A 57,671-nucleotide genomic window follows, 5' to 3' on the forward strand; every position below is an offset into this window, starting at 1 on the left:
ACACCTGGAATTCCACTTGCCTCTCCCCCCCAAAACTCCCAGACTTGTAGTTTCAAGTGCAGGGCCACGGGGTTGAGCCCGCAGTTTTCACACCTGACTTACAAAATCCGCCTACGCACCCTTTACGCCCAATGATTCCGAACAACGCTTGCACCCATACGTATTACCGCGGCTGCTGGCACGTAGTTTAGCCGGTGCTTTAGGCAGGTACCATCATCACATTGCTGCTTATTTTTCCCTGCTTAATGAACTTTACAATCCGAAGACCTTCTTCGTTCACGCGGCGTCGCTGCTTCAGGGTTTCCCCCATTGAGCAAGATTCTTAACTGCTGCCTCCCGTAGGAGTATGGACCGTGTCTCAGTTCCATTGTGGCCGGACACCCTCTCAGGCCGGCTACCGATCGTCGCCTTGGTGAGCCATTACCTCACCAACTAGCTAATCGGCCGCGGGCTCATCTCCAAGCAATAAATCTTTACCTATCAGATCCTGTGATCCAGTAGGACTATCCGGTATTAGCTTTCCTTTCGGAAAGTTATCCCAGACTCGGAGGAAGATTACCCACGTGTTACTCACCCGTTCGCCGCTAGGTATTGCTACCCCGCTCGACTTGCATGTTTAAGACGCGCCGCCAGCGTTAGTTCTGAGCCAGGATCAAACTCTCCGTGTTGATATCACCCTTGCGGGCAATATTAAATTAGAGCGTCTATCTGGTGACCGGGTATCAAACCGGTCTATTCCGGAACTGAAAACCTTATTTCAGGTTTCGCTGGAATTGTGTTTTTTCGGGTTCAGAATGATTCAGGTCGAATCATCCTAAATGCGATCAATCTCTCTCAAGATCAATCGCGGGTCACGCTACTCTATTCGTTTTCAAAGAACTTCTACTTCCCTCAAGCACTCTCCCTCTCGGGCGCCTCTCTCAGGTGCGTTATCCACAATAATTACGTCTCCACACAGGTCAATACCTTTTTGTATTTTTTAACCAAACAACAAAATAATAAAAGTCTCTAATTTGAAAAAGGAACGGTGAATCGGAGGAACAATTTTCACTATATAATACTATGTCTCATTAAATTCGTTATTATTTCATTCAAACTAATGTGGGTCTCTTATTTTATTGAAAATCAAATGCTATTAGCGCGTGAAGATCTACTTAAGAATTATTAATTAACAATTTTGTAAAAAGAGAATAAACCCCGTATCCTACTTATTTGTAGAAGAAGACCGTTTACCGGACAGTTATATTTCTTCGATTCGCTGTCGTTACGAAAGAAACGGAACGGCACGAAAAGAATGGATAAGCCGATTCGCATTATCTAATTTAATAACGTAATCGAAGAATTATTTTTTCAGTCGTTTTTGTAACGGCACTTTTAAGTTTTCACAAGGATGTAAACCCTATTCTACTAAAGATTGATTTTGCTTTGAGGTAGATTAACCGATATAATTCGGCGTGACAATACGACTCGACTCCTTAAATTTACACGGGGTTAAGGCCTAACTTACTAGCCGCAAATATATTGGTACTAAGAAAACCTCGTGCGAATTTTTTTCGAGATGATAATCGAGCAAATTGTTAAAATTGAGTAAAGGTCCAAGGAGTTCAACATTGAATCCAGCGAATGAATACATAGATCGCTATTTGGAGGAAAATATTCTGCAATCGGAGACGATTCGTCGGATGAGACACGTGATTAAGGAATTTAGTCTTCGGGCTCCGAAAGTATTGGTTACAAAGTGTATTGACGGTCGAGTGCATGGAAGTAAGCTAAAAGGATATCCCGCGACTACGATCCGTTTCGGAAGAACGGATGGTAATATTGTATCACCTAGTCTAAATAATTTCTGGTTCTGGAATCGAATCGATAGAGTCGTTAACGACGCTGCCTGTAATACGCCTAAAACACCCGCATTATTCATCGCTTATATGCACAGATCCGATATTCCAGGCCTAGGCTGTGCTGCTCATAATGGAAACGACGAGGCAGCAAGAGATGCCGTTCGAGAGCAAACTGCCGCCATTCGCAATATATTTTCACGGGAACAATTATATGTTATAGAAGGGATTACGAATACGGACGTGATGGCCGAAACCCTCGTTTTTGAGGACGGAACCGAAGTCGATACGCAAGCTCTCATTTCGGATTTCGGATTGAACGAACCTACGGAAGTTTTTCATCGATCCTTTTTGAAGTATCCGATTAAAGATCCGGCGATTTCACAAAATGTCGACTACCGAACCCCGGAAGAATTATTTTCAGGTAAGTTTGCGGCATTTTTCGACGAATATCAAACTTCTCTCTCGATGAAATCGTTTTTGATCCGGGAAGTTGCTGCGATCGTTTCTACGGGAGAATTTTCCACGCAAAAATTGATTCAGCCGGATCTTCTGAATGCGGTCCTACATAAGTTATCCCAAGTCAAGGACCTCCCTCATTCTTTACTTGCTCCATTGCTATATCAAACGCTTTGGAATATCTCATATTCGTCGTACCAAAAAAGGAAACTTTCGAGGTTGGATGCTGAAGAGAGATGGAAACATCTGGACCATGCGGAAGAGATTATCTGTTACGGAGACGGTTTTGAATTATTGCAGCGAAACAAAGCGGTCCTCGTTAAGACCGGGAGAGGAGACGATACCAATGCTCTCTCGGTTGCTAAGAAAGTTTTAGAAAAGAATCGTCATAAGGAAATTAAGCCCTACCCGATTATCGTTCATTTAAACGTGGAGAATTCGGGTGAACTTAGGATTTGGGAAGATTTTAACGAGAATATTTCCTCTCGGATGAATACGATGCTTCGAAATGTTGAAGAGGTTTTCGTTGACCAAGAACTCGTAATTTTAACAACCTACTCTTATAGAGATCAGAAGAGATTTTATCCCGTTCATACGAAAGTCGATCCTAGAATATCATATCCCGTGAATGTATTATTAGGTATCAATAGTGAGGATCAATTTTCATCAATCGGTTTAAAAACGAAAGAGGCATTGTATTCTGCGGAAAGGATTCCTTCGATTGCATGATTTTTTTCCGAATAGTCTTAGAATAAAAAAACTTTCCGTCTGTTTTATAACGGAAAGTAGTCGAATTCGAAAGTCGTCGGAAATATAGTTTCAAATGGTTTTTGTTCTAATTAAGCGTTCTTTTTTGATTCCATGAACTTGCTAAGTTCGTCCCGGAAGGAATATTTTTTAGTACCCATGAGGTAACGAAAGGCGCTGATCATAACGTCTGGTCTAGGAGGATCTCCTGCTATAAAAAGGTCGGGCTCTTTCGGTAGTTTACCTCTTGTAAAAAGACCTCCGGAGACTGCTTCGGTTCCGCAAGCGATGAGTGCTTTTGTTTCCGGCATGGTGTCCCATGCTATTAGGAGGGGTGTTTCCATGTTAACTCCTACAGGCCCGGCATATACCAAAGCGTCGGCATGCTTGGGAGAAGCGACGACTCTCACCATACTCGCTTCGCTATCGAAGACGGCGTTAAAGCTTGCATTGATTTCCGCTTCGGTCGAATTGTTTCCGCTGGCAGCGACTTCCCTGTACTGAAATCCTGTGTTCTTAGTGATCTTTCTGAATTCCTTAGCGTTTCCGGAAAGGGTTTCGGAATACTCGGCAGGAATTCCATCTATATAAGAAACGACTAATGCGTTTCGATCTACCGAATAGACATGGATGAATCCTGAGTTTTCTATCTTATCGTCCGGACAAGCCTCGGCACAAAGTCCGCATTGTAGACAGGCTCCGTAATCGAAGACGATTTCCTTCGCGGATTTAATTTGGACGGCCTTAGTCGGACAAACTTTTTCGCAGGCCTTGCAATCCAAGCAGGAGGTCCCCTTTTTGAAATTAGGGACTGGAATCCCTCGTGCATTCGGGTTGGTCGGCTGGACTTTTTTAAAGTCCATATTCTTGGCCGGTTTGAAAATATTGAGAACTTCGTATAATAGTTTCATAGATCTACGCCTACATAACTGAGGTTGAAGGATTTGTTATTTAAGGGGAAGTCTCCTATATTCTCCCCTCTTACGGCAAGTTCTAGCGCGTGCCAGTTCACCACGGACGGATCTCTCACATACGCATCCAGAATCGAGCCCGAAGAATCCAGGCTAATGGCGACCAAAACGGGACCTCTCCATCCTTCGGCAGAACCGAAATAAAGTCCCGATTTCGGTTTAGAGACTTTAGATTTCGCTAATGCGCCCGCGGCTTTCGGGAATTCGATTAACAAAGGAATCGCTTTTTCCAACCACTCTCCGCTGTTCTTCAACTCTTCGTAGCGAAGATAGAATCTGGACCACGCGTCTCCTCTCATCTGCCCCGAATCTAAAGTAAGATTCAAAGGCTCCGGAGTAAGCGAATAAGAAGAGTCGTGCAAGCGAAGGTCTCTGGATAATCCGGTGCACTTTTCGACCATTCCCACAAACCCGAGATTCTTAATCTGCTTTTGGTGAACGATACCGCAAGCTTGCAGCCTTTCCCGATTGGTGGATTTTTCGGAGGCTCTTTCGAAATGAGCGGCCACGTCTGCGGTAACGTTTACGATTCTCTTGGATAGATCCGCTAAGAACTCGGGTGTGATTTGCTTTTTCAAACGGACCTTCCCGGGAGAAAGAGCTCCGCGACCGAATCGATTTCCGGTAAGGGCTTCCATTACGCCTAGAGGAACTCCCCTTTGCATAGAGCAGACTCCCTGCAACGGATAATACCCGATGTCCCCCGCAATCGCGCCTAAGTCTCCGATATGGATCGCGATTCTTTCGATTTCCAAAAGAACCGCTCTCGCGAAATTAATTTCCTGAGGAACCTGAATGCTATGCGCTTCTTCAAAAGCTTTGCTAAACGCAATATCATAGGCGATCGTAGAGTCGCCGGAAATCGCTTCGGCATACGGAGCAATCGAATCCTTGTCCAGACCTTTCATCATTTCTACGAGTCCGCGCTTCTGAAATCCTAGACGAATATCTAGGTTCTGAATTTCTTCCCCTTCCACAATGAACCTAAAATGCCCCGGTTCTATGACTCCGGCATGAATCGGGCCGACAGCGTGGCTATAAAAAGAAGCAGGAACGGGAACATTAATGCCGCGATAAACTAGATCCTTGATTCCCGCCTTGGTAACGAATCGTTCTAAAAGAAATTTTCTTTCCTGCGAAAGATATTTTTCGAAATCGATGGAGGAATAATCTTCCGCTCCTTGATCGGTTCCTAGGCTATGTCTGAGAATCCAAATCGGATTTGCAGCGTCTTCTATAATGCTTTTCTCATTTGCTTTGGGAAGAACTTCGTGTTCTATTCCGTGATTGGTAAGCCAAAAGCGATGCGTTTGTTTGGTTTCTTTGCTCTGAAAGATTCCGGTAACAGTCCTCATAAAACCCCCTGGACTAATAAGAAGAACCCCCAACACCCGGTGCCGAGTAGAAGGAGGAGCAGGAAGAATCCGTTCGTCATTCGGATACGCAAGATCGTCGAATTTTCCTTCTGGAAGGGTCGCCCTTTTAGGTTTAATAAAGGTGCGATTTTATACAGCATGACCCCGAAGAAAACGAGACCTAAGATAGGGACTAGAATAACTAAACCCTTTCCTCCGATTTGTCCCGCTTTGATCAGAATGATATCGTTCACAAAGACCGGAGAACCCGGCATCACAAACGCCAGAAACAGGGCCAAAATAAAGAGGGATAACGCAGGTTTGTTAATAGAATCGGATTGTAGAATCTTACCGAGCTCCCTTTTGCCTGCGTCCATTCTGACTATTCCCATACTGATGAATAAAAGGGACTTAACGACTAAGTTCGAGGCCATGACGAAGTAAAACACCACGTCGCTCAGATCCATCCAAAGGATCACGGCAAGTGCGCCGATATGGAATAGCGCCGCTTTTGCGGAGATCCTACGGATATCGTTCCTGTCATAAACGGCAAAGATACTGATTAGAATCGTAACGATCCCTAATACCAACAATCCGTCCGCACCGCTGAATGTGTGAGGAAAGAGTTGATGATCCATATGCACGAAAGGACGAAGCGCAAAACAAACCGAAACCGGTATGAATGCGGATAAAAGAGAGGACACTTGCGTTGGACTCTCTCCGTACGTGTCTTCGATCCAAACATGATTCGGAAATAGACCTAGCTTAGCGGTGTAGCCGAAGATGGCTAACCAAAGACCTACCTCTACCCAAATGATTTCGGGATGATCGGAAACATTCGCCGCAAGGACTTCCACCGGTTGGTTGATTACATGGAAGGCTGCGAGAATCAAAACGATTCCGAGGAAAGCGATACCTAAACCGAAGGAGTTGATCAGTAGAAATTTCCAAGCGATAGGAAAAGATTTCGAAGTTCTACTGGATGAGATGAGTAAAGAACCTACGAATGTAGTAGCTTCGATGAGAACCCATTGAAGCGTAGTGTCTCGTTCTCCCCAGGCGGCGAAATTCAAGCCTGCGCATAAGATGAGTAATACGGACCAAAACGGAAGATCGGATTGATTGCGAGTGGGTGCGAGAACATAGGTTAAGAAAATCAGTATGAATACTGCAAACCCGATCCCGTATAAGATTTCTAAACTCATGCGGATGTTTCCTCCTTTCCTTTCTCGCTGTTGATTCGTAAGGCGGCGCCGGCACCGATAATCAGAACTGCGTCGATGAAGGAGCCGAATTCGCTACCGATCGGAACTCCCGATTTTAAGATCAACGTGAGTAGGAAGGTTCCGTTTTCAAAAATACTGAAGCAAGCAAACACTCCGAACCAATTCCGTCTTACTACGAATCCCACGATACCCACATAGATGAGTAATAAAACGAATAGAAACGCATACTGATGACTCTTTCCGAAAAAGTTCGAGATCATTCCCATGAAAGTATAACTGATCGCCGCTCCTGCGAACAAAAGAGCTAACGTCGGCAGATACCCTACTTTAGGATATGTGGATTCTGCGGAATTCGTTCTTCTCGCAGTCCAATACAGAATTGCAGGCGTTAGTAGTCCTTTAAATACGACCACCATCAAAGCTAAAAATACCGAATGGAAAGTATCTCCGCCCTCTTCCTGATACAATGGAATTAATAATAAAAATCCCTGGACACCGATCAGTATTACGAGTCGCTTTAAACGGTTTTCCAGGAGTGCGACCACTCCCGTTAAGAGAATAATAAGATAACTAAAATCTGTCACCATGGTTTATCCTAACTTGAGCAATATGCCCAAGATCAACATGAAGATGAAGTTCAATCCCAGAAGTTCCGGAATCCAAACCCATTTTCTGCGAGTGCTATTCGATTCCCAATATCCGATCAAAGCAGATAGAAGCAAAGCCCCACCGGTTGCTGTGAGTTCACGTATCAAAGGATTCGAAATCAAGTTCAGAAAAATTTCTATATGTTCCAAACCTAGCTTTGTAAGAAGAAGAAGTAACGACGCCGTCTTAAGCTGGTGAGCCAACTCAAAAAGGGCTCTCGTTCTTCCGGAAGCTTCTAAAAGCATCGCTTCGTGCACCATGGTAAGTTCCAAGTGAGTGCGAGGGTCATCGAAAGGAGGTTTTGCAAGATCCGACAATACGATTAACAACGCTCCGAAGAAGAATAGAATTCCAAACGAGAGGTTTGCGAAATTCGCCTGAAAGACCAAGTTGGACTCGAAGACGACTAAAACCAAAATGAGAATCGGTTCCGCTAAGACGTATAAAAGAGTTTCTCTTGCAGCCCCCATTCCGCCGAAAGAAGTCCCGTTTTCAACGGCATAGGAAACCGTTGCGAACCGAATCATCCCGATCAAAAATGGAACGAGCAAAAGTGAAGCCCATTCGAAGGTGATGAGGGACCAAAGAGCCACCCCGAAAGTGAACGCGAATATCGCAGCGCTTTCCGTAAAGAATCCGGAGAACGGCCCGTCGATAGGATATTTGCGAATCATTCGAATGGTATCGTATAGGATCTGTAAGACCGGAGCTCCTCTCCGTCCCTGTCCATAAGCGCGGATCTTCTGAACGATTCCTCCGCAAAGAAATGGAAGCAGGAGGAAGGAAATAACGCGGATTAATGCATCCACTGAGAAATAATTTGCTTCCATATATCCCCCTCGGCCAATCGGACCGCGATGATCACGACCAATATAGCCAATACTGTTAACGACGAATAGGTTAAGTTGATCGAGATGGTCTCGTCGTCCGCTCCGACGATCTTCGCCTTCGCTGCACCTAAAAGTTTGATGATTATCCGAATAAACCCTTTGTCAAAGAGCGAAGTCCCCTCTTTATCGACGAAATATCTTCCTAAGGGAGACACTAAAGGATCCGAGACCGCTGCGGGACCGATGGCGACTTCTGCGCCTCCGAACTGTCCTCCGCAGTCCCAAAGTTTTCTTTGTTTGATTCTATGTCTAAAACCTAAAACTCCGACTGAAAGTAATAAGGTTAGCCCTACTATATCCAGTATTCCAAGGCCCCTAAACCATTCCGCTTCCAGCCAATCGACTTTGATTGCTACGTAATTGACTAGAGCTAAAATCAGAATCGGCGCGATGAAGACGAGTCCGCCGATGAATCCGAGAGAAATCGTTATCGGTAAATTTTGACCGTGATCCTCGAAGTTTCTTCTGGGTCTGGATAACGAAAGTCCCAAGAATAATCTCAGGTGGGATGCGGCTCCTAATGCAAGTCCTGTGCTGACTAAAATCAAAAGCGGAAGAACCAAGAGAGCGCTAGTCCCCGGGACCGCAACCACTGCGGATAACAATTTGATAAACGTAGCTTCGGATAAGAAGCCGGTCGTTCCCGGAATCGCAAGAAAGCTCAAAGTTCCGATTGCGGCAAGAAACGTGGGTATATGACTCACTCTTCCAACACCGGTGCTTTGATCCACTCCCGAAGCTCCCGATAATTTAGAAAGGTATCCGAAATAAAGGAACTGAAACGTCTTACTGATGCTATGATGCACGAGAGAAATCAAAAACAGCACGCCGAACGCCTTACTCAATAATCTTAATCCTTCCGTCTCGCTCGATTGCCAATATCCGGCAAGTAGGATGCTCAACCATAAAAGGTTCATATTCTCCACCGTGCTATACGCGATGGACTTTTTGATTTCCTTGGTAAAGAGAGCGGTCATTCCCGCCCACAAGACTCCGATAGCGGCTAACGGAATCAAAATGGTCGCATAGAAAGTTCCCGGAAGAAGCGGTAACGCAAACTTCCCAAACAAAATCAGAGGTAGGTTCACGAGCAACCCCGAGTATGCGGCAGACGCATGAGCAGGAGCTCCTGAATGGGCTTCCGGTAACCAAAAATGAACTCCAAAAAAAGCGGACTTTATTAGCAATCCCGCAATTAAGAAAAAGAGTCCGATCGCGGGATCGGAGGCAAAGATCCAGAACGTAAAACAAAAAGCTCCGATTCCTCCCGCCGAAACTAAAGCCACAAAACTTCTTATCGAAGAATCGGTCCACCTTCCTCCTAAGTACAAGAGAAACGCGCTAACCGTGGACAACTCCCAGAAAAGAATCAGCCAAAGACTTTTGCCTACAAGGTAGCAAAGTCCAGTGCTTAAGAAAAAAACCGCATAGCCCAACAGAACCAGCGGTTTCTTCTCTTTTTCATAACCGCTTACGTAGAGAGATATCGGTATTCCCAACGCAGCCTGGAGCGTTAGTCCGATCAAGATCGAACTATCCGCTCCAAGAAAATCCACTCCTAACACCCTTCCTATTAGAAAGGGCACTAAAAGCGATGCCGCAACCGCAAGATAGGCAAGTATCGTCATATTGCTCCTAATTCAATTAGAACGCCGCATTAAACTGCATGTAAAACATTCTCGCTTGAGATGCCGCACCTGCAGGACCGTAAACCGACGGAGTGTTTAAATGATTTAAAACTGCCGTCGAAGTAAGTGAAATAGATCCGTCACTCGCAACCGTATACGTATACAATGCATTTCTCTGATTTTTAACCGCACTTCCGGCGGAAAGGAATCCCGCACCAATCCAAAGAGAAACGTAGTCGTTTAACATATACATCCAAGCGATATCGAATTCGTTATATATATTCTTTCCTAGTTTTCCGAGAGTGTAAACTGTTTGTCCATTGGCATTCGTTACGCCGGTATTTGCTTCGGTGCTGAAGCCGGTGTTCGCAGTTCCGTTAATCGCATACCAAGCATCTTGAACCTGAGCCTTGTCGTTCACGAAGTAGGACACGAAGAACGTTCCATATTCGTTCGATTTATAGGACACATGGACCGATTTACTGATTAAGTTCTTCGTATCGATATTCTCGGATAACCCTGCAACGTTATTGAAATACGGAATTACCCCGAACCGAGGATTCGCGATGGTTTGGAATGTCGAATTGCTTGCGCTAGCACGATTATGATTTCCTGAAGCATACTGATATTGAACGCCGAAACGCAACTTTTCAAAGAAGGTATATCCGGTTTGCAAAACCAAAAATTCTCCGGAATACTTTTGATTCTTAGTACCTGCTACGCTGCCGTTATAAGTGACTCCGTTAACGGTTAAAGGAAGGGTCACATCCTGGCCTGCGACCAAGTTATCCACTCTAACGCCCGTCGCTCCCGACTGCCATGCGCTCTCTAATGTCCAATCCCAACCTCCCCAGGGTCCTGTGGCAGGAAGGTTGTTATTTGCAGTCCGATTGGATATTCTGAATCCGGTAGTGATTAGATTATTCTGCTGCTTATTCCAAGCATTAGGCGTTAGATCGGCTCCTGCTGCCGAAGGAACGGTCAACGTGCCTGCCGGCGAAATAGGCGTCTTGTGAGTTAATACTCCTAAGGAATAAATATCCACTAAGAACCAATCTTTTGCTTTTACGGTATTATAAGTTCCGACTAAATACTGGTCAGGCTGCCCCTGATTCGTTACCGTTTTTCCTGTTACAGGGTCGGTATAGGTGATAGGCGCATTCGCAGATAAGACGCTATTTACCCCGTTAGCATTGGAGACTAATTTATAGCCGAAAAGATGAACGTTGAACCAGTCTTGATCGAACATAACCCGCGCTCCATCATAAGAAAGGCCGTTAATCGTCCAGTTGGCCCCGCCTATCATTCGTTGATCTCCGTAAGAAGGAATTTGACGACCGATTTGAACCTTGGCATTCATAGGCAGTTTTTTAATCATAAACCAGGCTTCACGAATGGAAGTCTGCCCGGCAGTATTATTCGAGGGTTGTCCCGGAACCACTGTCGTACCGGTACTTGCAAATGTGTTTGCCCGAGTGTCACCCACTGCAGCCGGCGTTTCCCCTCCCCAAATTCTCGCATCCTGAATGTTTACTTTCATCGAAAAATAAGGACTAGGATCGAAAATGAAAAAGAGCTGTGTTGTCTGCATGATTCTCGAGGTATCACCTTTATTCGCCTTATCGAATGAAAGGTTTTCCCGATCTTCATATCGAGGTCGTATATACGCTCCAACGCGGATCCAGTCGTTTAACCAGGCCTTTTTTCGATTCAGGAATTTTTTTCCTAATTCCGGATCGAGAAAGATAGCTCTATTATAATCTCCGGTTAAACCGCCGGCTTTCATAGGCGAGACATAAGTGTCTTCATCCGAATTGGCGGTCGTTTGAGCAGGAGTTGCAGTTATCAGCCCCGCATTTACCGGCGCGGTGGCTGGGGTAGATGCAGGGTGATTGGGTGCCGTAGTCGCTGGCTTTTCTTGTCCAAAGACCCCGGACACGACAGTAGTAAGGATTAGAAAGATAATAACGTTTTTTGAAAATTGAGTCGATTTATTTTTTGCAGAGTTGGGAACTTTCATTTGCTTCCTCCGAGTTTCATTTTTACCGGATTTCCCTCCGGACTTTACTTATCACTCCCGTCCATTGTTTTTAAAATGACGGAACTCGCGCACCTTGCTGAATACATTGGCGCTGAATCCGGCTTTGCTAAGCAAAGCCGGAAGGTCGCCTCATTTCTTTATCTTTAATCTTTATCTATTTTGTTTAAAGATAATCACTTAAGTCCGTTATGCTCCGAGCACCGTCTTTACTAAGTAATAGTAAAGAGGGATACCCGCGATAATATTAATCGGGAAGACGATCGATAATGCAACCGTGAGATAAATACTCGGGTTTGCATCCGGAATCGATCCTTTCATTGCTGCAGGAACGGCAATGTAAGAGGCAGAGGCGCATAATATGACGAACATAAATGCGTCGCCTAATGGCATTCCGATAATTTTAACGAGAACTATACCTAAAGATACGTTGATTGCCATGATAATCAACGTTGCAAGAATCAAGAACGAACCGACATGGGCCAGTTCTTTGAATCGTTTTGCGGCGGAAATTCCCATATCAAGAAGGAATAGAGTCAAGATTCCTTGGAATAAATTTTCGGAGAATGGTGATTCTTTCTTCCATCCGGATTCGCCGGTAAAGTAACCCACGAATAAAGAGCCTAACAGCAGATAAATGGAATATCCAAAGAAAGCCTCATGCAGCAAATGTTTCCAAGAGAACCCGTTTTTTCCCGCGCCCTCAGCTTTCGTGCGTCCGATCCTATCCATTAAAACTGCGATAACGATCGCGGGGGATTCCATCAACGCCATTCCTGCGACGATAAATCCGCCAAATTCTTGGCCAACGTTGTGCAGGAACGCGCCTGCGGTAACGAAGGTAACCGCGCTAATCGAACCGAAAGACCCCGCTAAAGCAGCGGCGTTTGGACGGTCTAGCTTAATTTTTAAGATGTAATACGCATAAATCGGAACTAGGGTCGCCATAAAAGAGCACCCTAGGAGAACGAAGAAATGCTCCTGAGTAAACGGGGTCTTATACAGCTCGTGCCCACCCTTGAACCCGATGGAGAACAGCAAAAACATTGAGAAGAACTTTCCAATCTGATCCGGAATAACTAGATCCGATTTAAAAAGAACCGCTCCCATACCCAGGAAGAAAAACAATACCGGGGGGTTAAGGATGTTCTCTATAACGGCATGAAAATCCATAAAATCTCCTTTGAATTCTCGGGTAATTTAGAGGTCGAATATTCGCGAACGTTTTGCATTCAGCTCTTTCGATTTCCCCCTCACCCGAGAAGGATTATGTATAACATAACCTTCCAAACTTATAAATTTGGACACCAAAAAAAATCTAAAATAGCAAAAAATGAAAGTTATTTCAGCATACTCGATTTGCTGCTGCAATAACCAGCAGTCTGTCTCTTTTTTAGATATAAGGTGTCAATTTGTCGGAAATATTCAAGGAATAGATTAATTTAAGCTCTAGATTTGGGTAGTTTTTAACTCTTACTATCCAATTTTTAAGAATTGGGGATGCTCCTCACGAGGCTGATGGATTGAGTAAACCGGGTTGTAGGAACTAAGACAGCCCCTCCGTCGCCTAAAATTATACATTCCAAGATTATAATCATGGATTGATTCAAAAAGAAATTTCGGAATCATAATTCCGGATAAAAATCAATCCTCTTAAGAAGGTCCTAAAAATAAAAAATGGAATGACTGGGAAAGATAATTGCTTATACTTTTTACTGTTCTTATTGGTAAATTAAGTTAGCCTGACATGGAACCTTAAGTAAGGAAGACTGTAAAAACGTGAATTGGAAAAGAGGAATAAAGCTAAAAGATATAGGACATATTACTTTATGGATCTCTTTTCTACTTTTCTTTACGACGATCTTTTTCATCGGCCCGCTCCTTTCGAATCCGGTAATCAAAGGAGCAGATACTGTTCTGCTAAAATTGAATTCTCCGTCTGAAAATATCAGTTCCAAAATCGAATATAGATACCGAGGATTTCAGTTTCGGCATTGTAAGGTCGAAACGATTGAGACCCTAAGTCGTATGGAATGGCATCATAACGGCTCGGAAGTTGTGAGAGTCAAAAGAAATCCGACTGGAAATTGGCTGCGATTTAGATTGGCTAATACTGGAGAAGAGCCGATTTTTAGAACTCTGGTTCTCGGTTGGTTAAACGTTCCTGATGCCGAACTCTGCTCGCTCGATAGTAACGGTAAATTCGAGGCAGGCTTTGCGGGATACGACATCGATCCGCTATGGAATGATCTGATCTCCCCGCCTCCGCATTTTAACATACGTTTGCAACCGCAAGAAGAGCGGACTTTTTATCTTTATGTTCTCTCCAACGAGGATATCAATTATCCGGTCCGTTTGCTTCCCGAAAAAGACTACATGGTAGTTGTTAGATTACGATCGGTGATTTTTGTTACGATGGGATTCGTACTGCTTTTGTCCTTGGGTTATAACGGATTCCATTTTTTTAAAACGCGAAAACCTCTTTTTTTAGCGTTACCGTTTCACTTATTTTCCCTGGCTGCTACTTTGTATTTCCTGCACGGAAAGGAATTTGCTTCAATTGTTGGAAACGAGAATAACCTATTTCGCCATAATTATTTCTTATTTCTAGGTATAACTCATATCGCCTTCTTTCTTTATTTGGCCGCCTGGGACATGGAGGATAATGGGAACGTTTATAGATCGCCTTTATTTTGGATAGTCTGCTTAACAGGGATCTTATACCCTTTAATTCCTTTATATCAATTCTGGTACGATCACAGGATTCTCATATTGGTAGCAAATTACGGTTTAATGATACTTTATTTCGGCAAAACGCATATATCTCTCGTACGACCTCGATCCGTATACGATTTGTTTTTTATTTCCGTTTGGGGGATTTTCCTTCTTCTCGATTTATATAAGACTATTTTCCATTTTGATTTTTATCCCTACAATCGTATTGCCGTTTTCGGCGTTTTGTATTTCATTCCGTTTTTGACTGCGTTCGTCTCCTTACTTTCTCGGGAAATTATTCGAAGGCGCGAAGAAGGAGAAGGGTCTGCAAGAAAATCACATCTCGCATCCTTGGATATAAATCATTTCGTACAACGAATTCGGCAACTCCTAGAATCGGAAAAAATCTTTCTCACTAAATCTTTAAAAGAAGAGCATGTGGCTCGCGAGTTAGGAATCACGATCCATCAACTTTCAGAATTGATTAATACTGAATTTAAAACCAGCTTCCCTTCCTTGATCAATCAGTATCGAGTTGAGGAAGCTAAAAATCTTTTAATGGAATTACCCGAGGAAAATACGACCGAAATTGGATCAAGGGCGGGATTCAGCTCTCGATCTGCATTTTATCTTGAATTTAAAAAATTAACGGGAACAAACCCGAATTCTTTCCGGAAGGATATGCTTGCGGATAAGGTTCAGGCGGGCTAAAAGAATTACGCGTTAACCCGAAAATAGATTACATCGCCGTCTTGAACTACATATTCTTTTCCTTCCAAGCGAAGCTTGCCCTCTTCTTTTACTTTTGCGGGGCTTCCCGTCCTATCTAAATCTTCGAATTTCATTACTTCGGCTCTAATGAATCCTTTTTCAAAATCAGTATGAATAACTGAGGCCGCGATCGGCGCCGTACTCCCTATGTCGGTGGTCCAAGCTCTTACTTCCTGCTCACCCGCGGTGAAGAAAGTCGCAAGACCTAAGAGTTTGTATGCGGAATGAATCATTCTATCGAGCCCGCTTTCGGTTTCTCCGATTTCGGTTAAAAATTCCAGTTGCTCGCTTCGAGATAGGCCGGAAATCTCTTCCTCAAATTTTCCGCAAAGCGTTACCACTTCGGCGCCTTCTTCCTCTGCCATTTTCTTTATTGCCACGACAAGAGGATTGTCCTTTTGAGCCGCCGTTTTATCGCTGATATTAGCGACATACATCACAGGCTTGGACGTAATAAGATTAAACGTTTTAACGATCTTTCTCTCTTCAGGCTTGATTTCCGCCAAACGAGCGGGTTTTCCGGCTCTCAAGGCACTGAGAATTTTCTCCAAGATTGCAGTGGCTTCGACGGCTTCTTTATTACCTGCCTTGGCATTTCTCGCGATTTTCTGTTGTTGCTTTTCGGCGGATTCCAAATCTGCAAAAATAAGTTCTAAGGTAACCACCTGAGCATCTTCGACTGGATCGATTTTACCGTGAACATGGGTGACATTATCGTCCTCGAAGGCTCTAACCACGTGGCAGATAGCGTCCACCTCTCGAATATGAGACAGGAATTTGTTTCCAAGACCTTCTCCCTGGCTGGCCCCTTTTACGAGTCCTGCGATATCCACGAATTCCATAATGGCCGGAACGGTTTTTTGAGGAATGTATAATTCGGCGAGTCTATTCAGACGCGGATCAGGAACTTCCACGATACCTTTATTCGGTTCGATTGTACAGAAGGGATAATTTTGCATTTCTGCCCCGGCTTTCGTAAGGGCGTTAAAGATCGTGGATTTTCCTACATTGGGAAGTCCTACGATTCCACAGTTGAGACTCATGGAGTCAATCTAGTCGAGGCATGAAATCTGTAAATTCGTTTGTGAAGGAAGGCAATCCTAGTTTGATTCTAGAATCCAGGATTTATTCGAATCGGATGAATTCAAGGTATATGATTCCTCGGAAATTCGAATCATTTTCCCATTTCTAAAAAACAATTCAAGCACGCTTATCTTTAATGAGTTCGGATTAGCGCCGCAACCGAAACTATATTCTCCTTCAAAGAATCGAAGCGGGCTTGAATAGGATAGTAAAGTCACTGCCGGTAAGTCCCCCAAAAGAATAGGACGTAACGAATGAATTTCCCCGGCGATTATATTCGGAGCGTCTATCGAAAGTTGGTTAGGATCCTGCACTAATAAGAAATGAAGATCCTCTTCCCGCTTCACAAGTGAAATTTGAGATTGAAATTCTTCTTTCCAAGACGCCGTTCCAGGGGTTTTGAAAACGGTTAATGCCGGAGAGTAGAATAGAAACTTCAAGCCGGCGACGGATTTGCTAACGGCGATCACCGGCGATTTATCGGAATTCGGTTTTTTTTCTCTTTTTCCATTCGCTTGATTGGATGGATTCTCTTTTTGTTTTACTTCTTTTTTTGCCTTCTTGGTTTTCCTACGCTTTATCGGTTTTGCGGTAGATTCTGTCGATTGCGGTTCCTTTTCTATCGTGTCGGTCGTTTTTACTTTGTCGGATACCGGTTTATCATTTATTGAAATAGTTTGATCGCCAGGAAACAGTATTTCAAATCCTATTTCTTGGCGAAGTCTTTCCAATTCGGGAGAGTTTTTAGGAAGCTGCGGAACGGATGCGATTAAAAATGAACCCCCGCCTTCCTCCTGCTTTCTTTTTTTATACGCTTTGTACCATAGAGATAGATTTCGTTCCCACACTTTCGAATATGGACCTTCTTTTTCAGGATGCGAGCAATAAACGACGATTCCTATCGGAGAATCCTTTCTCGCGGCGGAGACTCCTTGCGAGCGCAAATTGTCCGTTCCGATAGTTGATGTGAATGAAAGAACAATTATAAATGATAACTTCGACAATCCGCGTAAATTCATAGAAGTGTAAAATAATTTTTCATTCACTCTTTAGGAATTTATAGGAACTAAATTTCTAAGTGTCTCGAAGAATTTCGAGAAAAATATAGATTCCTTTTCCCGAAAGTAATCGGTTCGTTCGGTAAATTTCGGATCATTATCATGCAGATGAAAATTCATTTCCTGTAAATGAGTTTCCTCTTCTTTGATGATGCTTTTCAGGGAAATTCCACTTTCGCCCGAACTCAATACCTGCTCATATTCTTCGTAAACGAGTCCGGCCCTCTCTTCAATTAACTTTGTAACATAAAGATAACATAGAAGTTTCCGTTTTCCACGAGAGAACGTTTCGGAAGTTAAGGAACGATTTACTACAGAATCTAATCTTTGGAAATATATCACCGCGGAATTTCCTGCCAGCAAAGAAGCCGGTTCATAGCCTGAAAATTCTTCTGATCCGATCCTAAGAGTAAGTTTTTTAAAAAAAGCCGCGTGCCTGGCTTCTTCGGATGCATGTCGTAAGACCATTTCTGAAATGGAATTCCCGGTCTGCGAGGCATGGATTTTTCGAGCGCCGATATGCTCGAGAAGTGAAAGTGTATTTAGCCATTTTGCATGGATCGAAGGAATTTTTTCAATGTCTTCCAAAACGGATCGAATTTCGGTCCGGTTGACCCGAGTTCTTACTTTGACACTTTGCATTGAAGCCATATCTCCGAGCATTTACGCTTCGATGAAAAAATCACCTATTTTCGAATAGAAAAATAAAAAACTGCTTCCTTGACGGATAGGTTTTATCATTTTGAATGGGATGGTTTCTTCAGTATTAGAGACGTTTGGAAAGTACGGAAGATTTGTAAAATTTTCCCACACATTATTTGCGCTACCCTTTGCGGGTATTTCTTGCATTCTTGCTTTTTTAAAAACGCCTGGCGTCACCCTTAGCGAATGGGGAATCAAATTCTTTTGGGTTCTCATTTGTATGATAGGTGCGAGAAGCGCGGCGATGGGTTTCAATCGTTGGGTGGACGGCAGATTCGATATCAAAAATCCGAGAACGGCAAATCGGGAAATTCCGGCCGGTCAGATTTCGGATGTTGCTGCAGTCTTATTTATCATTCTATCTTCGTTCGTTTTTTTTATAGGGAGCTGGTTTTTAAATCCTTTAGCCTTTGCCCTTGCTTTCCCGACATTGTTTTTACTTTTAACTTATTCTTATACGAAGAGATTCACGTTTCTTTGCCATTTCTATTTGGGAGCTTCGATAGGATTGGCTCCTCTCGCTACCTGGGTGGCTTTACGCCAGGAGTTTGTGTGGGAGCCGGTTTTTTGGACAATAGGCCTAGCCTTTAATCTTTCCGGTTTCGATATTTTGTATGCTCTACAGGACGAATCTTTTGATAAGAAGGAAGGTTTGCAATCCGTGCCCGCACGTTTCGGACGAAATGCTTCGCTATGGATTTCCAGGATTTCTCATCTTCTTTCCTTACTTTTCTTGGCATGGGCAGGAATTGCCTCAGGGCTTTCCGGTATTTTTTGGCTTTTTTGGGTCGCAACGGGGGCGCTAATGATATGCGAGCAGTGGATTGCAATTAAATACAGGGACGGTATTTTCCCTCCTGCATTTTATGGAATTCATTCCTGGATCTCCTTGGTTTTATTCTTGGGAATTTTGACGGAAAAAATTCCGGAAATTCAAACAGCGATTCGTAATGTTTCTCTATAAGAATTTCGTAGTCGGAAAATGGAATTGAATCCTCATACGAATACTAAGCTAATCGTCGCGATGGCAGGGGCTAGCGGATCTATCTATGCGACTCGATTCATTCGTGCACTGATGGAGTTGGAAGGCGAGAGTTGGTTTGTGGCAAGTCCTGCTGCGATTCGAGTGTTTCAGGAGGAATATGAGACGAAGGTCTCCTCTTCGAAGGAGATTTTAGACTTCATTGAAGAGTGCTGGAAACCGACCGTTAGACATAACTTCAAAATTCGAAATCACAAAGACGTCGGCGCCGATATCGCGTCAGGTTCGAATACTTGGGACGGAATGGTTATAGTACCATGTTCGATGAAAACCGTAGCCTCGATTCGATCCGGAATTACGGATAATCTAATCGAGCGAGCGGCGGACGTCAGTCTTAAAGAGAGAAGAAAATTAATTTTAGTGCCTCGCGAGACTCCTTATAATAGAATTCATTTGCAGAATATGATCGACCTTCATGATGCAGGTGCGATTTTGCTACCCGCTTCCCCCGGATTCTATCAAATTCCTAAGACCTTGGATGACCTAGGCGATTTTATGGCGACTCGTATTTTCCGGCTGTTGGGAATCAATATGGATTTATATCCTCGATGGAATCCGAATCCGGATATCGAGTCCTAAAAATGCAATCAGATTTTATAATATTATCTTCTTCGTTTTTTCGGGAAGGGATATTAAAATTCGAAAGAATTAGCGAAACCGTTTAATCACAAATGCCGCCATCTATAAGGATGAATTCTCGGAGCTCGAAAAAGGCCGATACAATTACCAGATGGAAGGTTCCGAGAAATAGAGACCTAACCGCCTAATTATAAAATACAGGCTCAGGAATTGACGGATTCTATCTGTTGAATTCGTTTATTCAATGACGAAGCGTCTTCGTATCGCTCATACGAAATGGCATTAAACTTCTGCAGATATAAACCTATCAGTTCTTCGCCGGTCTGGCCAGGCATTTCAAGCGCTTTCCTGAAATTATGTAGATCGAATTCCGGGTGTTTTCCTGCGAAATTCTCCACCAACTTCTCCATATGTAAGAGAGAAGCTTCGCGGGCGATTCCGCTAGATCTCCGCACTTTCAAAGAAAGATTTGCTAACGAATCCAGGTAATCGCGTACTCCCTCAGGTTCCTTATCGTTAGCAGGAAAGGAATTTCCTTCACGATTCTTACAAAGTTCGACGTAGCGAATGACTACATTTTCGAAATGATCCATTCTTTCTTTGATATAAGAATTCGAATCTTCCTGCTCAGTAGGCATTTCAAAGTCTTTGATTTTAACGACGTCATACTTGTCGTAATTATCTGAGATGATGCGCTTCAGATCGTCGTAGCTGTCGAGTGAAACGGGTGGGAAGGTCACTACAGGAAAATTCTCTCCAATCCGCAGAAAACTAACTACGACATTGGATGCGATGATCTTACCGCCCGGATACAGAGGATTCTCCCCTACTACATTACAGTAGACGATGAGGTTTCCAGATGGGTTCTTTTCGGAGCCTTTCTCAAACTTCACAGTTTCCTTTCTCCTGTAATAACAGACTGACGATCGACGCTCATTCCCACTTTTTTATCTCTTCACTAAGATTTTCTAGAATGTTTTTGTACGCTTGAGCAACTTGGCCGTCAGGCTCTTGAAAGACAAGCGGCTTTCCGGATTCACTTGCGTTCATTAGATCCATCGTAAGCGGGATTCCGCCTAAGAATTTTGCATCGAGCGCGTCCGCCAATTTTTGACCGCCACCTTTCGAGAAGATAGGCGAAGAATGGCCACAATTCGGACACACAAATTCACTCATATTCTCTACTACGCCTAAAATAGGCACTTTCACTTGTTGAAACATTGCGGCGGCACGATTGGCATCTAGTAATGCGACCGATTGAGGAGTGGTAACCAAGACGACCCCGTCCAAATCGATCAATTGGGCTAACGACAATTGAACATCACCTGTACCAGGGGGAAGATCGATAAAAAGAAAATCCAACCCACCCCAAACAATATCGTAAAGAAATTGTTCGACTGCTTTTCCGAGCATCGGTCCTCTCCAGACGACCGGCTGCTTTTCATCGATCAGAAAGGAGAAGGATATGATTTTTAGACCGTCTTTTTCTAGAGGATAGATTTTATCTTCTTCGGCTTTTAATGCTACCCTGCCGTTAATTCCGAACATTTTTCCGATGGATGGACCGTAGATATCGGCGTCCATAACCCCGACCTTATATCCTAAGGCGGCTGCAGTCGCAGCCAAATTAACAGTGACTGTGGATTTTCCGACGCCTCCCTTTCCGGAGCCGACGGCGATCACCTTTTTTACTCCAACGATTTTATTTGAATCGTCTAGTTGGAACTTAGGATCGACTTCGAACTTTATCTTTATTTTTCCGATTCCTTCTTTCTTAGAGAGAGTTTGACGGATCTGTGCTTCCAATCCGATTTGAATACGTCTATCTTGGCTCGGAGTTTTTACTAGGATATTCGTTTCGTCCTCATCAATTTCTAAGGAAGCGATCATTCCTAAGGAAACGATGTCCTTCTTCAACTCGGGATGCTTGATCTTGGTTAGTTCACGTTGGATTTCGATTGGTTCGATTTTTCCGGCCATTTTATTCCTTTTCTTCGTAAGAGATCGTTTGCGCTTCTATAAACTTGGACATGTCTTCCGAGTAGGTAAAGCGCGTGATTTCGGTGCTTTCATTATTAATTTCTAGGAAGTGAAACCCGCAATCATGCCTTGCATCGGAAATCCGAGTGCTGGAAGCGGAATTCACCACATAATACGGTTTTTCTTTATCCGGGGATTTTACCCAGTTAGTATGAACATGCCCATGCAAATAGGCTATCGGGGGATTCCCCTTTAATAATTCCGCTATTTCTTCCCGATTGCGCATCTTATGCCCGCCCGATTCCTGCCTTTCGGGAGGGTTCCAAATCGGGTGATGGCAAACGAGGACGTATTGACTCGCCTTTCTATTATGCAAGAAAGCTAATGCGTCCCGCACGATACTCGGGTCCACATATCCATACGCGTTTAAGACAGAGAGAGGCTTATTCGAATCTAATCCGATTAAATAGAGAGGCCCTATTTTTTTCCAACGCAGGTAGCCTTTTGATCCTTCCACAGGATCCCCCATCCATCTGGAAAAAAACCTTTCATAATACGGCTCCGATCCCCTGACTGCGGCGCGCGTATATCGATCATGGTTTCCAGGGATCATGAAAGTTTTGTCGTTTAATATTGGTCTTAAGTATTCTAGAGAACCGAAATATTCCGTGATATGCGCGACATTCGTAATATCTCCGGAGATAACAATTCCATCCGGATTCAAAGAAAGCACTTTCTCGACTAGCGATTCCCATAAATAGATCGGATACTTTCTTTTACGCCGAAGGGTGTAATTTAAGTACCCCGGTACCATCTTTCCTTTGAGACTCGACAAAGGAAGGTGTACTGGAAAGTGCAGGTCCGATAAATGGACCAATTTCACTCGGTTTTTTCCCTCCGAATCACGCCTAAAATTTCTCCTTTTGATACGATGGAACCTTTCTCTTTTAGAATTTGTGACAGAGTGCCATGAATCGGAGACTCCATTGGGAAAGAGGCCTTATCGGTAACTAATTCGCACACCTCTTGACCGATCTCAATTGTATCTCCTCGCTTCGCATTCCATCGAACGAGTTCAATTTTATCCGTATCGCCTAAATCAGGAGTGATTAGTTCGAAATCGTCGGTTTTTGGTATCATATTCGTAAAACCAGCTTGCCGAATAGAGTCCAGCCGCCATCGTGTACTAAATTTTCCAAGTTCCCTCTTATGGCAAACCAGAAATCTGTCCTCAAAGGGGCTGAAATCCTCCGAAACATCTCTGATCTTAAAAAGAGAAAGTTCTTTCATTTACGATTGAAAGGGCTTACGAAACCAACGCGAGATATTCTCTCCGAGTTGGTAAACGGGATCCTAGAAGAAGTCGGAGCGAATCCCTTAGCGGCTTTCCACCTTTTCAGCGGGTTGATGGAAGCACTTCTTAACGCAATTAAAGGTAATATTCGTCATATTATCTTTCGCGATGAACTCTTGAAAAAAATAGCCAATCTTGGCGATTCTCAAGAAGAAGCCGAAGAACTTTTAGAAGTGATTCTAGATACTTCTCCTCTCCGCGATGCGATGCAACGATACGTTGTTCCGGATAAGATCAAGAAGCAGGTGCAAAATGTGCTGCAGCTTGAAGATCGAATTCGCGCAAAAAAACAAACTCTCGTTCCGGAAGAAAAGGAATTTCTAACGGATATTCGGTCCAAGCTCGAAAAGAATCGAATGAATATTTCCGTTAAGATTCGGATCACGAACGATGAGTTGAATTTGCGAATTCGAAACGATTCTCCCATTCATAATATGGATTTCGGTAGAATTGAAGAATCTCGATTAAAGCATAAGGAATTGTACGATCAGGGTAACTCTGCTGATTTTTTCCGTCCGGAATTTTTGGATGAGAAAGAGAGCGCGGGCTTTGGAATCGCAATGATTGACGAAGGTTTCTATACGATGGGTCTAAATCCATTGGATCTTCTGACGATTACTTCGGGAAGTAGAACTACCACAGTTTATATGAGATATCCTATCTCCGCTCTCAAAGAACTGACCTTCTAAAAAACCGGCTAGTTTTTCTTGTGCTCCTCCATGAGTTCGTTCGGGATAAGATAATGATAGTATCCGATCCCGAACGAACTAGAAAGCTCATTCTATAGAATATAGCGACTAAGGTCCTTATCTTCTACGATTCCCTTTAGTTTAGATTCCACGTAGGATTTATCAACGAGCACCTTTCTCTTTTCGGCAGGAAGATCCGGACCTTCGAAGCTTACGTCTTCCAATAGTCGTTCCATAATCGTATTTAATCTTCTGGCGCCGATATTTTCGTGTTTCTCGTTCATATCATAAGCCATACGAGCGATTTCTCGGATACCGTCCACGGAGAACTCTACTTCGATTCCGTCGGTTCTTAACAGAGCCTGATATTGACGTGTTAAGGAAGAACGCGGTGCAGTCAGAATTTTTTCGAAATCTTCCATGGAAAGTTTTTCCAATTCCACCCTGATCGGAAATCTTCCTTGCAGTTCCGGAATTAAATCGGAAGGCTTTGACATATGAAATGCGCCGGCGGCAATGAAGAGTATATGATCGGTAGCGATCGGACCGATCTTGGTATTGACGGTAGCTCCTTCCACGATCGGAAGTAGATCTCTTTGCACTCCTTCTCGAGAAACATCCGCACCTGATCTTCCTTCCCGTCCCGCAATCTTATCAATCTCGTCCAAAAAAACGATTCCCATTTCTTCTAATCTTTTTTGGGCTTCTCGTTGCACCTTTTCCGGATCCAGCAATTTCTCGGCTTCCGTTTCTTCTAGTATTTTTAGCGCTTCTTGGATCGGGAGTTTTCTTTTTTTCTGCTTCTTAGGCATCAAATCGCCTAGAACATTTTGAATATGATTATCCAAATCTTCCATATTGCCGGCTCCGAAAACTTGAAGCATCGGAATTCCTTGCGGACCGGCTTGAGGTAAATCTATCTCGACCTCTTGATCGTCTAGTTTTCCCGATCGAAGTTTTTTACGCATCGTTTCCCTAGTTTCCGAAAAACGGCGTTTACGCTCCTCCTCGTCGACAGTTGTCGCGAATCCGATGGAAGGAGAATGAGGATCCGGACTCGGCTTGGAAGGGAACGGTAAAAGTATATCTAGAAGAGCTTCTTCGGCGCCTTCTTTAGCTTTGGTTTCTACTTCCTTTCTAAATTCCTGCTTCACTAAATTAAGAGATACCATTGCAAGATCACGAATTATACTTTCCACGTCTCGTCCGACGTAACCCACTTCGGTAAACTTCGTGCTTTCCACTTTTAGAAAGGGAGCTCCACAAAGCTTGGAAAGTCTTCTTGCAATTTCGGTCTTTCCAACGCCCGTTGGACCGATCATGATGATGTTCTTCGGATAGATCTCTTCTCTGATTTCCGGATCTAATTTACGCCTACGCGTCCTGTTGCGTAAAGCAATCGCAACCGCCTTCTTCGCGTTTTTTTGTCCGATAATATGCTCGTCCAATCTTGCGACGATTTCTCTCGGAGTGAGATCCTCTTCACGAAGCCTAGGTTCGTCAGGGACGATATTCGTTAAATGATTGCTATCGCTCATTGGCTGATTTCCTCGACGACAATATTATGATTCGTGTAAATACAGATATCGGCTGCGATACGCATCGATTCTTTCGCTATATCCACCGGCTCCAATTGGGTATTGGAATACAAGGCTCTTGCCGCAGCTAAGGCGTAATTGCCGCCCGAACCGATCGCAAGAATCCCGTCATCCGGCGAGATAACATCCCCAGTTCCCGAAACGAGGAACGATTCGTCTTTATCGGCTACGATTAGCATAGCTTCCAAACGACGAAGCATTCTATCGGTTCTCCATTCGCGAGCAAGTTCCACTGCGCTTCTGGAGAGACTTCCGCCGAACTCATGGACTTTCTTCTCGAATAGCTCGAATAAGGTGAACGCGTCCGCCGCCGAACCTGCAAAGCCGGAAACGATTTTATCTCCGTACAATTTTCGGACTTTTCTTGCTGAATTTTTCATGACGGTGTTTCCAAAGGAAACCTGACCGTCTCCGGCAATGGCTACTTTTCCGTTCCTACGAACACAAAGAATGGTAGTTGCGTATATTTTACTGGGATGATGGATCGATTCGTTTTGCATGCGGGTGAGCCTTTCGGTAAACCTCTTTTATCTTTTCCTTACTAACACTCAGATAAACCTGAGTAGTGGAAAGGGAGGAATGGCCCAAAAGCTCCTGGACTGCACGGATATCCGCACCCGCATCAAGCAAGTCCGTAGCAAAGGTGTGTCGGAATTTGTGGGGGGTGATGGGTTTGTCCCATCCCATCCGTTTCCTTCTTTCGTTCAGAATATAACGGACCCCCCTGGTCGTCAGTTTCTTTCCCTTTTGGTTCAGAAAAATTTCATCGCATTGGGGGCGAAACCTCGGTCGGACTTCCAAGTATGCAGTGAGACTTTCAATCGCCTCTTTTCCAAGATAAGCAAATCTTTCTTTGCGACGCTTTCCCAACACTTTTAAGATCGTATTGTCTCTTGAAAGCTGGGTTAAAGACGCATCGACAAGTTCGAAAACCCTAAGTCCGGTTGAATATAAAACTTCTATTATAGCCTTATCTCTCAAGTTCAAAATTTCGGAAGCTTTGCCGTCCTCGTATTCCAGGATTTCTTCGGTTTCTTCGATTCTGAAATTTTTAGGAACTTGTTTTCGTGTCTTTGGAAAATGGACGGAAAGAATCGGGTTACTTGGAACCAGACCGTCCTTTTGTAATACTTTATAAAATGTGCGAAGACTTGAGAGCTTTCTACTTTGCGTCTTTCGATCCAAACCTTGATTTTTGGAAAGGTAGGCGAAATATGATCGAACATAGACCGCTTCGAGTTGGTAGATATCGATCTGTTCGCGCTCGCTAAATTCGAAGAATGACTTTAGATCTAGAAGATATGCATTCAAGGTATTTTGGGAATAATTTTTTTCGACACGGAGATATTCGTGAAATCGTCGAGCGGCCTGGTTCAAGGTTTCTGAAGAAAACTCGGGCACTTTGATAGTGTATTCGCTCACTTGGATCTCCGTAAAAATGGTTCCCGCTCCCGAAACGGTTTGCTGTCCGACGACTAAGTCCTGTCCGGAACAGATTTGTTCGTAAGGGTTATTTTATTTATCGGTGACTTTACGAAAAAGGGTCTCTCTTTCCCGAATCCAATCTGCGATTTTTTGTTTGGATTGCTGGAAAAGACTCGGAAGTTGCTCTAGTTCTTCCTTGTTGAAATTCGAAAGAACGTGGTCCGCCGTTAAAGAACTGTCTCCCGGCTTGCCGACCCCGAATCGAAGCCGAAAGAAATCGGAGGCGCCTAATTTCTCGATGATGTCGCGAAGACCGTTATGGCCCCCGTGCCCTCCTCCTTGTTTGAATTTTATTTTTGAAAACGGGAAATCGACTTCATCATGGACGATTAGAATATTCTCCGCAGAAACCCCGTTTTTTCGGGCCAAGTCCGCAATGGCTCGTCCCGAAAGATTCATAAACTCCAAGGGTTTTAGAAGAAAGATCGAGCTCCCGTTCCGATCGATTCTGGCTTTTTCCTCTTTATTGGATTTTTGGAAACTAGCTCCCCATTCTTCCGCAAGATCGTCTACCAGCAGAAATCCTACGTTGTGACGGTTTCTCTCGTATCTAGCTCCGGGATTTCCAAGGCCTACGATTAAGAGTTTTAGTTGTGCCATGCTTGAAGGATTAGGTTCAACATTTTTTCCGTAGCGAGTACGGCGGCTATCGTTTGATCGCAATGAACCCCGATAGTTTTGAAATTATCTTCCTCATGATTTTCCGGAGCCCGATTCCAGGTAATCATCGTTTCTACGAGGGCATCGGTTTTTCCCCCGGGGGGAATTCGTACTTCATAGTCGACGAGTCTAGGCATCGTTACCCCTGCCTGATTAAGGATTCCGGTAAGAGCGGTCATAAATGCGTCGTAACCTCCGTCCCCTTCTCCCTTGCCTGAAAATTTTTTTCCATTTAATTCTAAATCGACTTGGGCGGTCGGTCTCGTTCCTAAACCGGAATTGAGTTTGCAACCGGTAATCTTCAGAGCTTGGTTACTAGTGCCTCCGGATACGTCGGCAATCAGGAAAGGTAGATCTTCAGGAGTGACAGTTTTATTTTGATCTCCTAATTCGATTACCTTTTCCAATACTTTGCGTTCGATGTCCGGCGAAAGTACCATTCCTAATTGTCTTAAATTTTCAGAGATGCTGGCTTTTCCGGCCAACTTGCCCAAAGCGTAACTACGTTTTCTACCAAACCGTTCCGGAAGGATCGGATTCGCATAAAGATTTCCTTTTTTATCACCGTCCGCGTGAACTCCGGCGGTTTGTGTAAACACATCCTCTCCTACGACGGGTCGGTTAGCGGAAATACGTTTTCCGCTGAAGGTTTCTACAAGACGGCTTGCCTCGGTGATCGACTTTTCATCGATTCCCGTTATCACTTTTCCTTTGTCATGCAGGGCCGTGATTACCGCTTCTAATGGGGAATTCCCGGCTCGCTCTCCTAATCCGTTTACGCTTACGTGAACTCCCTTCACTCCGGCTTTAACCGCAAAGAGACAATTCGCAACGGATAAGTCGTAATCGTTGTGTCCGTGGAATTCAAAATGAAGATGCGGATATAACTTTACTAGTGCATTGACTCCTTCGAAGGTTTCGTCGGGGGAAAGTACCCCCAGAGTATCCGGAAGAAAGATTTTTCCCACAGTCTCCCGGGATAGATGTTTTACGAAATCCAATACATATTGAGGGCTGTTTAGGTAACCGTTCGACCAATCTTCCAGATAGATGTTAACCGAGAGACCGTTATTTACCGCATATCGTATCGTTTCCGAAACTTCGGAAAAATGTTCTTTCGGAGATTTCTTCAACTGACCTTCGAGATGCTTTAGCGAACCTTTCGTTAGCAGATTTAGAGTTTTTGCCCCGGCGGCTAAAATCCAATCGACACTTTGGCGAGAGTCCACGAATCCCAGAATTTCGATTCTGTTTTCAAGACTTTCTGAGTTTGCCCAACGCATAATTCCTCGAACGCTTTCTAGCTCTCCTTGAGAAACTCGTGCGGATGCGATTTCAACTCGATCCACCTTGAGATTTTGGAGCAAAAATTTGGCTATATTCAGTTTTTCTGATGCGGAAAAGCTGACACCTCTTGTTTGCTCCCCGTCCCTGAGAGTCACGTCGAGTATTTGGATTTTCGATTTAGAATCTGTCATCTTAGGTATTTTTTTAGATCCTGAGCGGAAGGACCCATAATTTCAATCAAAGTGGAACCGGGATTTCCGATAAAAAGTCCCCCGTCTTCCAAGACCTTTAAAAAATCGTGGTTCTGGATATAATCCTCGGTCATTCGTTTCAAGACCCCTTCGCCTATCCCGTGTACTACTTCTACCAACGTTTCCCCTTTTAAGAACGCGTCTTGAATACCCGAGTCCAAAAGTCGATAGGCTTCTTCGAACCGGAGCTTTCGGATATAGATTACCTTCGGTCCTTTTTCTCTTCCGTTGCCTGGACGTCTCGACTTGGGCATCGTAGGACCATACTAGCAGTTTGTTTCGGGACGAAAACAAAGAAATTGGATTTTCTGCTTTCCCTTTGGGAACCCCATGATACAGTTTCCTTTCTCTAAAACTGTTTAAGGAATCCGCAACACGTGACAGAGGAACCGGAACGTAAACTTCCCCGATATACTGATAAAAGAAGGGCCGCGATTTGCGGTGGAACTCTAGGAAGGGAGAATCGCTATTATATCCGCGGACAGGTTTTAGACCTGAGCATTACGGAAGAAATGAAAGATTCTTCCCGCTGGAATCTTTTAACAGGCTTATTCGAGGGTCAGGAAAAGGAAATTACCCCGTTTTTAGATTACGGGTTAGAGTCGGTAAGAAAACCGATTCTGTTAGCCGAGATTGTGGACGAATCCGGTATCGTCGTGCATCGGTCCCCCGAAATTCGGGGTGATGAAAGCGGGTTTTTCTTTCACGAATTCACTTTTCCTTTAGCGCCCGGAAATTACGTATTTCATATTCACTTCTTAAAGCCGGATTCGTACCGACAGTTCGGAAAGGATTTAGCCTACTTAAATATTCCAGGTAAGCATGAGATTGTTGCGCAAAGTCTGATCGGCAAAGGCGCACTAAGAATTTTACCGGAAGATTATTCCGGATTGGTAACGACTTCGGATATCGATCAAACCTATCTTGCGACGGATATCCATTCTAATAAAGGCAAAATTTCCACGTTATTCGAAACTCCGGAACAAAAATTACCTTTGCCCGGTATGCCGACATTCCTAAATGAATTACGTGAAAACACGAACGATACCCCGCTTTGTTTTATCTCAGCGAGTCCTCATTTCTTTAGGCGAACGCTGTTGCAAACGTTTCGTTCCCAGGGAATCAAAACCGAATCTCTCCATTTAAAATATCTGGAAGGAACGATTAAAGGAATGGTGGATAAATTTTGGGACTCCCTTTCTCATCCGACTCGGTTTTTGACTGACGGTGTTTGGGGGGCCTTGGAACGAGTTCGAAAATTCGCAGGGTCCTCCTTCCAAAGTCTATTCGATCAACTCGCGTATAAGCTGACTATTTTACTTCGAGATAGAATTTACCTACCGAAGGATGCGAAGGAACTGTTATTAGGAGATAACACCGAAAGCGATTATTTAATTTTTACTCTCTACCAAATGATTCTTTCCGGAGTTCTGGAAGGTAAGGACTTGGAAGATTTTTTATACCGATTGAATTTTCTGGGACGGGATGCGATCACAAGAGATAATGCCAAATTGATTCGGGAGTTGGCCGAAGAAAACAGAAGAATTCATGGGGATCTAAATCCTGTAGAACTCGTCTTAATTAACAAAACCGAATTAGGTCCCCCGTCCGAAGAAATGCGTTGGAATGTCCAAAGTGCGTTGCCGACCGGTATCGATCCTTGGAAAATGAAAGGCATAAAGCCTTATATTCCCACCGACGGTGCGTTGGGTTTTTCGCTGATCCTGGTTTATTACGGAATTCTTGACCTTTCTTCGGTAATAAAAATTGCCGGTGAGATGGCTGGGGAATGGTTTGAGGATAAGGTGATAGATTCCGACGCCTTGCTGGAGCTAGCGCAAAAAATCGAATTACCGGAAGAAGTCAAAGAGCTTCATCAAAGATTCTTGGAAACTCTAAAACAAGCCTTAGGAACCTGACTTAAGGGGCCTTGGTTTTGGATTTGTTTTTGTGCCGATAGATTAGGAATCCTATACCTGCCGACACTAGTAAAATGGAAATAATCTCGTTGTATACCGCTAAAAATTCGACGACGATTTCCCAATGACTTCCTAAATAATGGCCGGCATAAATAAGAATCCCGCACCAAATTGAAACCGCTATAGAAAAGCAGGAAAAGAATAGAATCGGATTCATCTCCACCATTCCTGCAACAATCGAAACGAAGAATCGAATTCCCGCAGAAAATCGGGAGAAGACGACTACGATCACGCTATTTCTGGAAAACCAGTTTAGAGTCTTTTGAATGGCTTCTTCATCATAAAGCTCGGCTTTAAACGGAAAGTTTCTATGCTTTAACCAGGCAAGAAGGTGATGTCCGAAGGAATACATAAGCCAAGCGCCTATGAGATTTCCAACCAAAGTACTTGTGAATAAAGACCAAAAACCGATCTTTCCTCGTGCGAGTAAAAATCCTCCGAAAGCAGTTACGGTATCTCCCGGCCAGGGAGGAAAAACATTTTCGGTCAAATTGGACAGGGCGAAGAACAGCCAAACTAAAATAGGAGGCAGGTTGGCTACCCAATCGAGAAGATATTCTAAGGTTGATTCGAATCCGGCCATTGGGCTTAAGAAAAGGATTGTCAAGGGCGGCCCGTTCGATTCAACTAAAATTCGTGAATCTCAATCGTTTCCGAACCGCGAAAATTGTTTTCTTTCTTTTAATATTCTGTTTTGCCCTCCCTTCCCTTGCGCAGGAGGAAACCTTGCCTAATTTTACCGAGCAGGACCCTCTTCCCCAGCGAGCGACAAAGGAGAAACCTCGTATTTTTAGACACAATCGGTTGACCTATCAGGAAAATCCGTACAAGGCACCCTCTTCGATTCCTTCGGATTTCGTACCGAGGGAATCTAAATTGTTATTTTCCACCGAATTAAAGTCCGAAAGAATTTTTGAAACTAGAGAATCGGCGATAATCTTAAATCATTCTTTGTCCAAAGAACGATTGGAGATTTATTACGAAACGGTATTTTCCTACCTGAATTTTAAAGTATTACAAAATCAGAAATCACCTGAAAAAAGCGTTTATTTGGTGGAAGGCATGAATCGGAAAACGGTAGCGGTTTCGATTTCCCCCGATGGAACCGGGTCTCTGGTGAAATTGTTTTACAGAAAGTCAGGAGGATTTTGATGGCTGGCCGGGAAGGAACCGATGATCCGAATAGAACCGCGTTTAACATACTTCTGACGATACTATTCCTAGGTGCGGGAGCGCTATTATTTTTCGTTCTTCGTCCTTATTTTTACTCTTCGCTCGTTGCATTGATTTTGTATCTGGCAACGAGAAAACAGTATAAACAATTACGTAAATTGATCGGGCTTAAACTCGATTTTCTAGCTCCCTGGATTATGATCGGTTTCGTATGTATGATCGTTTTATTACCTTCCTATTTCGTCATACGTACGCTGATAGACGAGTCGTTATCCATCTTATTTAAGATACGAATTTCCTTGTCGGAAGACAAGATTATCGAAACCCTAATGAGCCTGAATATGCTCACCGATTTGGTCACTGATAATCCTTTTTTTTGGGTGAAGTTACCTGAAATTTACGGAGATTTTGCCCGTAATTATATCGATATTCTAAACTTAGATAGTTTGTACGCGGTTCTTAGTAACGCTTCCTCATTAATACTTGGATCCATCGATTTGCCCGCCGGTATTATCATGAATCTATTCTTTTCTCTACTCCTTCTGTTTTTTCTTTATCAAGACGGTAAAAAGGTGGAGAGATTTATTTTGGATAATCTTCCCTTTTCCCGCGAATTGGAAGAGCAAGTCGGTCGAAAAATCGCATCCGCAGTACAAACGGTCTTTCGAGGAAATCTGATCGTTTCCATTATGCAAGGGGCGGCGGTTTACGCATTGCTTATATTTGCACGCATTTCAAACCCGTTTCTGTACGCTAGTTTGGCCGCCTTCTTTTCGATCATACCGGTTATCGGAACCTCGGTAGTTTGGTTACCGATCGGTTTGTACATTATGTTCATCGAAAATAATATAGTAGGCGCGAGCTTATTTATGATTGCCGGACTTACCTTTTATTTGGTGCTCGAAAACGTGGTCAAACCTAAGATGCTGGATAAAAAACTAAGAATCCATCCCCTACTCGTTTTTCTCTCGCTAATCGGAGGGATCCAGCAATTCGGAATCATGGGACTAGTATTGGGGCCGGTAGCGGTCACTCTGATCGTTATACTTTGGGATTTCTGGAAGTTGTATCGAAAAGACTTTTTTGTACGATGAGGAAAGGCTGACGGAATTATCGTGGAAGAATCAAAACCGCTTTCCGTATCGGAAGTCAACTCTATCGTCAAACAACTTTTAACCGGACCGGATCTACTCCGAAACGTCTGGGTTCAGGGAGAAGTCTCTAATCTTTCTAGATCCCATCAAGGTCATATTTATTTTAATTTAAAAGATCCTAAATCCCTATTGGCATGCACTTTCTTTTCGTATAGTAACGGACGGTACAAGGGGCGACCTTTGGAAAACGGGATGGAGGTCCGAGCTTACGGAAGTATTTCCGTCTATGAGCCCAGGGGCCAATATAACTTAAACGTAGCCAAAGTCGAGGAAGTCGGCCAAGGAGACCTTCTCCTTAAAATCGAAGCCTTAAAGCGGAAACTCGCAGCCCAAGGATTTTTCGATCCTGAACGAAAGAAAGAATTACCACCATTTCCCTGGACAATCGGCGTAGCAACTTCGCCAACCGGTGCCGCAATCGAAGATATCATTCGAATCGCTAAGCAGCGCTTTCCTAAGATTAATATTCTAATTTCTCCATGTCTCGTGCAAGGAGACGGCGCCCCGGATTCCATCGTAAGCGCGATTCGAGAATTGAACGACCCCGCTTGGAACGTCGACGTTATCATAGCAGGAAGGGGCGGCGGAAGTTTCGAGGATTTGATCGCATTCAACGATGAAAAAGTTGTTTTAGCGTTTGCAGAATCTAGAGTTCCGATCGTGTCCGCAGTAGGTCATCAAATCGATTCGGTGCTTTCCGATCTTGCTGCAGATGCTTTTGCACCGACTCCTACCGCTGCGGCCGAAGTCGTGGTTCCGGAGATGGAGGTAGTAGAATCGGAATTGATGGAGTTTGAAGCTCGTTTAGAAACGGCATTAAAAAACCAAATGAGATACTTAGCGGAGCGATTGAGAATTTTAACCAATAAGATGGCATTTACCGATCCTAAGTCCATGTTGAATGAGAGAATTCTTCGATTGGATGAAACGAGTTCCAGAATTCAATTATTGAGTAAGAATTTTATAATGCAAGCGGGCAATCGGTTACTCCCCTATTCTACGGGATTGCCGATGACTTTCAGAGCTCTTTTGGAAAGGAAAAGGAAAGAATTTCAACTTTTAGCGGGTAAAGTCGAGGGACTTTCCCCGCTCGGGACATTGAAACGCGGTTATTCCGTAGTTAGAACAAAAGGAAAAAAAGTCGTTACTTCTACAACTCAGGTGAAAATTGAGGAAGAACTCGAGGTAATCCTATCCGAGGGAAGACTTAGCGTCATAAATCGAGGTGAATTACATGGCAAAGAAGACTGATATTAGCTTCGAGCAAGCCTTATCCGAGCTGGAACAAATTGCTGAGAAATTGGAAAGAGGTCAATTAACCTTGGAAGAATCCATCAAAGCTTACGAGCGGGGAATGGAACTTCGAAGTCTATGCCAGGGAATTTTGGCGGAGGCAGAAGGCAAAATTGAATATTTATCAAAATCGGCGTCCGGAGAAACCCAAAAGAAAACGGCTTCTCCCAAAAACGAGGGCTCGACTCGGGCTGCAAATCCGCCGTCCGAAGACGACGAGCTATTTTAGGTTTTTAAATCATATAAATTCGTAATTTTGCCTTATTAAGCGACTTCGCAATTCGAACGAATCTCCTGAAATTTAGTCATTTTTTTCTTGATTTATTTTCAAAAACTGTAATTTTTCCGAAATTCTTTAATAATTTGGGAGCATAAAATATATGGAAGGCAATTCCGGAGTCGGAATCGTAGGGATCTTAGTATACACGGTCATAATCGTCGCTTTTCTGGCCGCGAACTGGAAGATATATGAGAAAGCTGGAAAACCCGGCTGGTCGGCAATTATCCCCATTTACAACCTTGTGGTTCTCATGGAAATTGTGGGAAAACCGGTTTGGTGGGTAATCCTATTCTTTGTACCTTGCGTAAACTTAGTCGTGTTCATATTGGTGGCGATAGAGCTTGCAAAAGCGTTCGGGAAATCGGCTGGATTTGCCGTACTGTTCTTTGTAGTGGGAATTGGCTATTTTATCCTCGGATTCTCGGATGCAAAATACCAAGGTCCTGCAAAAGCAGCCTAATCAATTGATTTCAATAGAAAACCGGCTTCAGTTTGGAGTCGGTTTTTCTTTCTTTTCAAGATTCGCTAGATCCAGACCTCTCCTAACTTTTTTGTTAGGAATAGTCGCCGTAATATCGTTTTCATTCTATCTTTCCTTAGACACCGAATCGGACCGCTGGTTTACGCTTTGCTGGTGGAAGCAATTAACCGGCTCGGATTGTCCCGGTTGCGGAATCGGCAGATCTTTGGTTTGCTTTTTCAGAGGAGAAATTTCCGCGTCCTGGAAATACCATCCTTTCGGGATTCCGCTGGGAAGCTCATTTGTTCTACTCTTTGCAATGTTTTGTAAAATGACGGCCGAACAATGGGATTCGTTTCTTTCGGGAAAAGTTTTCACTCTATATGCATTCAGTTTCGGTATTTCCCTTTTTACTTGGTTCTTATTCGTAAAACCTTGAATATCATATTTATTGAATACTCAGCGTAAAGCCGCCGCCCGTGCTGACCGGAACAACAACACAACGAATTGCGAGATTTGTAGTAGATACGTTCGAAATCGTATCGTTCCCGATATTTTCGCTTCTAAGCTCGACTTTACTAAAGTCCGAAGGCGTTAACGTATATCCTTCCGCACCGATCCAAAGATCCGCTTCCCCCGAACTGACCGATACTGTAAACTTTTCCGTAGAAGTGCTGTCCCCTACGAATTTATAAAAATAGTACGTAAAGTTTTGGCTGGTAACCGGGGTGCTACTTCCTCGCAGTATTGTTGTAATAGAAGAATCGGCACAGCCCTGAGTCGGAACAGGAGTAAAGCTGGCGCCGTATGCGGAATATAATAACGCTGCTGCAGAATCGTTAGTACTGCTGGAACTACTATTATTAGTATGGCAAGTCCATAGAACTGCCGGCAATAAGTAAAAAAGAATAAAAGGGACTTTGTCGATTCGCACTAAGCGCTCTCCCAAATCGATGGCTACGTATAAGTTAAGAACCTGCTCGGGGTCATTCGGCTCCCTAAAAAGAAGAATGGTTCGGAAATTGTATCTGAAAATATACCGGGATTTGAATCTCAGTCGGACTCATTTTGAACCGGATTTCTAATTCTAATTCGCGGAGAAATTTAATGAGAACGACATCTTTTATATTCAGGAATAAAACGAAAAAATAACCTGAAATTAACTAAACAAATGATTGCTTCTTTAGTCTAAAATGAAAGCAATAAAAACGGTAGGAACGCTAGAAATGAGCGGATTTTAGAAGAAGTAGATAGGATTGCCCGAGTGGCTCCCCCTGCTGGGCTCGAACCAGCGACCCAATGATTAACAGTCATTTGCTCTACCGACTGAGCTAAAGGGGAGTTTCCTCGGTACGACGCCTATTTTTTCGAATCGGGGTAGGTTGGCAATGAAATTTCTTTGAGACATAGCCATTTTTCAAACGGGAATGAGTCGAGAAAATTCAGCCAAAACGAGAACTGTTTGTAAAAAATGCTTTGGTAGATTTGGAAAGTCGAGATAGCGTGACATAATCCAAAAACGCAATATATCCGACCGGAGTTTCATATGAGGAGCATGCTATGAAGCTAAATAGACATTTCACTAAGCCAACTGAAGGCTTTTCCGCAGAACTTAAATGGGCCAAACGAAATTCTAGGATTTCGAACCCAGACGGTTCCGTTGTTTTTGAAGCCAAAGACATTCTTGTTCCCGAACAATGGTCGCAAGTTGCCGTGGATATCCTCGCTCAGAAGTATTTTCGACGAAAAGGTATTCCTAAATATTTAAAACGTGTGGAAGAAAAAGGGATACCGCATTGGTTGCAACGCTCCGAACCGGACATGGAGAAATTGGAATCCTTGAAACCGGAAGATCGCTTCGGCGGCGAAACCTCCGCTCTGCAAGTGTTCGAACGCTTGGCCGGTTGTTGGACCTATTGGGGCTATAAATACGGATATTTTACGGATGAAGATAGTGCCAAAGTCTTCTTTGATGAAGTTGTTTTCATGCTCGCTTCTCAAATGGCCGCTCCTAATTCCCCTCAATGGTTTAATACCGGCCTTCATTGGGCTTATGGAATCGACGGAAAATCCCAAGGGCATTTTTACGTAGATCCAAAAACGGGAAAACTTGTTAAATCAGCATCCGCTTATGAACATCCGCAACCTCACGCATGCTTTATTCAGAGCGTGGACGATGATCTCGTAAACGAAGGCGGGATCATGGATCTTTGGGTTCGCGAGGCTCGCCTATTCAAATACGGTTCCGGAACTGGAACGAATTTCTCCAATCTGCGTGCAGAAAATGAGTCCTTATCCGGAGGAGGAAAAAGCTCCGGTCTAATGAGCTTCTTAAAAATCGGAGATAGAGCTGCAGGAGCAATAAAGTCCGGGGGTACCACTCGTCGAGCCGCGAAGATGGTTTGTTTGGACGTGGATCATCCTGATATCGATCGTTTCGTAGATTGGAAAGTTGAAGAAGAAAAGAAAGTCGCCTCTCTAGTTACCGGTTCGATACTCAATAATCGCCATCTGAATGCGATTATGAAAACCTGTTACGAGGTTGAAGGTTCCGACCGCTTCGATCCTAAAAAAAATGCGGCTTTAAAAAAAGCCATCCTCGAGGCCAAGAAAGTCTTAATTCCGGATAATTATATCAAGCGAGTGATCGATCTCGCTAAACAAGGATATAAAGAAATCTTATTTGAAGAGTTGACTACGGATTGGCAATCGGAAGCGTACAATACCGTTTCAGGCCAGAACAGTAATAACTCTGTTCGCTTACCGAACGAATTCATGACTGCCGTCGAGCAAGACCAAGCTTGGCATCTTTACAATCGTACTGAAAAAGAAAAAGCGCTTAAGGAAAAACGATCTCCAAAACCTTCGAAAACGATCCGTGCTCGTGAACTTTGGGATCGAATTTCCTATGCGGCCTGGTCTTCCGCGGATCCAGGAACCCAATATCATACGACGATCAACGAATGGCATACATGTCCTGAAGACGGGGATATTCATGCATCTAATCCTTGTTCAGAGTATATGTTCTTGGACAATACCGCTTGTAATTTAGCTTCTGCGAATCTTCAGAAGTTTATTAATCCGGAAACTCTTATTTTTGATGTGGAAGGGTTTCGTTATCTTTGCAGCCTTTGGACGATTATTTTAGAAATCTCGGTTACTATGGCGCAATTTCCTTCGAAGGAGATCGCGGAACTTTCTTACAAGTTCCGAACTCTCGGTTTGGGATATGCAAATCTAGGGTCTGCTTTGATGATTATGGGGATTCCGTATGATTCTAAGGAAGCTATGGCGATCACCGGTGCAATAACCAGCATTATGCACATGACCGCCTACTCTGTATCTGCGGAAATGGCTAAGGAATTAGGTCCATTTGCAGGATACGAAAAAAACAAGAAGCATATGCTTCGCGTAATACGAAATCATCGTAGAGCAGCTTATAATGCCCCTTCTCAGGATTATGAAGGACTCACGATTAAACCAGTAGGAATCGATCCGGCGTTCTGCCCCTCGTATTTACTAAAAGCCGCTCAAGAGGATTCCGACACAGCTCAGGAGTTGGGAGAAAAATTCGGATACCGCAATGCACAGGTCACCGTAATTGCTCCTACTGGAACTATCGGTTTAGTTATGGATTGCGATACTACAGGTATCGAACCTGATTTTGCATTGGTGAAATTCAAAAAATTAGCCGGCGGTGGTTACTTTAAAATCATCAATCAATCCGTTCCACTAGCCTTGAAAAAGCTAGGTTATTCTCCTGCAGAGATCGAATCGATTATCAACTACTGTAAAGGCCATGCTACGTTAAACGGTGCTCCGGTAGTTAATACGCAAAGCTTGAAGGAAAAAGGTTTTACCAATGAAATTTTGGAAAAGGTTGAGACATCTTTACCTTTAGCGTTCGATATTAATTTCGCTTTCAATAAATTCAATCTGGGAGAGGACTTCCTGCATAAGAACCTAGGTATTTCGAAAGAAACTTATGATTCCTTTGGATTTAATCTTTTGGAATACTTAGGCTTTTCGAAGGACGATATTAATAAAGCCAACGACTACGTTTGCGGAACGATGACTATCGAGAATGCACCGTATCTGAAAGAGAAAGATTATCCGGTATTTGATTGCGCAAATAAATGCGGAAAATACGGAAAGCGTTACCTTTCCTACGAATCGCATATTCGAATCATGGCGGCGGCTCAGCCTTTTATCAGCGGAGCAATTTCAAAAACAATCAACCTTCCTGAAGATGCGACGGTCGAAGATATTAAAAACGCATATTATCTTTCTTGGAAAGCAATGATCAAAGCTAACGCTCTTTATCGCGACGGCTCTAAACTTTCACAACCTTTAAATTCGGTTCTCGAACTATTGAACGGAATCGAACTTGAAGATCAGGAGGAAATCGCCGAAGCTGCGGTGTCGAAAGATCCGATGCAATTTGCGGAAAAGATCGTTTATAAATATATCTCTCATCGCCGTAAATTACCGAATCGCAGGGCGGGCTATACGCAAAAAGCGGTTGTCGGTGGACACAAAGTATATCTACGAACCGGAGAATACGAGGACGGCCAAATTGGAGAAATCTTTGTCGATATGCACAAGGAAGGCGCCGCATTCCGGAGCTTGATGAACGCATTTGCGATTTCGGTTTCTTTAGGACTTCAACATGGAGTGCCTTTAGAGGAATTTGTGGATGCTTTTACCTTCTTCAAATTTGAACCGAACGGAATCGTTACAGGAAATAAACATATTAAAATGAGTACTTCCGTAATTGACTTTATCTTCAGAGAACTTGCGATTACCTATTTGGGCAGATATGACCTAGGTCAAGTCGCACCTGAAGATCTTCGCGGTGACGAAATCGGATCTAGAAAATCTTCAGAATCGATTCGGCAGACGACCACCTCTTCAACCCAATCGGTTTCTACAGGATCGTCTTTCTCGGATGTTCCGCGTTCCGAACCGGAAACTATTTCTTATTCCCAGATGATTGCTAAGGAAAAACCTTCTTCGGGACTTGCCTTGATGGAAGAAATTAAGATGGCTAGGATCAAGGGGTACACCGGCGATTCTTGTACGGAATGCGGGTCCTTTGAAATGGTTCGAAACGGGTCTTGCTTAAAATGCATGTCCTGCGGTGCGACCACCGGGTGTTCTTGATTTATAGATAGAGGTGCAGGTTATAGAAATTTAAGAATTAAGTAATCTACTACCTTTCAATTCTAACGCTTCGAAAAGCCCCTCGCGATTCATTTCGCTTGGGGCTTTTTTGCTGGCGGGATGGTTCCGAGTCAGATGCATCGCATAGGCTATTTGCGAATTTACATACGCGGTCTCGTCTCAGTGCTTTACAGCTGATCTTTCAGAGTTCGAAAATTGAAAAGAGTGCAACTATCTGAATAACGAATATTCGAATTAGAAAAGACAAAAGACGTAGATATTATAGTGGAAAATTTTCTTCATTATAATATCGCAATATATTAATCTCTCTTAAGGAAAACTAAAAGCAGGACCGCTATGCGATGATAAATTAATTACAAAGATCACGGGGGCGGGCCGATTGGCGGCGGTCCAGGAGGACCCCCGTTTAAACCCGGAATTTTAATTTCCGGCTTTTGCAAAATTCCAGTGATCGGGAGACATTTGCCTCCTCCACTCTTTTCTAAAAGTGCAAGCATTCCGACGATATCTTCCCGTTCCAAGGCGAAATTGCGTTCTAATTCAAGGCAAACTTTCAGGTTTAATTGGGAAAAACCGAATGAATCTGAAAGCCGAATATTTCCGGTTATATCGAAACGCGCAATCGAGGTATCCAAGACAAATTCGTCTATATCCAAATTCCCTTGATTCAGTCTAGATTTAAGCGATAATTTATTGATTCTAAAATTCTCAAGTTTATCCAGAACAGGGAGTTCCGGTAAACCTGGCAGAAATCCTCTGCTTCCGGAAGGCATCGCTATTTGAAAAGATCCGCTCTGTCGGCTTGCGGGCAAAGTTATGGAATCTAATTTTAAGAAACCTTTTAAGGAATCGATCGTGCCGAGAGGATTTCCGTCGTAATCAAGTTTGATTCCCGAAATCTGAAATTCTCCGTTTATCTTCTTGCGAAGTAAAGAAATAAGGCCTGCTTGAATACTTGCTTCGTTGGCCTTGGCGCGAACGCTCGGGCCGCTAATTTCCAGGGATTTTGCGGAAATTTCGCCAAATATAATAGAAACTTTAAGTTCTCTGAAAGATAAGCCCGATGGGCCTCCCGGACCGGAGTTGATTGCACTTCGAACTATATTTTCGTAGGGAAATAATAGAAAAGAGAAGAAAAGAAAGAAAAAAGTCCCTAACCCGACTAAGAGCAATTTTTGTTTTAAGCTAAAACGTGGAGAGATCTCCTCCTCTACCTCTTCCGGGAGTTCTTCCAATTCCATAGTGAGAAATTCTTCTTCCTCATTTGAAATAGCTTCGTCCTCTCGTATTTTCTCTCGCGGCATCCTGTATTACCTGGCCTTACCACTGTATGCGGCGATTTTCATATTTACGTCATAAGTACTACGATCTTGGTACGGCTTACTGACTTGAAAGAACTCTACTTTCGCGTTAACACGTTTGTTTTTATCGATATCGTAAACGACTTTCATCATCGATTCCAAAGTGACGCCTCGAAAATTCACGTCGAAAATCAAAACTTGATATTTTCCCTTGTCGATATCCTTTGCCGGAATGGGTTTCATGGTTGAAATTCTATCTTTCACTCCATGATCTAAAAATATTTTTTCAAGTTTGCCCGAGAATTCGCTTGGATCTCTCTCTCCACCAGTCGTGTCTAACGTGCTAAAATATAAGTATTCGCCGATGATTTTGTCCAACTTGGTAAGTTGGCCGGGAGTATCGTTGACCGTATCCGACAAATCGGTCCTTAATTTGTAAATTTTCCTTCCGGCGACGAAAAGCAAGACTATAATCGCCATTCCACAGGCGATTAAAAGAAGAAGGCGTTCCCGTGGTTCTAATTTCTGCCACATAAAACCTACATAGGCTTAAAGTTCGGACTCGCCGAGCTTAGAGGCCACCTCCATCTTGATTGTGAAACTGACTTTATATGTTTTGAGTCCAGGGTTGATCCTGTTGTCCTCGATCGTGATTTTTTTGAACATCTGAGAGTTTTCCAACGATCTTTGAATTATTCCAATTTCGGAATATTCATTTACCCTTCCTTGGATTGAAACGTGTCCGTTGTCGTAGGTAAGACTATGAAATTGAAAAGCTTGCAATCCGGGATCCGGAAATTTCGTAGAAATTTCGTAGAAGACATCTAAGATGCTAGGTTTCGACAAATACTTACGATAGAGTTCGGTTCGACCCTTTGCTTCATCTTTTAATTTTCTCGCATATTCCAGAGGATCGGCGTCCGCGGGAACCGTTGTGCCGATGCTGGACTTTATTTTTTCGGCTAGTATTCTATTTGCGGCGGCAAGCTTGCGCTTATCGGAAACTATGCCCAGAAAAAAAACGCTCAAAAAGAGAGCTACGGAAACTCCTGCTAAGATTAAATGCGGGTAAAATGCGGATAAATCGAAGAGATTTTTGTTTAACCGTTTTACGTAAGGCGTTTCTAAAAAATCCACTTTCGATTTTTTAGGGAGTGTAAGTTGGTAAGCCATTCCGTAGCAGGTCGCATAAAGATCCGGATTAACCGATAGAAAATCGTATCTACGAGTTTGAAGAGATAATCTCTCTCCTAAAAACGAATCCAAATCCCGGATTTTACTCCCTTCTCCCGAAATATAGATTGCTTCCGGTCTTTCGGTTTCCCCTACAGAAAGAAAGCTTCTTCGTGCCTCTTCCGCAACTCGATCGAAGAATTCCTGGACCACTGAAAATGCTTTTTTTACGTCCGCGATTTTTAATCGGTATTCTTTCGCAAATAAATTCAATCCGTCTTCCGGAGGGTGAAACGGTTCGAATTGCAGACTGGTTTTTAGCGAGTTCGCTTTTTCGAAGTCGATCTTGAGCGCTTTGGCAATCTCTTCGGTAAGCGTATCACCGCCAAGGGAAAGGAATCTCGTATGGACTATTTTCCCGTCCTTCGTAATATTGAGCAGACTTGTTTTTCCACCGATATCGATTTGTGCAATATTCGAAAACGGTATTTCTTTACCGATATGTTTTGCTATCAAAGAGCCGAGGCAGACGGAATCCACAAAAATCCCGCGAAAGACAGTCGAGCCTTCTCTAAATGGATCCGCTAGCGTATCGAATTCCGCGTGATGCGCCGTATAGGTAATAACATCCGATTTTTCTTGATCGATTCTCCAAATTGAACCTAGTACTTCGACCGTTTCCATCGGAAACGGAACCCTACTTTCGACCTCATAAGGTATCACTTCCTTAACCGCTTTTTCGGTGGTTAAAGGAATTGAAATTTCTCGTATGAAAAGTTTGTCCAATGATAAGGCTAGAACTAAAGAGGATTCTCCGGGAAAGTAAGTATTTAAAAACCTTTGTATATTGGTTTCATATTCTTTTTCTTCCATTCGCGAAATGGGCATCGATTCCGCTTTCAATAAGGTTAGGTTCCCCATAACTCTTTGAAAGAGCGCTCCCTTAATGGAGTGAGTACCATAATCGATGGTAAGGAATTTTTCGTAGAGGAACATCAATCCTCCCTATAATAAAGCATCATATTGTTTGTTAGATCGAAAATTCCCGAAATTCTACGGACAGCGATTTTACTCGAGGTTTCTCCCTCTGATTGTTTCCCCGAATCTAGGGGAACTTCTCCAACAGCGGTTATCTTGAAGACCTCTCCCTTAGTTTTGATCCTTCCACCAGACACATCGGTTCCCTCCCCGGCCAATTCTTTATAAAGAGTAATTCCTCCTACGGATGGAACCTGAAATTCGGGTAGATTTTCTATGTCTTTTGTGTCCTTGATATAGCCGCCTTTTTGAATCTTCAATTTTAGAATTTTCATAGCCGCCTGTCGGGTCATAAAATCGGATAGGGACATTAAAACGAAGTACGGTGCGGCATTCAAGTTGATTCTGTCGTCGTAATTCCGCTGGAAAGGCACGAACGCTGTCATATTATTCGCTAGCACAAAGTCCGCTTCTCCCACTAAGACTTTCTCTTCTTCTGACATGAAATCCTTGGAATACTTTTCGTCGTAGTCGGGAGGTTTATGAGAACCGTAAACGATTCTAGGGTCGAACCCTTTTACCGAAGTGAGCTCGGAAAGCGAATATAAATATGAGTTCTTTATTTTTCTCGGGGGGATTAGTTTCTGGTAGTAAGGAGCTTCGGTGCTTCCTTGGGAATCGTCGTCGATCCAATCGATTAAGGGCGTTAATAACTCTCTCTTTAAACCCAATCGTTCTAAAAGACGCTGTGCCATCTCTTGGTTTCGCAAATTGATATCTTTCGTATCCGCATTATAAATGGAGTTCAGATTTATTTTTCCATCTTCTCCTTGAATTTTATAATAGATGAATCCGCCTCCGAGAGGAACGGGAGGCGGACTCAGACCGATTCCGGATTTGTATAGTTGTTCTTCCGGAATTTTTCGTAATGCTCCAAGTCCGCCTTGGAAACCTGCTTTGGCCAGGAGTAGCGCTCTAAAGCCGGACATTTCGCCTTTCGATATTTTATATTCGCTCAAACTACGATCCGCAAAATCAAGCGTAGTTGTAATTGCCGCCATCCCGATTCCCGCAACAAGCAAAATTACGATCGCGCCACGTCTCCTTGAAAATCGAAGTCCTTTGTATCTTAAACCGTAACTACGAAGATTCATTTGTATAAAATCCCCGGAAATGCGAGTGTCTCGAATCTTCTTTCCTCGGTTCCGATTTTCGCGATTAGTTCGATGCGAATAAGTCTGGGAATATTCTTTGCTTCTCGGGAATCCCATTCTTCTTCCCATTTGGAACCGGTACGGGAAAACTTAAATGCAAGACTTTTAACGCCGTTGAGAAGAGTGTATTCTTGACCCCCCGCAAACGGGAATTTATCCACGATTTGATCTTCGCGTCTAATCAGAAGGTATCCCGGTGCATCTTCGTCTTTCTTTAGGAAATACTCCACTTCTCTCACTTCGGGTAACCCGGTCTCTTCCGAGTTAGGATGAGCGGCGGCAAATACGATAAAATAATCGTTACTGCTTTCTCTCGGGTGCTTATTTCCGTCTTCCGATTTGCGGCCCCGCCTACTCACGAATACGAGTCGCTTTTCGGTGGCGAAGAAAAAGGTCATTGCGAGCGTGCTTCTAATATTTTCCAGCGCTAACATTGCTTGCTGCTTGTCCGCGCCTTCTGCGCTGGAGTTATCTCTAGAAACTCTTAGCAGAGAAGTGTAAGTACCGAAGATCATTACCAAAAGTCCGCCGAGTAACATTGCAACGATCGATAATTCCAGTAACGTGAATCCTCGACGGAATCGTCCCTTCGTCGCAAAGAAAAATCGCTGACCTCCCAAATTCCTTGTACGAACCATTAGTTCATCGACGCCTTAAAAGTTTCGACAGTATACTTTTCTTTTTTAAGATCGCCCTGGCTGTTTCTTTCTCCAGTAGGATATTCGATCGTGACATAGATATGGAAAACTTTGATCAAACCTCCGGTCGCAGAACCTTGATTGTTTCCGGTTCTTTGGCTTATGAGTTTGTTCATTTCGGAATTACTGCCTCCGAGTAGGTCTTCGGGTTTTTTCCCGCCCTTCCCGGACAATTTCAGCAGATCCAGATCTTCTTCGTTTACTATTGTGCTATAACGGAAGCCACGATATCCCGGAATGTCTCCGGAAGAAACGTCTTTCTGTAATATACTCGCAGAGTCGATTTGCGCCATTTTTATCTTGGCTAAATGAACCGCCTCGGTCTGCAGGGTAGCTAATCTTCTTAAGCGAATTCCATCGCCGACCGTTCTTAATACAAAGGCGATCCAGCCTGCCGAGATCAGTAAGGCTATAGTGATTTCTATTAAGGTAAAGCCCGCCCTTTTTCCTTTACGTCGCTTGTTGCGCTTTTTAGAACTGGCTGGTACCGTTGTTTTCATTCTGTTTATACCAATCTAGTTCGTCTTGAGGAATTAAAGCCTCTCCATCTCTGATTTCGGATTTTCCGCCGTATCTCCTAACTATCAACGTCCTCTTGATTTCCGGGTCGGGTCCCAGATGTATATAAAAATCTTCGGCTATGGAAAGAGGAGAAAAAGGAATCCGAAGCTTACCCTTCACATAACGATATCCTCGTGCATCCATTATATCTACTATGGAGGAGGAAGACGGTAGATCCCGTTCCTGAAAGATCGGTTTTTCCTTCATCCCTTCTTCTCCTCGTTCGACTTCGATGACGGTATATTTCTCTTCGTCTATGTTTAGCTCTAAGAAAATCGTTCTCTGATTCAGCTTCGCTCGACGATAACAAAAAGTGACCACATCATGTAAAAGTATGGCCTCTTCCTGGGCTCCGGGAGTAAACATTTTTGCAACGGAAGGAAGAACTAAAATCATGATTGCGCCTATAATAAAAACGACGATCGCAATCTCGATTAGAGTAAAACCCGATCGGCTTGACCGCCTCCTTCCTCGCATCTAATTTACTTTTTCTTAAACTGAGCCGGATAATCTTCCTCTTTCAATATATTGAAATCGGCGTTCGCGCCTTCTCCGCCTTCCTGTTTATCTTTACCTAACGTGATGATTTGCATTTCGCCGTATTCGTCGAATTTGAGTTTATAAATTCCGCCCCAGGGGTCTTTAATGATATCCTTATTGCTAGCCATCGGACGCCAATCTTCAGGAACGTCTCCTGTCGTAGGTTTTTCCACTAAAGCTTCTAGTCCCTGCTCTTCGCTAGGATAATTTCCGTATTTTTGAGCATAACGCTCTAAGTGCATTTGAATTTCGCGGCCTTCTTTCCGAAGTTCCATCGACGCCGTATCATCCTTTATATCTCCAACGTTAATGCTGGAGATTATAATCGCCATGATCGCGCCTAAGATTGCTACGACGATAGCTAACTCTATCAATGTGAATCCCTTTCTGCGTTTGTTTCCCGTTTTCAAGTCGGTTCTCCTATTTATCTTAATATTATTATATGCCCTTCAAGTTCTGGGTCAAGCTGAACATTGGAACTATAATCGAAGCCATAATAATACCTATCGCAAAACCCATAAATACGAGCATTAGTGGCTCGATTGCCTGAGTCATCGCTTTCAAAGAGTTATCCACTTCTGAATCGTATATTTCCGCCAACTTATTCATCATTTCCGGAACTCTGTCGGAAACTTCTCCGGCAGACATCATTCCCAATACCATCTGAGGAAGAATTTCCGAGCTTAAAAATGAGGAGGATAGTTTTTCTCCTTCCCGGATTCTGGAGGCCGCGTTTCGAATTTCTTCTCCGAAAATAGTATGGTCTACGATCTGCTCTACGATTTGTAGAGAAATTATTAACGGAACCCTATTGGTCAGAAGGATTCCTAAGTTTCTTGCGAAATTAGAAATCAATACTTTCTTAGAAAGACCGCTAATGATGGGAATTTTAAGAATAAATCTTTCCCATGCCAATTTTCCATCGGGAGTACTCTTATAATATAGAAATCCCGAAATAGTTATGATCAGTAAAGGAAAGAGTAGAAACCACCAATCCGTTACAATCCTGGAACTTCCGATTACGATCTTTGTGATCAATGGTAAGGGAGCATCGAATTGGATGAATAATTGTTCGATTTGCGGGACGACAGTTGTTAAAAGAAAGATTACGACTGCGAATAACAGAACGAAAATGATAATCGGATAAACCAGCGAGGTCGTCACTTTTGATTTTAACTCCTGGTTTTTTTCCTCCATTTCCGCCAATCGAATTAGAGCTGTTTCGTAATCTCCCGTGCGTTCCCCCACGGAAACTAGGGAAGGATATTGGTTCGGAAAAATCTGCGGATGTTTTTTCATCGCGTCGGAGAGCGAACTTCCTTCGGTAATATCTGCCTGCATCGCTACAACGACTTTCCGAAAGACTTCGTGATCCGTTTGTTCAACGATATTGGCTAGGGACTTATCCAAAGGAATTCCTGCGCCCACTAACGTTCCTAATTGGCGACAGAACATTCCGATTACTTTTCTCGGAACTCGATATAGTAGGTTCGCTAAGAAAGGAAAAAGTTCCCTGTCTTTTCGTTCCGTATCTTCCGAAATGAGTCGAACATAAAGCCCTTTCGATTTCAATTTGGTTCTAGCAGATTGAATATTAGGAGCGTCTATAATTCCTTTTTCTTCCTTCCCTTTTCGGTTGAAGGCTATGTACGTGTATAGAGCCATGTAAATAAAATCAGGTTACCCGGAGAACTTCGTCCGGAGTTGTCACTCCGTCCAAAACCTTACGAATTCCGTACTCTCGCATCGTAAAAAAACCGTTCTGGATCGCTATGTCGTTTATCTTCGTGGTATCGAGTCCGGCTAAAATGGCGTCTTTAATCGTATTATTAATCACTAAAAATTCATAGATGCCGGTTCTTCCTTTGAAACCGGTTCCCATACAATTGTGACAGCCTTCCCCTTTGTGAAGGTGTCCGTTCTTTAGCGCTTTTCGCGCAATTCCGAGCGCTTCCAGTTCCACGGGCGTCGGCTTATAGGTCGTTTTACATTTTGGACAAATCGTTCTAACGAGTCGCTGAGCTAGGAATCCCAAGACCGTCGATGTGATTAGATACGGCTCGATTCCCATATCTACCAGACGAGTAGCAGCCGATGCGGCGTCGTTCGTGTGGAGTGTGGAGAACACTAAGTGACCGGTTAAAGAGGCTTGGATCGCGATTCTAGCCGTTTCCTCATCCCGGATCTCCCCCACCATTATGACATCAGGGTCTTGTCGGAGTATTGCTCTTAGACCTGTCGCAAAAGTCAGTCCGATCTTATCCTGCATTTGCATTTGAGAAACTCCTTCGATCTGATATTCGACGGGGTCCTCGCAGGTGATGATGTTACGCTCTTCCGTATTTAATTCAGTTAATGCGGAATACAGGGTCGTGGATTTTCCGGAACCGGTAGGTCCGGTTACTAAGATAATTCCGTGGGGTTGGTATATAAGTTTCCGGAGTTCCTTTAATAAATCCGGATAAAATCCCATGGTTTCCAAAGAATATTTTTGATCCGTCTTGTTTAAAAGACGCATTACGATTCGCTCTCCGAATTGACACGGAATAGTAGAGACCCGAATATCGACGTCTTTTCCGGCCAACCTAAGTTTGATCCTTCCGTCCTGAGGGAGGCGGTTCTCAGCGATATTCAAGTTGGACATGATCTTGATACGAGACGTGATCCCGGCGTGATAGGACTTGGGAGGAGTTAATACGTTATGCAAAATACCGTCGATTCGGTACCGGACTACTAAACTTTTTTCATACGGTTCGATGTGAATATCCGATGCCCTTTCGTTCACTGCTTGGGAAAGGATCACGTTGACCATCTTAATGATCGGCGCGTCATCGGATAAGTCGATCGTTTCGTTATCAAATCCTTCGGCTAGTTCGGAAAAGCTTCCCTCCATTTCGTTGAGAAGATCTTTTGCCGCCGCCGAAGTCGTATCGAATTGAGAATGAATGATTCTCATAATTTCCGGCTCGGGAGCGAGAATGAACTCTACTTTATAATCCCTGAGACTGAAGCGAACATCGTCCATCGGATGCAAGTCGCTAGGATCCGAAATCGCCACTTTTACGGTCTTTCTAGAAACTTCGAAAGGTACTAACCGACTTTTTTGGATTAGTTTAAGAGGAATTCTTTGATAAATTTCCTCCATGCCTTTGAATTCCAATTTTTCTTGGAATTCCATTCTGTACAAGCGGGCCATCGCTCGTAGTACGTCCACTTCTCCGGCAATCCCTTTCTTTTGAAGGATATGCCCTAACGGGAGATTGTTTTTTTTCTGGAGTTTAAGGGAATCCTCCAGGTCTTTCGAGGAGATGATTCCCTCTTCGACGAGTATATCGCCTAGAGTTTTCACGTTTCTATTCCCCTCTTTCTTTGATCGTAGTTTCCTTGTTTAGGATCCTTTCTCTTTCCAATTCGTATCGTTCTTGCTGGAGCTTTTTCTTGGAGGTCATCTTATCAGCCAATTCGCGATTATCCAGAATATGCGGAGTAATAAAGACCATTAGATTCGTCTTTTTATTCGACTCTGTAGTTCTACGGAAAATCCAACCAAGGTACGGGATATCTCCCAAAAGCGGGATCTTAATGAGTCGCTTTTCCTTATCACTAGAAATTAGACCCCCGATCACGATCGTTTGCTTATTTTCGAGCGTAATCGTAGTTTTTACTTCTCTTCGATTGAAAGTCGGGTTTCCTCCGGTTAGGGCGATGGAGGCGATATTCTTGATTTCCTGAAGCAAATCCAAAGTAATCTTATTATTCTTGTTAACATGCGGCGTAAACTTGAGTTTGATTCCGGTAGGTCGGTATTCGTAGTTATCAACCGTCACTGCATTTGCTCCGCCTAAACCCGCATTACGACTTTGCGTACGAACTGGGACGTCTTGGCCGACGTTAATTTCCGCTTCCTGATTATCCAAAGTTAGGACTTGTGGAGCGGATAATACGTTGAAGTTTTCGTTACCTTGGTTCGCACTCAAAATACCCAAGATTTGTTGGGATCCGGCTTGCACGAATCCTAAAGAAAATCCCGACAGAGTGTTTACGTTCGGGTTCATCCGTCCGCTAGAATTAATGATATTTCCTTCTTTGGCTAAGCCGGAGTTAAATTGGCTATAAGGACCCTGATTTAAATATCTCCAGTCGATCCCGAAATCGTTTTGGTCGGTCGAAGAAAGCTCAACGATAAGTACTTCTAACAGAACTTGCTTTCGGGAAGAATCCAAAATTCGGATAATTTTGCGAATCTCGTTCCATTCGGCTTCGGTAGCAGTAACGATGACCGAGTTGGATTCTTTGTGAGAAACCGCTTTGATTTTTTCGACTTTGGCTGGAGGTGGGACCGGTGCTCCGGGCTGTCCCGGAACGGGCGTAGGCTGATCTCCAACAAGCGGGTTATCCAACTTGATCAGGGTTGCCGCTATTTTTTCCGCCTCACTATGCTCTAACGTATAGATGTGAATATCTCCGGCTGAAGAAACCGAGCCCGGGGTAGTTTCCCCAGGTTTAGCATCCAATTCGTTGATAAGCACCATTAGCTTATTGATGTCCGCAGTGGAACCGGAAAGGACGATTGTATTAGTATTCCTATATACGATAATATCCGTATTTGGAGAGGTTAACCTTTTTAAAATAGGTTCCAGCTCTTCCGGCTTTACGTTTTCTATCGGAATAATCTGTGTGATAATTCGATTGTCGCTCGCTTCGGATTCCGTAATCGGTTCTTTACCGACCCGGATAAAAGAAGATCTTGCTAATGCATCTTTGAGTTTGACGATCGTTATTAAATCGGTTTCTTCAATAATTGCGAAGCCCATCGATTCCAAAACGGCTTTCATAAATGCGAAAGCGTTTTTGACCGGAATTTCTTTTTGGGAAATGATGGTGATTTTCTTTCCCTTCAAGCTTTCATCCAAAAGAATATTTTTCTTAAGGATTGCGCTCATACCTTTAAGGAAATCGTTTAATTCGGTATCTCGCCAGTTCGCAAAGAAGGTTCTTTCTCTCGCGTCTTCGGTCGGCGGCGTCGAACGTTTGGTTCCTTTCTTGGTGGATTGGGAAAGAATCGTTTCGGTAGAAGTCAAAAACAGCAATAGAGTTATTGTAGCTGTTTTAAGGTACCTGACTTTTGGATCTAAACTTCGCATGCAACCTTCAATTTCGAATGATAAATTCATAGGAGAGAACTTTCCCTCCTCGTTCCACATCTACGGAAACTTTTTCCGCCGTTTTGATGGAGTTCCAGATTTCGAGCATCTTTTCGGTTTCATTTAAAGGCATACCATTTACTCTTCGAATTACGTCTCCGCTTCTCGCTCCTAACGCATAGAAAATATGGTCGTTGCCGATGCTATAAATCTTATAGCCGGTGATCGCGTTATTCTCCATATAAGGTCCAAACCGGGCGTTTTTATAGATGCCAGTCGGATCTTTTAACTTTTTGTTAACGTCTTGTCTGGATAGAATTTTGCGGATAGAATCCCCGGCCGCAGTATTTTTTTGGCCTGCATCAGCGGTTGCCGATCCCGCGCCCAATTTGGCTCTGGCTTCTCCGGGAGTCTGCCCGATTTCCACTTTTAGAGAGCCGCTTCCTTTTTCCAGTACTACGTGATTTAAATTGATCGCTTTGATTTTATAGCCGCCTACCGTTTCTCCGGTAGCAAACTCTTCGGCGGCCTGCTTTCCTTTTTCGAGAATCGTGACTCGAGCAAAACTCCAGTGGCCGCTTAGCGTTCCGGTGACCCTCATTTCTTCCCCTTCTCCTGTATCCGGCGGAAGCCCCGATTCTGCACCTGCTCCAGCTTCGCCCGGTAAGGGGGCAAGGCTTCCGCGAAATAAATTGCCGGTAACCATCTCTTCGTAAGAGGACATTGCAATATTGATCGGGGGAGCGATTCTTCGGATCGACGCGGACGACGAGCCGGTCTGGATATCGGGTGTCAGAAATAGCAAGAGTACTCCCCTAAATAAATACGCTAAGGAAAGGGAAAACAAAATAACGATCGGAATCAGGGCGTAAAAAGTATTCTTCCGTAATTCGATAAAAAACGCGTTCATTAGCACCCTTAGCCCTCCTCAGAACCAGCACCCGATATAGGAATCTCCTTCTGCTAAAGGGGGACGGGGTCCGATGGGCAAAGATTTCTATGGGGTAGTTAGAGTCTCGCCACCTTTCCTGTTTCCAGGTTAGTGACAATTTTTAAAGTTTTCCTAAGTGCGATTTCTGGGTTGATCCTATTACCATTTAGAAATACTTCAAAATGAAGGTGAGAACCGGTGGCAGAACCGGTGCGGCCTACTCCACCTATGACCGTTCCTGCTCTAACTTTGGTTCCCTGTTCGACAGTTATTTTCGCACAATGTGCATACATTGTTTTGTAACCGTTTTCGTGGTCGACAATTACCGTATTTCCGTAACCACCGTTTACTCCCGCAAAGGAAATGGTTCCTTCCGCAGATGCTAAAATTGGGGCTCCCTGGGGACCTGCTAAGTCGATTCCGGTGTGATAGCCTCCACTCCCGGTGTGGAACGGATCTTTCCGGCGACCGTATCGAGAGGTGATTCTGGAATTTACTACCGGTGTTAAAAAGACTCTTCGGTGTTCGATCTTTTGTCGGGTAGCGTTCGCCACCTTTACGGGTATGCTTAAGCTTTGACCTACTTTTAAGACGGAACCTTTCTGAAGGCTATTGGCTTCTGTGATGCGCGCGGCGGTCGTTTTAAGAGTTTTGGCGATTCTGAAGAGCGTATCCTTCGGTTTTACGACGTAACTCTTGATGATTATGCCGCTTTGGTGAACAATCTTAGAGGAAATGATGGGATTAATATTAATGAATGCAGGTAATTCGATATTCGATTTGTCTTTATGATAGCTAACCGCGGAATACTTATCCGCTTCCCATTCATCCGGAGATTGCGAAAATAATTGCTTTATCTTTCTCTCTTCGCGATCGGTGAAGAAGGAAGAATCCTTGCTGGTATAATCACTAATGGCCGAATCGTAATTTTTAAGCGGATCGGCCGACAGCGATGACGCGACTATCGCTGAAATTATCGGAAGGTAAAGAATCGTCCGGTTCACGTATTTAATATCGGTCTGCCGTACTTCGGTTCTTGAACCGGTCAGTCGGGGACGCTTATTTTTTCTTTTTATATTCCGTGAGCTCATTATCGATCAGTTTATCCAGGTCTTCAATCTTAATGGATTTTTTCTCGAAATCGTCGTTCACCTGGTAAGCCAAGAGCCTACCGATCGCATGTTCCCGCTTTTGATCGGCTGGAAAGCATTTGATTTTCACAAGTGAAGGGGTCGATTCTATGTATATCCGAACTAGCATCCCTTTCTTAAAGGTCTCAGTTGAGGACACTTTCGCATCCTTTTTGAGCGCATATACCTTGTCCTGGTAATATGCATTGATATCGGATAATCTATCCTGCTTAATCAACCTGGAACCGCAGTGTAAGAGCAGTAAAGCCAGGAGAAAAGTAGGTATTCGCACCATTTCAGGCAAAGGTTATTCGGGGAGCAGAAGGGATAAACTAGTTTTTCGAAAAAAAGCGTTTAGGTGAACTTTTCTCGCACCTGTTTTCCGTATGCAAGATGTCCGGCTAATTCGATTAAAAGGGGCTTCGCTCGAAGGTTTGCAGGCATTTCCCGTTCAAGTTGAAGTCAATTTGAAACGCGGAATTCCTCGCTTTACAATTACCGGATTAGCTGCCACCGCTATAAAAGAATCCGCTGATCGGATTAGAATTGCGATCGAAAATAGCGGTTTTGACTACCCTCTTTTAAACGTTCTAGTTCATTTAGGACCCGCTGGGAGAAAAAAGGAAGGTACGTATCTTGATCTGCCGATTGCGGCTGGACTTCTCACTCTTACGGGGCAATGGAATCGAACTGATATATTGAAAGATCTACTTCTGTTAGGAGAATTAGGGTTAGACGGAAGCCTTCGTCCAGTAAAGGGGATCCTACCGATTCTTCAACAAACTGCAAAAGATACCTGTAAAGGAGCAGTGGTTCCTTTCGAAAATCGCCATGAAGCGGCCTTACAGAATAAGTTTCCTATTTATTCGATTCGTCATTTGCGTGATTTGGAAGCCTTACTTTCAGGAAGATTACTTCCGGAAGAAAAAGAATCTTTGAAAATCAAGAATGAATCCTTTCGTGAAAGAATCGAGGTATATCAAGACCAACTACCGGGATTAAGAGCGATTCAAATAGCGGCAGCCGGTTGGCACCATTGTCTCTTATCCGGTCCTCCAGGCGCCGGAAAGAGTCTTCTCGCGAGACTTGCGTTTACTCTTCTGCCTCCGATACGGGAATCGGAAGCGCTTGATCTATTAGCTCTCCGTTCTCTCCGTGAATTGGTATTCGATTTGGAGGTGGGTCGTCCATTTCGGAGCCCTCATCACACCACCTCGGATATTGCACTTGTTGGAGGTTCCCGGACTTTGAATATGGGCGAAGTTACGTTGGCGAGTCACGGAATTCTTTTTCTAGATGAGTTGGCCGAATTTAGACCGGGCACTCTGCAAGCATTGCGAGAGCCTATGGAAGAAGGTCTTATCACCGTTTCACGAATTTCCGGTTCTATCACCTACCCTTGTCCTTTCCTACTTATCGGTGCGATGAATCCTTGTCCCTGCGGTTACTTCCAGGCCTTTGATAGACCCTGTTTTTGCAGATTTCAAAAAGTGCAGACCTATCAATCTTCAGTGACAGGACCGTTCATGGATCGTATCGAAATATTTTTACATTTAAAGACCGGAAGCAAACCAAATCGAGAACGGGTAACGATCGACCTAGGGCTCCTGCGCACGTCGGTCGCTAGCGCGGCAAGAATGCAAGAGGTCCGGTTATTTCAGAAAACCGGAAAATTATATAATGGTACTCTAAGAGGCGAAGAAATATTGGAGACGATTCACCTTTCGACAAAATGTAGGGAGTTAGTTTCAAAGGCGGTTCAGAAACGAGGGCTTAGTATTCGGAAAGCTCTTCAATTGAGAAAAGTTGGACGGACGATTGCCGACTTGGAGGAAAGTCAAGAAGTTGAGGAGAGGCATTTGGAGGAGGCCCTTGTTTTCCTAAATTCCGGATGGTTTCCGGAAAACAGGGCCGCTGCCTAAGTAGGTTCTTTCGACGTTTTTATTTGTGGTTACTTTGACAGGAAATGCGAGAGCTCCATTGCGATCTTATCGATCGCGAAGTCGATATAACTTTCGTCTTCGATCTTCTTTTTGTAGTCCTCGAATTTCCGCTTCTTGATTGGAATTCCTCGTTTTCTCAGTATCACCGGATCGGGACCGAATTGTTCGGTCTCGGCCAGGTTGCCGAGAATTTGGATGCTTTTCATAGTTACTTCCTTGTAACGATTTAAGGTCCTCATCCTTGAGAACCCGCAGACAATTCGAAAATCGACCCGAATTCAAGATCGCTTAACGAAGGTTTTCAAAATAGGTTACGATAAAAATTCAGTTCCCTTTTTTCGTTCAAAAAGGCCAAACAGAAAGAGACAAAACAATGTCTTAAGGAAACGTGAGTGGATAAATAAGCTTCTGCCGCCAATTTCATCTTCGTTTCCTTCGTTTTATTGAAGGTTTCTAGCGGATGAACGAATAAGCTGCTGTTCCAATACTTGACTTCCGTAAAAAATATCAAGTTTCCGCTGACACTGATTATGTCGATTTCAGCGAACCGTAGACGGTAATTTCTCTCTAAAATCGTATGTCCGCTAAGAATCAGAAAGTTTACGGCGGTATCTTCTCCGAGTTTTCCCTTTTTCTGCTTTCCGCGTAAGTCGCGCATGCATAAAGACCGGTTTCAAAATCCATGATTTCGGTGAAGGTTTTTAAGCTCTGAAAATTTTTAGTTAATGGGCGTGGGTCGCTTCCTGCAAATCCAAAGCCTTTACTATGAACAGATGATTTTCTTTTACTAGATCGACTAGAATTAAATTTCGCACGAACGTACCATACTCGTCCTTTACAATCCGAATACTTGGCCTAAGCGGCTTATCAGGATTGGAGCTTAAAACGAGTCCGATTCTCTTATCGGAAAGTTCAACACAAGAGCCGACAGGATAGAGAGAAACATGATTTAGGAATGTTCTGACGATTTTTAAGTCGAACTTACCGACATCCATACTAATCATCGATTTTATCGCTTCGTGGGGTAAAATTCGTTTTCGATGCGGACGATTCGTAATTAACGCCGAAAAATTGTCCGCGATTGCATAAATACGGGCGGCTTCTTCGATGGCACCCGCCGTTAATTTTTGCGGGTATCCCTTACCGTCATATCGCTCATGATGTTGCAACGCGACGACTGCAAGGCTGTTCTTCATTTTTATTCTCTGAGTCAGGATTTGGTAACCGATGATCGTATGTTTTAAAATGGATTTATATTCTTCATCGTTTAGTTGATCCGTCTTTTCGGAAACGGTAGCAGGAACTTTAGTCATGCCCACGTCGGCAACCAAACAAGAGATAGCCAAGTCCACCATTTTGGGGCGAGAGTAATCCAAAAGTTTACCGATGATTAGGGCATAAAAAGTTGAATTCGTGATTTGGTTGTAAAGATAATACCCTGGATTATTCATCCCGAGAATTAGATACGAAAGATTGTTATG

54 protein-coding genes, 1 tRNA gene and 1 rRNA gene (1 of these 56 running past the window's edge) are annotated in these 57,671 nt (G+C 43.6%); 14 read left to right on the plus strand and 42 right to left on the minus strand.

The window, feature by feature from the left end; genetic code table 11:
- A 16S ribosomal RNA gene (locus tag LEP1GSC050_RS17440) occupies nt 1-668 on the minus strand; the annotation flags it as partial.
- Nucleotides 669-1,682: 1,014 nt separating this feature from the next.
- On the opposite strand from LEP1GSC050_RS17440, the gene LEP1GSC050_RS17445 reads away from it, so the two are divergent.
- The gene (locus tag LEP1GSC050_RS17445) at nt 1,683-3,026 is read left to right on the plus strand and encodes a hypothetical protein (protein WP_232225856.1); all 1,344 of its coding nucleotides are present in this window, start codon (nt 1,683-1,685) and stop codon (nt 3,024-3,026) included.
- A gap of 110 nt (nt 3,027-3,136) precedes the next feature.
- Here the strand turns inward: LEP1GSC050_RS17445 and LEP1GSC050_RS17450 are convergent, their stop codons facing one another.
- The 8 genes from LEP1GSC050_RS17450 to LEP1GSC050_RS17485 all read right to left on the minus strand — a co-directional run bounded on the left by LEP1GSC050_RS17450 (nt 3,137) and on the right by LEP1GSC050_RS17485 (nt 12,973).
- Nucleotides 3,137-3,955: an NADH-quinone oxidoreductase subunit B family protein gene (locus LEP1GSC050_RS17450; protein ID WP_010569643.1), complete on the minus strand. Its 819-nt coding sequence runs from the start codon at nt 3,953-3,955 to the stop codon at nt 3,137-3,139.
- A complete protein-coding gene (locus tag LEP1GSC050_RS17455; RefSeq protein WP_010569644.1) occupies nt 3,952-5,370 on the minus strand; it encodes a hydrogenase large subunit in 1,419 nt (472 codons plus the stop codon). The genes LEP1GSC050_RS17450 and LEP1GSC050_RS17455 overlap by 4 nt, the downstream gene beginning before the upstream one ends.
- On the minus strand, nt 5,367-6,575 hold the full coding sequence (locus LEP1GSC050_RS17460) for a proton-conducting transporter transmembrane domain-containing protein (protein ID WP_010569645.1): 1,209 nt from the start codon (nt 6,573-6,575) through the stop codon (nt 5,367-5,369). The genes LEP1GSC050_RS17455 and LEP1GSC050_RS17460 overlap by 4 nt, the downstream gene beginning before the upstream one ends.
- Entirely contained in the window at nt 6,572-7,183 is a 612-nt protein-coding gene (locus LEP1GSC050_RS17465) for a hypothetical protein (RefSeq protein WP_010569646.1), read from the minus strand. Before LEP1GSC050_RS17465 ends, LEP1GSC050_RS17460 begins: the two co-directional genes overlap by 4 nt.
- A gap of 3 nt (nt 7,184-7,186) precedes the next feature.
- Complete coding sequence (locus LEP1GSC050_RS17470) at nt 7,187-8,074, minus strand: NADH-quinone oxidoreductase subunit H (RefSeq protein WP_010569647.1); 888 nt, start codon at nt 8,072-8,074, stop codon at nt 7,187-7,189.
- Nucleotides 8,041-9,762 (minus strand): proton-conducting transporter transmembrane domain-containing protein, encoded by a 1,722-nt coding sequence (locus tag LEP1GSC050_RS17475; RefSeq protein WP_010569648.1) that lies wholly within the window; start codon nt 9,760-9,762, stop codon nt 8,041-8,043. The genes LEP1GSC050_RS17470 and LEP1GSC050_RS17475 overlap by 34 nt, the downstream gene beginning before the upstream one ends.
- 16 nt (nt 9,763-9,778) lie before the next feature.
- Nucleotides 9,779-11,782, minus strand: a complete 2,004-nt coding sequence (locus LEP1GSC050_RS17480; RefSeq protein WP_010569649.1) for an alginate export family protein — start codon at nt 11,780-11,782, stop codon at nt 9,779-9,781.
- A gap of 207 nt (nt 11,783-11,989) precedes the next feature.
- Nucleotides 11,990-12,973, minus strand: a complete 984-nt coding sequence (locus LEP1GSC050_RS17485) for a sodium-dependent bicarbonate transport family permease (RefSeq protein ID WP_010569650.1) — start codon at nt 12,971-12,973, stop codon at nt 11,990-11,992.
- Nucleotides 12,974-13,579: 606 nt separating this feature from the next.
- On the opposite strand from LEP1GSC050_RS17485, the gene LEP1GSC050_RS17495 reads away from it, so the two are divergent.
- A complete protein-coding gene (locus LEP1GSC050_RS17495; RefSeq protein ID WP_010569652.1) occupies nt 13,580-15,226 on the plus strand; it encodes a helix-turn-helix domain-containing protein in 1,647 nt (548 codons plus the stop codon).
- A 5-nt stretch (nt 15,227-15,231) separates the two neighbouring features.
- On the opposite strand, the gene ychF is transcribed toward LEP1GSC050_RS17495, so the two are convergent.
- The 3 genes from ychF to LEP1GSC050_RS17510 form a co-directional block, all read right to left on the minus strand.
- Entirely contained in the window at nt 15,232-16,329 is a 1,098-nt protein-coding gene (gene ychF, locus LEP1GSC050_RS17500) for a redox-regulated ATPase YchF (protein ID WP_010569653.1), read from the minus strand.
- Nucleotides 16,330-16,386: 57 nt separating this feature from the next.
- The gene (locus tag LEP1GSC050_RS17505) at nt 16,387-17,313 is read right to left on the minus strand and encodes an LIC11612 family fibronectin-binding protein (RefSeq protein ID WP_020987927.1); all 927 of its coding nucleotides are present in this window, start codon (nt 17,311-17,313) and stop codon (nt 16,387-16,389) included.
- A 105-nt stretch (nt 17,314-17,418) separates the two neighbouring features.
- Nucleotides 17,419-18,069: a hypothetical protein gene (locus LEP1GSC050_RS17510; RefSeq protein WP_010569656.1), complete on the minus strand. Its 651-nt coding sequence runs from the start codon at nt 18,067-18,069 to the stop codon at nt 17,419-17,421.
- A gap of 109 nt (nt 18,070-18,178) precedes the next feature.
- Between LEP1GSC050_RS17510 and LEP1GSC050_RS17515 the strand changes: the two genes are divergently transcribed.
- A complete protein-coding gene (locus LEP1GSC050_RS17515) occupies nt 18,179-19,093 on the plus strand; it encodes a UbiA-like polyprenyltransferase (protein ID WP_010569657.1) in 915 nt (304 codons plus the stop codon).
- Nucleotides 19,094-19,111: 18 nt separating this feature from the next.
- Nucleotides 19,112-19,750, plus strand: coding sequence for a UbiX family flavin prenyltransferase (locus LEP1GSC050_RS17520; protein ID WP_010569658.1), 639 nt, complete (start codon nt 19,112-19,114; stop codon nt 19,748-19,750).
- 203 nt (nt 19,751-19,953) lie between these two features.
- Here LEP1GSC050_RS17520 and LEP1GSC050_RS17525 read toward each other — a convergent pair whose 3' ends face one another.
- From LEP1GSC050_RS17525 to LEP1GSC050_RS17540, 4 genes are read right to left on the minus strand one after another with little or no spacing between them, the layout of a single operon-like run.
- Entirely contained in the window at nt 19,954-20,643 is a 690-nt protein-coding gene (locus LEP1GSC050_RS17525; protein ID WP_010419292.1) for a hypothetical protein, read from the minus strand.
- Between the two features lie 40 nt (nt 20,644-20,683).
- Nucleotides 20,684-21,730: an Mrp/NBP35 family ATP-binding protein gene (locus tag LEP1GSC050_RS17530; protein ID WP_010569659.1), complete on the minus strand. Its 1,047-nt coding sequence runs from the start codon at nt 21,728-21,730 to the stop codon at nt 20,684-20,686.
- Nucleotide 21,731: 1 nt separating this feature from the next.
- Nucleotides 21,732-22,613: a metallophosphoesterase family protein gene (locus tag LEP1GSC050_RS17535; RefSeq protein ID WP_010569660.1), complete on the minus strand. Its 882-nt coding sequence runs from the start codon at nt 22,611-22,613 to the stop codon at nt 21,732-21,734.
- A complete protein-coding gene (locus tag LEP1GSC050_RS17540) occupies nt 22,610-22,870 on the minus strand; it encodes a lipoyl domain-containing protein (protein ID WP_020987835.1) in 261 nt (86 codons plus the stop codon). The genes LEP1GSC050_RS17535 and LEP1GSC050_RS17540 overlap by 4 nt, the downstream gene beginning before the upstream one ends.
- Before the next feature lie 69 nt (nt 22,871-22,939).
- Here LEP1GSC050_RS17540 and LEP1GSC050_RS17545 point away from each other — a divergent pair, with 69 nt between their 5' ends.
- On the plus strand, nt 22,940-23,773 hold the full coding sequence (locus LEP1GSC050_RS17545; RefSeq protein ID WP_010569662.1) for a hypothetical protein: 834 nt from the start codon (nt 22,940-22,942) through the stop codon (nt 23,771-23,773).
- Between the two features lie 92 nt (nt 23,774-23,865).
- Here the strand turns inward: LEP1GSC050_RS17545 and hslU are convergent, their stop codons facing one another.
- The 6 genes from hslU to LEP1GSC050_RS17575 all read right to left on the minus strand — a co-directional run bounded on the left by hslU (nt 23,866) and on the right by LEP1GSC050_RS17575 (nt 29,308).
- Nucleotides 23,866-25,311 carry an ATP-dependent protease ATPase subunit HslU gene (gene hslU, locus LEP1GSC050_RS17550; protein WP_010569663.1) on the minus strand — a complete coding sequence of 482 codons (1,446 nt, stop codon included), beginning with the start codon at nt 25,309-25,311 and terminating at the stop codon, nt 23,866-23,868.
- The gene (hslV, locus tag LEP1GSC050_RS17555) at nt 25,308-25,871 is read right to left on the minus strand and encodes an ATP-dependent protease subunit HslV (protein WP_010569664.1); all 564 of its coding nucleotides are present in this window, start codon (nt 25,869-25,871) and stop codon (nt 25,308-25,310) included. Before hslV ends, hslU begins: the two co-directional genes overlap by 4 nt.
- On the minus strand, nt 25,840-26,793 hold the full coding sequence (locus tag LEP1GSC050_RS17560; RefSeq protein ID WP_010569665.1) for a tyrosine-type recombinase/integrase: 954 nt from the start codon (nt 26,791-26,793) through the stop codon (nt 25,840-25,842). The genes hslV and LEP1GSC050_RS17560 overlap by 32 nt, the downstream gene beginning before the upstream one ends.
- 93 nt (nt 26,794-26,886) lie before the next feature.
- Nucleotides 26,887-27,456: an aminoacyl-tRNA hydrolase gene (gene pth, locus LEP1GSC050_RS17565; RefSeq protein WP_010569666.1), complete on the minus strand. Its 570-nt coding sequence runs from the start codon at nt 27,454-27,456 to the stop codon at nt 26,887-26,889.
- Entirely contained in the window at nt 27,444-28,994 is a 1,551-nt protein-coding gene (gene cimA, locus LEP1GSC050_RS17570; RefSeq protein WP_010569667.1) for a (R)-citramalate synthase CimA, read from the minus strand. The genes pth and cimA overlap by 13 nt, the downstream gene beginning before the upstream one ends.
- Complete coding sequence (locus LEP1GSC050_RS17575) at nt 28,991-29,308, minus strand: Smr/MutS family protein (RefSeq protein ID WP_010569668.1); 318 nt, start codon at nt 29,306-29,308, stop codon at nt 28,991-28,993. The genes cimA and LEP1GSC050_RS17575 overlap by 4 nt, the downstream gene beginning before the upstream one ends.
- 123 nt (nt 29,309-29,431) lie before the next feature.
- Between LEP1GSC050_RS17575 and LEP1GSC050_RS17580 the strand changes: the two genes are divergently transcribed.
- Nucleotides 29,432-30,973 carry a phosphatase domain-containing protein gene (locus tag LEP1GSC050_RS17580; RefSeq protein ID WP_010569669.1) on the plus strand — a complete coding sequence of 514 codons (1,542 nt, stop codon included), beginning with the start codon at nt 29,432-29,434 and terminating at the stop codon, nt 30,971-30,973.
- Between the two features lies 1 nt (nt 30,974).
- Here the strand turns inward: LEP1GSC050_RS17580 and LEP1GSC050_RS17585 are convergent, their stop codons facing one another.
- Nucleotides 30,975-31,616, minus strand: a complete 642-nt coding sequence (locus LEP1GSC050_RS17585) for a DedA family protein (RefSeq protein WP_010569670.1) — start codon at nt 31,614-31,616, stop codon at nt 30,975-30,977.
- Nucleotides 31,617-31,759: 143 nt separating this feature from the next.
- On the opposite strand from LEP1GSC050_RS17585, the gene LEP1GSC050_RS17590 reads away from it, so the two are divergent.
- The 6 genes from LEP1GSC050_RS17590 (at nt 31,760) to LEP1GSC050_RS17615 (ending at nt 35,832) form a co-directional block, all read left to right on the plus strand.
- Nucleotides 31,760-32,185: a hypothetical protein gene (locus tag LEP1GSC050_RS17590; RefSeq protein WP_232225817.1), complete on the plus strand. Its 426-nt coding sequence runs from the start codon at nt 31,760-31,762 to the stop codon at nt 32,183-32,185.
- Nucleotides 32,185-33,300, plus strand: a complete 1,116-nt coding sequence (locus LEP1GSC050_RS17595) for an AI-2E family transporter (RefSeq protein WP_020987918.1) — start codon at nt 32,185-32,187, stop codon at nt 33,298-33,300. Before LEP1GSC050_RS17590 ends, LEP1GSC050_RS17595 begins: the two co-directional genes overlap by 1 nt.
- Nucleotides 33,301-33,321: 21 nt before the next feature.
- Nucleotides 33,322-34,611 (plus strand): exodeoxyribonuclease VII large subunit, encoded by a 1,290-nt coding sequence (gene xseA, locus LEP1GSC050_RS17600; RefSeq protein ID WP_010569672.1) that lies wholly within the window; start codon nt 33,322-33,324, stop codon nt 34,609-34,611.
- A complete protein-coding gene (locus LEP1GSC050_RS17605; RefSeq protein WP_010569673.1) occupies nt 34,595-34,882 on the plus strand; it encodes an exodeoxyribonuclease VII small subunit in 288 nt (95 codons plus the stop codon). Before xseA ends, LEP1GSC050_RS17605 begins: the two co-directional genes overlap by 17 nt.
- A 151-nt stretch (nt 34,883-35,033) precedes the next feature.
- Nucleotides 35,034-35,393, plus strand: a complete 360-nt coding sequence (locus LEP1GSC050_RS17610) for a DUF5684 domain-containing protein (protein ID WP_010569674.1) — start codon at nt 35,034-35,036, stop codon at nt 35,391-35,393.
- Complete coding sequence (locus tag LEP1GSC050_RS17615) at nt 35,359-35,832, plus strand: DUF2752 domain-containing protein (RefSeq protein ID WP_010569675.1); 474 nt, start codon at nt 35,359-35,361, stop codon at nt 35,830-35,832. The genes LEP1GSC050_RS17610 and LEP1GSC050_RS17615 overlap by 35 nt, the downstream gene beginning before the upstream one ends.
- A 9-nt stretch (nt 35,833-35,841) precedes the next feature.
- On the opposite strand, the gene LEP1GSC050_RS17620 is transcribed toward LEP1GSC050_RS17615, so the two are convergent.
- Entirely contained in the window at nt 35,842-36,327 is a 486-nt protein-coding gene (locus LEP1GSC050_RS17620) for a hypothetical protein (protein WP_010569676.1), read from the minus strand.
- A gap of 331 nt (nt 36,328-36,658) precedes the next feature.
- A tRNA-Asn gene (locus LEP1GSC050_RS17625) sits at nt 36,659-36,734 on the minus strand.
- Nucleotides 36,735-36,953: 219 nt separating this feature from the next.
- Here LEP1GSC050_RS17625 and LEP1GSC050_RS17630 point away from each other — a divergent pair.
- Nucleotides 36,954-40,556, plus strand: a complete 3,603-nt coding sequence (locus LEP1GSC050_RS17630) for a vitamin B12-dependent ribonucleotide reductase (protein ID WP_010569677.1) — start codon at nt 36,954-36,956, stop codon at nt 40,554-40,556.
- A gap of 383 nt (nt 40,557-40,939) precedes the next feature.
- Here the strand turns inward: LEP1GSC050_RS17630 and gspN are convergent, their stop codons facing one another.
- From gspN to LEP1GSC050_RS17700, 14 genes are all read right to left on the minus strand, one after another.
- A complete protein-coding gene (gspN, locus tag LEP1GSC050_RS17635; protein ID WP_010569678.1) occupies nt 40,940-41,881 on the minus strand; it encodes a type II secretion system protein GspN in 942 nt (313 codons plus the stop codon).
- Nucleotides 41,882-41,887: 6 nt separating this feature from the next.
- On the minus strand, nt 41,888-42,412 hold the full coding sequence (locus LEP1GSC050_RS17640; RefSeq protein ID WP_010569679.1) for a hypothetical protein: 525 nt from the start codon (nt 42,410-42,412) through the stop codon (nt 41,888-41,890).
- Nucleotides 42,413-42,427: 15 nt separating this feature from the next.
- A complete protein-coding gene (pilM, locus tag LEP1GSC050_RS17645; RefSeq protein ID WP_010569680.1) occupies nt 42,428-44,047 on the minus strand; it encodes a pilus assembly protein PilM in 1,620 nt (539 codons plus the stop codon).
- A complete protein-coding gene (locus tag LEP1GSC050_RS17650) occupies nt 44,047-45,183 on the minus strand; it encodes a type II secretion system minor pseudopilin (RefSeq protein ID WP_010569681.1) in 1,137 nt (378 codons plus the stop codon). Before LEP1GSC050_RS17650 ends, pilM begins: the two co-directional genes overlap by 1 nt.
- Nucleotides 45,180-45,881: a type II secretion system protein GspJ gene (locus tag LEP1GSC050_RS17655; RefSeq protein ID WP_010569682.1), complete on the minus strand. Its 702-nt coding sequence runs from the start codon at nt 45,879-45,881 to the stop codon at nt 45,180-45,182. The genes LEP1GSC050_RS17650 and LEP1GSC050_RS17655 overlap by 4 nt, the downstream gene beginning before the upstream one ends.
- On the minus strand, nt 45,881-46,441 hold the full coding sequence (locus tag LEP1GSC050_RS17660; protein WP_010569683.1) for a type IV pilus modification PilV family protein: 561 nt from the start codon (nt 46,439-46,441) through the stop codon (nt 45,881-45,883). Before LEP1GSC050_RS17660 ends, LEP1GSC050_RS17655 begins: the two co-directional genes overlap by 1 nt.
- Nucleotides 46,413-46,979 carry a type II secretion system protein gene (locus LEP1GSC050_RS17665; RefSeq protein ID WP_010569684.1) on the minus strand — a complete coding sequence of 189 codons (567 nt, stop codon included), beginning with the start codon at nt 46,977-46,979 and terminating at the stop codon, nt 46,413-46,415. The genes LEP1GSC050_RS17660 and LEP1GSC050_RS17665 overlap by 29 nt, the downstream gene beginning before the upstream one ends.
- A gap of 5 nt (nt 46,980-46,984) precedes the next feature.
- On the minus strand, nt 46,985-47,452 hold the full coding sequence (locus tag LEP1GSC050_RS17670) for a type II secretion system protein GspG (RefSeq protein WP_010419359.1): 468 nt from the start codon (nt 47,450-47,452) through the stop codon (nt 46,985-46,987).
- Between the two features lie 28 nt (nt 47,453-47,480).
- Entirely contained in the window at nt 47,481-48,707 is a 1,227-nt protein-coding gene (locus LEP1GSC050_RS17675) for a type II secretion system F family protein (protein ID WP_010569685.1), read from the minus strand.
- A gap of 10 nt (nt 48,708-48,717) precedes the next feature.
- Nucleotides 48,718-50,391 carry a type II secretion system ATPase GspE gene (gene gspE / locus LEP1GSC050_RS17680; RefSeq protein ID WP_010569686.1) on the minus strand — a complete coding sequence of 558 codons (1,674 nt, stop codon included), beginning with the start codon at nt 50,389-50,391 and terminating at the stop codon, nt 48,718-48,720.
- 4 nt (nt 50,392-50,395) lie between these two features.
- Nucleotides 50,396-52,186 carry a type II secretion system secretin GspD gene (gspD, locus tag LEP1GSC050_RS17685; RefSeq protein WP_040911970.1) on the minus strand — a complete coding sequence of 597 codons (1,791 nt, stop codon included), beginning with the start codon at nt 52,184-52,186 and terminating at the stop codon, nt 50,396-50,398.
- A 7-nt stretch (nt 52,187-52,193) separates the two neighbouring features.
- Nucleotides 52,194-53,096 (minus strand): general secretion pathway protein GspC, encoded by a 903-nt coding sequence (locus LEP1GSC050_RS17690; protein WP_010569688.1) that lies wholly within the window; start codon nt 53,094-53,096, stop codon nt 52,194-52,196.
- Between the two features lie 98 nt (nt 53,097-53,194).
- Nucleotides 53,195-54,208 carry a M23 family metallopeptidase gene (locus LEP1GSC050_RS17695; RefSeq protein WP_010569689.1) on the minus strand — a complete coding sequence of 338 codons (1,014 nt, stop codon included), beginning with the start codon at nt 54,206-54,208 and terminating at the stop codon, nt 53,195-53,197.
- Complete coding sequence (locus LEP1GSC050_RS17700; RefSeq protein ID WP_010569690.1) at nt 54,177-54,542, minus strand: type II secretion system-associated lipoprotein; 366 nt, start codon at nt 54,540-54,542, stop codon at nt 54,177-54,179. Before LEP1GSC050_RS17700 ends, LEP1GSC050_RS17695 begins: the two co-directional genes overlap by 32 nt.
- 91 nt (nt 54,543-54,633) lie before the next feature.
- Between LEP1GSC050_RS17700 and LEP1GSC050_RS17705 the strand changes: the two genes are divergently transcribed.
- Nucleotides 54,634-56,169, plus strand: a complete 1,536-nt coding sequence (locus LEP1GSC050_RS17705; protein WP_010569691.1) for a YifB family Mg chelatase-like AAA ATPase — start codon at nt 54,634-54,636, stop codon at nt 56,167-56,169.
- Nucleotides 56,170-56,198: 29 nt separating this feature from the next.
- On the opposite strand, the gene LEP1GSC050_RS17710 is transcribed toward LEP1GSC050_RS17705, so the two are convergent.
- From LEP1GSC050_RS17710 to LEP1GSC050_RS17720, 3 genes are all read right to left on the minus strand, one after another.
- On the minus strand, nt 56,199-56,396 hold the full coding sequence (locus LEP1GSC050_RS17710; RefSeq protein ID WP_010419372.1) for a hypothetical protein: 198 nt from the start codon (nt 56,394-56,396) through the stop codon (nt 56,199-56,201).
- Nucleotides 56,397-56,491: 95 nt separating this feature from the next.
- Nucleotides 56,492-56,848 (minus strand): YraN family protein, encoded by a 357-nt coding sequence (locus tag LEP1GSC050_RS17715; protein WP_010569692.1) that lies wholly within the window; start codon nt 56,846-56,848, stop codon nt 56,492-56,494.
- A 64-nt stretch (nt 56,849-56,912) separates the two neighbouring features.
- A protein-coding gene (locus LEP1GSC050_RS17720) for an HD-GYP domain-containing protein (RefSeq protein ID WP_010569693.1) crosses the window boundary here: on the minus strand, nt 56,913-57,671 show its 3' portion. Its footprint extends 426 nt past the window's final position; the window shows 759 of its 1,185 coding nt (coding positions 427-1,185); its start codon lies off the right edge, out of view — the gene reads right to left on this strand; the stop codon is at nt 56,913-56,915.

The sequence above is a fragment of the Leptospira broomii serovar Hurstbridge str. 5399 genome, from assembly GCF_000243715.2.
In the GTDB taxonomy this organism is placed as follows: Bacteria; Spirochaetota; Leptospiria; order Leptospirales; family Leptospiraceae; genus Leptospira_B; species Leptospira_B broomii.

What these genes read in the sequence shown, in the direction of transcription:
- LEP1GSC050_RS17615 (WP_010569675.1), top strand. Translation starts at nt 35,359, where the DNA reads ATGCAAAATACCAAGGTCCTGCAAAAGCAGCCTAATCAATTGATTTCA.
- LEP1GSC050_RS17465 (WP_010569646.1), bottom strand. Translation starts at nt 7,183, where the DNA reads ATGGTGACAGATTTTAGTTATCTTATTATTCTCTTAACGGGAGTGGTC.
- LEP1GSC050_RS17710 (WP_010419372.1), bottom strand. Translation starts at nt 56,396, where the DNA reads ATGAAAAGCATCCAAATTCTCGGCAACCTGGCCGAGACCGAACAATTC.
- LEP1GSC050_RS17585 (WP_010569670.1), bottom strand. Translation starts at nt 31,616, where the DNA reads ATGGCCGGATTCGAATCAACCTTAGAATATCTTCTCGATTGGGTAGCC.
- ychF (WP_010569653.1), bottom strand. Translation starts at nt 16,329, where the DNA reads ATGAGTCTCAACTGTGGAATCGTAGGACTTCCCAATGTAGGAAAATCC.
- LEP1GSC050_RS17695 (WP_010569689.1), bottom strand. Translation starts at nt 54,208, where the DNA reads ATGAGCTCACGGAATATAAAAAGAAAAAATAAGCGTCCCCGACTGACC.
- LEP1GSC050_RS17540 (WP_020987835.1), bottom strand. Translation starts at nt 22,870, where the DNA reads ATGATACCAAAAACCGACGATTTCGAACTAATCACTCCTGATTTAGGC.
- LEP1GSC050_RS17705 (WP_010569691.1), top strand. Translation starts at nt 54,634, where the DNA reads ATGCAAGATGTCCGGCTAATTCGATTAAAAGGGGCTTCGCTCGAAGGT.
- LEP1GSC050_RS17510 (WP_010569656.1), bottom strand. Translation starts at nt 18,069, where the DNA reads ATGCAAAGTGTCAAAGTAAGAACTCGGGTCAACCGGACCGAAATTCGA.
- LEP1GSC050_RS17515 (WP_010569657.1), top strand. Translation starts at nt 18,179, where the DNA reads ATGGTTTCTTCAGTATTAGAGACGTTTGGAAAGTACGGAAGATTTGTA.
- hslU (WP_010569663.1), bottom strand. Translation starts at nt 25,311, where the DNA reads ATGAGCGATAGCAATCATTTAACGAATATCGTCCCTGACGAACCTAGG.
- LEP1GSC050_RS17530 (WP_010569659.1), bottom strand. Translation starts at nt 21,730, where the DNA reads ATGGCCGGAAAAATCGAACCAATCGAAATCCAACGTGAACTAACCAAG.
- LEP1GSC050_RS17470 (WP_010569647.1), bottom strand. Translation starts at nt 8,074, where the DNA reads ATGGAAGCAAATTATTTCTCAGTGGATGCATTAATCCGCGTTATTTCC.
- LEP1GSC050_RS17460 (WP_010569645.1), bottom strand. Translation starts at nt 6,575, where the DNA reads ATGAGTTTAGAAATCTTATACGGGATCGGGTTTGCAGTATTCATACTG.
- LEP1GSC050_RS17655 (WP_010569682.1), bottom strand. Translation starts at nt 45,881, where the DNA reads ATGGTTCGTACAAGGAATTTGGGAGGTCAGCGATTTTTCTTTGCGACG.
- hslV (WP_010569664.1), bottom strand. Translation starts at nt 25,871, where the DNA reads ATGCAAAACGAATCGATCCATCATCCCAGTAAAATATACGCAACTACC.
- LEP1GSC050_RS17610 (WP_010569674.1), top strand. Translation starts at nt 35,034, where the DNA reads ATGGAAGGCAATTCCGGAGTCGGAATCGTAGGGATCTTAGTATACACG.
- LEP1GSC050_RS17650 (WP_010569681.1), bottom strand. Translation starts at nt 45,183, where the DNA reads ATGAATCTTCGTAGTTACGGTTTAAGATACAAAGGACTTCGATTTTCA.
- LEP1GSC050_RS17630 (WP_010569677.1), top strand. Translation starts at nt 36,954, where the DNA reads ATGAAGCTAAATAGACATTTCACTAAGCCAACTGAAGGCTTTTCCGCA.
- LEP1GSC050_RS17595 (WP_020987918.1), top strand. Translation starts at nt 32,185, where the DNA reads ATGGCTGGCCGGGAAGGAACCGATGATCCGAATAGAACCGCGTTTAAC.
- gspN (WP_010569678.1), bottom strand. Translation starts at nt 41,881, where the DNA reads ATGCCGCGAGAGAAAATACGAGAGGACGAAGCTATTTCAAATGAGGAA.
- pilM (WP_010569680.1), bottom strand. Translation starts at nt 44,047, where the DNA reads ATGTTCCTCTACGAAAAATTCCTTACCATCGATTATGGTACTCACTCC.
- LEP1GSC050_RS17545 (WP_010569662.1), top strand. Translation starts at nt 22,940, where the DNA reads ATGGCAAACCAGAAATCTGTCCTCAAAGGGGCTGAAATCCTCCGAAAC.
- LEP1GSC050_RS17480 (WP_010569649.1), bottom strand. Translation starts at nt 11,782, where the DNA reads ATGAAAGTTCCCAACTCTGCAAAAAATAAATCGACTCAATTTTCAAAA.
- LEP1GSC050_RS17665 (WP_010569684.1), bottom strand. Translation starts at nt 46,979, where the DNA reads ATGCGAGGAAGGAGGCGGTCAAGCCGATCGGGTTTTACTCTAATCGAG.
- LEP1GSC050_RS17675 (WP_010569685.1), bottom strand. Translation starts at nt 48,707, where the DNA reads ATGGCTCTATACACGTACATAGCCTTCAACCGAAAAGGGAAGGAAGAA.
- LEP1GSC050_RS17520 (WP_010569658.1), top strand. Translation starts at nt 19,112, where the DNA reads ATGGAATTGAATCCTCATACGAATACTAAGCTAATCGTCGCGATGGCA.
- LEP1GSC050_RS17450 (WP_010569643.1), bottom strand. Translation starts at nt 3,955, where the DNA reads ATGAAACTATTATACGAAGTTCTCAATATTTTCAAACCGGCCAAGAAT.
- LEP1GSC050_RS17445 (WP_232225856.1), top strand. Translation starts at nt 1,683, where the DNA reads ATGAGACACGTGATTAAGGAATTTAGTCTTCGGGCTCCGAAAGTATTG.
- LEP1GSC050_RS17640 (WP_010569679.1), bottom strand. Translation starts at nt 42,412, where the DNA reads ATGTGGCAGAAATTAGAACCACGGGAACGCCTTCTTCTTTTAATCGCC.
- cimA (WP_010569667.1), bottom strand. Translation starts at nt 28,994, where the DNA reads ATGACAGATTCTAAATCGAAAATCCAAATACTCGACGTGACTCTCAGG.
- pth (WP_010569666.1), bottom strand. Translation starts at nt 27,456, where the DNA reads ATGGCACAACTAAAACTCTTAATCGTAGGCCTTGGAAATCCCGGAGCT.
- LEP1GSC050_RS17485 (WP_010569650.1), bottom strand. Translation starts at nt 12,973, where the DNA reads ATGGATTTTCATGCCGTTATAGAGAACATCCTTAACCCCCCGGTATTG.
- LEP1GSC050_RS17475 (WP_010569648.1), bottom strand. Translation starts at nt 9,762, where the DNA reads ATGACGATACTTGCCTATCTTGCGGTTGCGGCATCGCTTTTAGTGCCC.
- LEP1GSC050_RS17715 (WP_010569692.1), bottom strand. Translation starts at nt 56,848, where the DNA reads ATGCGCGACTTACGCGGAAAGCAGAAAAAGGGAAAACTCGGAGAAGAT.
- LEP1GSC050_RS17575 (WP_010569668.1), bottom strand. Translation starts at nt 29,308, where the DNA reads ATGCCCAAGTCGAGACGTCCAGGCAACGGAAGAGAAAAAGGACCGAAG.
- LEP1GSC050_RS17605 (WP_010569673.1), top strand. Translation starts at nt 34,595, where the DNA reads ATGGCAAAGAAGACTGATATTAGCTTCGAGCAAGCCTTATCCGAGCTG.
- LEP1GSC050_RS17660 (WP_010569683.1), bottom strand. Translation starts at nt 46,441, where the DNA reads ATGAAAACAACGGTACCAGCCAGTTCTAAAAAGCGCAACAAGCGACGT.
- LEP1GSC050_RS17700 (WP_010569690.1), bottom strand. Translation starts at nt 54,542, where the DNA reads ATGGTGCGAATACCTACTTTTCTCCTGGCTTTACTGCTCTTACACTGC.
- LEP1GSC050_RS17455 (WP_010569644.1), bottom strand. Translation starts at nt 5,370, where the DNA reads ATGAGGACTGTTACCGGAATCTTTCAGAGCAAAGAAACCAAACAAACG.
- gspD (WP_040911970.1), bottom strand. Translation starts at nt 52,186, where the DNA reads ATGCGAAGTTTAGATCCAAAAGTCAGGTACCTTAAAACAGCTACAATA.
- LEP1GSC050_RS17690 (WP_010569688.1), bottom strand. Translation starts at nt 53,096, where the DNA reads ATGAACGCGTTTTTTATCGAATTACGGAAGAATACTTTTTACGCCCTG.